This is a genomic window from Arthrobacter sp. Y3221087 (genome assembly GCF_059089905.1).
Genome location: NZ_JBNHFE010000001.1, coordinates 1,866,641 through 1,922,723 on the forward strand (window position 1 = coordinate 1,866,641; position 56,083 = coordinate 1,922,723).

Genomic DNA, 56,083 nt, shown 5'->3' on the forward strand with positions numbered 1-56,083 from the left:
GGTGCACACTCCCTTCCGCGCCGCATGGAAGGACTACATCGGAAACGCCGCCATCGACGGGCTGGGAGCAGTGGTGTTTGCCCAGCTCATCACCCGGGGGGTCAACCATGGCGTCCACGCTTTCTACGTCGACCTTCGCGATCCCCGGACGAGGGAATTCCTTCCGGGCATAGGCGGTGAGGATGACGGCGTCAAGGGCGGGCTCAACGGCATCGACAACGGCCGGCTGCACTTCACGAACGTCCGCATCCCCCGGGCCAACCTCCTGAACCGCTACGGTGACGTGGCCGCCGACGGCACCTACTCGTCCCCCATCGCGAGCCCGGGCCGCCGTTTCTTCACCATGCTCGGCACCCTGGTCCAGGGGCGGGTTTCCCTGGACGGGGCGGCAGTGGCTGCCTCCAAGGTAGCCCTCAAGGCAGCCGTCCACTACGCCGCCGAGCGCCGCCAGTTCAACGCGTCCAGCCACACGGACGAAGAAGTCCTGCTCGACTACCAGCGCCACCAGCGGCGGCTGTTCACCCGGCTCGCCACCACATACGCCGCCGGTTTCGCCCACGAACAGCTCCTGCAGAAGTTCGACGACGTCTTCTCCGGCGCCACCGACACAGACGCGGACCGCCAGGACCTGGAAACCCTCGCCGCGGCACTGAAACCGCTCAGCACCTGGCATGCCCTGGATACGCTGCAGGAATGCCGGGAAGCCTGCGGCGGCGCCGGCTTCCTGATCGAGAACCGGTTCGCATCGCTCCGGGCCGACCTGGATGTCTATGCCACCTTCGAGGGGGACAACACCGTCCTCCTACAACTGGTGGCCAAACGCCTCCTGGCCGACTACGCGAAGGAATTCCGCAGCGTGGACTTCGGCGTCCTGGCCCGCTACGTGGTGGGCCAGGCCACCGGCGCTGCCATCCACCGCACCGGGCTGCGGCAGGTGGCCCAGTTCATGGCGGACACGGGTTCGGTGCAGAAGGCGGCGATTGCCCTGCGTGACGAGGAAGGCCAGCGCGCCCTCCTCACCGACCGGGTGCAGACCATGGTGGCCGAGGCGGCCGCGGCGCTGAAAGGCAGCAACAGGCTCTCGCAGGAACAGGGCGCCGCCCTGTTCAACCGGCACCAGAACGAACTGATCGACGCAGCGCAGGCCCATGCCGAGCTGCTGCAGTGGGAGGCCTTCACGGAGGCGCTCCGCGACGTCACCGATCCCGGCACGAAAACAGTGCTGACCTGGCTTCGGGACCTCTTCGGCCTCAGCCTGATCGAAAAGAACCTGTCGTGGTATCTCATGAACGGCCGCCTCTCCATGCAGCGCGGCCGTACCGTGGGTGAATACATCAACCGGCTGCTGGTGAAGATCCGCCCGCACGCCCTGGACCTGGTTGATGCTTTCGGCTACGGCGACGAGCACGTCCGGGCAGCCATTGCCACCGGCGCCGAGAAGACCCGCCAGGACGAAGCCCGGGCGCACTTCCGGACCCAGCGGGCCAGCGGCAAGGCACCCGTCGACGAAAAGGTGCTGCTGGCCAGGACCGCGGCCGGGCGCCACAGCTGACCCAGGCTTGGCTGCTGACTGAGGACATGACGACGGCGCCGCCTCCCCGCGAGGGAAGCGGCGCCGTCGTCGTTCTGTTGTAAGGAACGGTCAGCGTGCCGCGGGCAGCACCGAGCGGTACACCTCAAGGGTGGTTTCGGTGATGGACTCCCAGGAGAAGTGCTCCTCGGCGCGGAGCCGGCCCGCCTGCCCCATGGCGCGGGCGCGTTCGGGGTCCGACACCACCTCGGTCAGGGCCGCGGCGAACTCGCTGACGAACTTGTCCGGGTCCAGCGGCGTGCCGGTGCCGTCCGTGACCTGCTCCAGGTCCACCAGCAGGCCGGTCTGGCCGTGCTCGACCACTTCGGGGATGCCGCCCGTGGCGCTGGCAACGACGGCGGCGCCGCAGGCCATCGCCTCGAGGTTCACGATGCCCAGCGGTTCGTAGATTGAGGGGCAGGCGAAGGCCGTGGCGTGGCTGAGCACCTGGATCAGTTCATGCCGGGGCAGCATACGTTCGATCAGCACGACGCCGGTCCGCTGGCTCTGCAGGTCCTCGATCAGCCGGGCGGTCTCGGCGGCCAGTTCCGGGGTGTCTGCCGCGCCGAGGCACAGGACCAGCTGGACGTCGTCGGGCAGCTTCGCTGCGGCCCTGAGGAGGTAGGGCACACCCTTCTGGCGGGTGTTCCTGCCCACAAACACGACGCTCGGCTTGGCGGGGTCGATGCCCAGGGCACGGACGGCGTCGTCGTTTTCGTCCCGGTTCCACAGCTCGACGTCGATGCCGTTGTGCACCACGCGGACCTTGGCCGGATCCACGCTGGGGTAGCTGCGCAGGATGTCCTGGCGCATGCCATCGGACACCGCGATGATTGCCGCTGCTGCCTCGTAAGCGGTCTTCTCGACCCAGGATGAGAGCGCGTACCCGCCGCCGAGCTGCTCGGCCTTCCACGGACGCAGCGGCTCCAGGCTGTGGGCGCTCAGGACGTGCGGGATGCCGTGCAGCAGCGAGGCCAGGTGCCCTGCCATGTTGGCGTACCAGGTGTGCGAATGGACCAGGTCCGCGCCCTCGACGTCCGGAACGATCCGCAGGTCCACGCCGAGCGTCTGGACGGCGGCATTGGCCGAGCCCAGATCCTCCGGCACGGAGTAGGACGTCACATGGGCGCCATGGTAATCGGCGTCGCGGGGAGCCCCAAAAGCACGAACCTGCAGGTCAACGTGCTTACTAAGCACCCTGCTCAATTCGGCCACATGCACCCCGGCGCCGCCGTAGATCTCCGGCGGGAACTCTTTAGTCACAATGTCTATTCGCACAAGACCCAAGGTAGTCCTTCACGCATAACTGTTCTAGTGTGAAGGAGTCCGGGCATGCCGGACTGTTTGGGGAGATACGAAGGCGTACAGGAGCGACCACTATGCCGTTGAACAAAAAAGTCCTGGCCATTGTCCTCGCAGGCGGCGAGGGAAACAGACTGATGCCACTGACGGCAGACCGCGCGAAACCGGCGGTGCCCTTCGCGGGCAGCTACCGCCTTATCGACTTTGCCCTGTCCAACCTGGTGAATTCCCGCTACCTGCAGATCGTCGTCCTGACCCAGTACAAGTCGCATAGCCTGGACCGACATATCTCCGAGACCTGGCGGATGTCCACGCAGCTGGGCAACTACGTTGCCTCGGTGCCGGCGCAGCAGCGCGTTGGCAAGAGCTGGTTCCTGGGCAGCGCCAACGCCATTTACCAGTCCCTGAACCTCATCCACGACGCCAACCCGGACATTGTGGTGGTGGTCGGCGCCGACCACGTGTACCGCATGGACTTCGCCCAGATGGTGGCGCAGCACGTCAGCAGCGGTGCCAAGGCGACCGTGGCCGCCGTCCGCCAGCCCCTCAACATGGCCAACCAGTTCGGCGTCATCGAGGTGGACCAGAACGATCCCCAGAAGATTGCCGCGTTTGTGGAGAAGCCCGCCTCCACGCCCGGCCTGGCAGCCGATCCCACCCAGTTCCTCGCCTCCATGGGCAACTACGTATTCGACGCCGACGCCCTGGTGGACGCCCTGCACGTGGACGCCGAGCGGCTGGACACCAAGCACGACATGGGCGGGGACATCATCCCCTACTTCGTCAACCAGGGCGAGGCCGGCGTCTACGACTTCACGCTCAACGAGATTCCCGGATCCACCGAGCGGGACCGCACCTACTGGCGTGACGTTGGAACGATCGACTCCTTCTACGACGCGCACATGGACCTGATCTCCCCGCTGCCGGTCTTCAACCTCTACAACTCCGAATGGCCCATCTACACCCGGCAGAGCATCTCCCCGCCGGCCAAGTTCGTCCGCGGCCAGAACAACACCGTGGGCACGGCGCTGGACTCCATCGTCTCCAGCGGCGTGGTCATCTCGGGTGGCGTGGTGGAGGGTTCTGTCCTGTCCAACGACGTCTACGTGGCAACCAGCAGCCGCGTCATCGACTCCGTCCTGATGGACAAGGTGCAGGTGGGTGCGGGCTCCGTCATCAACAGGGCCATCATCGACAAGAACGTCAAGGTTCCCGCCGGGGCAGCCATCGGACTCGACGCCGACCTGGACCGGGCGCGCGGCTACAAGGTCACCGAATCCGGCATCACCGTCCTCGCCAAAGGCCAGAAAGTTCCCGAGCCCGGGGAAGAGGAGAGGCAGCTGGCAGCCAGGAACCTGCACCTCGTCCCCAACGCGGTCAAGGCCGCCGCGGCACAGTACCCGGATGTCCGGGAGTCCGTGGACAAGGTGGCCCAGACCCACGCCGCTGCCGCGGCTGACGCCGGACCCCGGGCCCGGCTCTCCTAGCTGCTAACTGGCTTTTCCACGGTGGGCGGCACCCGTTGGGGGTGCCGCCGGCCGCGTTTAAGCTGCCGCTCCGGGCTGTAAAATTAGCCTAATGAGCTCCCCCGACCTGACCCCTGAGGAAATCCAGGCCTGCCTCAAGGTCCTGAACACCATCCACGCCTATGACGAGGAGCACCCGGACTACGTCTCGGTGCGCCGCGCCACCGGGAAGATGTTCAAGGCCGTCAAGCGGCACCGCCGGGTCACCAAGCGGGACCTCATCGCCGAAGCCGACCGCGCCGTCCTCGCCCAGACGGCAACCGCCGCGCCAGACAGGATCGACGACGAAACACGCGGCAACAAGCTCGCTCCCTCCGCCACCGGGAAAGTGGCCGGGCACCTCATCCGGTCCCGGCCGTGCTACATCTGCAAGCAGCACTACACACAGGTGGACGCCTTCTACCACCAGCTGTGCCCGGAGTGCGCTGCCTTCAGCCACAGCAAGCGCGACGCCCGGACTGACCTGACCGGCCGCCGTGCTCTGCTCACCGGAGGCCGGGCAAAGATCGGGATGTACATTGCGCTGCGGCTTCTGCGCGACGGCGCCCACACCACCATCACCACGCGTTTCCCCAAGGATGCCGCCCGCCGCTTCGCTGCCATGGAGGACAGCGGTGACTGGCTGCACCGGCTCCGCATCGTGGGCATCGACCTCCGGGACCCCGCACAGGTTATGGCCCTTACCGACTCCCTCAACGAGGCAGGTCCGCTGGACATCATCATCAACAACGCGGCGCAAACCGTCCGGCGCTCCGGCAATGCCTACAAGCCGCTGGTGGATGCCGAGGACGAGCCCCTCCCCGCCGCGCTGGAGCGGGCCAACGGCGGTCCGGAGCTGCTGACGTTCGGCCACGCGCACGACAAACACCCTTTGGCACTGGCCGGCAGCGTCACGGAGCATCCCGTCCTGGCCGGTGATGCCATCACGTCACTGGCGCTGTCCACGGGCTCGGCTTCACTGGAACGCATTGCGTCCGGGACGGCAATCGACGCCGGCGGACTGGTGCCGGACCTCGCCACGATCAACAGCTGGACCCAGGTGGTGGACGAGGTGGACCCGCTGGAGATGCTGGAAGTGCAGCTCTGCAACGTCACGGCCCCGTTCCTGCTGGTCAGCCGGCTGCGGGAAGCCATGAAACGGTCCACCGCCCGGCGCAAGTACATCGTCAACGTCTCCGCCATGGAGGGGCAGTTCTCGCGCGCCTACAAGGGCCCGGGCCACCCGCACACCAACATGGCCAAAGCCGCGCTGAACATGATGACGCGGACCAGTGCGCAGGAAATGCTGGAGACGGACGGGATCCTGATGACCGCCGTGGATACCGGGTGGATCACCGACGAACGCCCGCACTACACCAAGGTCCGGCTCATGGAGGAAGGCTTCCACGCCCCGCTGGACCTGGTGGACGGCGCCGCCCGGGTCTACGATCCCATCGTCATGGGTGAGGCCGGAGAGGACCAGTACGGCGTATTCCTGAAGGACTACAAACCCAGCCCCTGGTAGCGGTAAGCTCGCGGCATGAACGCCGAGCCAGCCTCCACTGAACAGCCGGCGTCCGCCGTGCAGAACCTCGAACACCATGAATGCTGGGCCATGCTCCGGACGGTATCCGTCGGCAGGCTCGCTATTGTGGCTGACGGGCGCCCGGACATCTTCCCCATCAACTACGCCGTGGACGGCGGCACGGTGGTGTTCCGAACCGGCGAAGGCACCAAGTTGTCCGGTGCCTCGGGCGACTCTGCCGTTGCGCTTGAGGCCGACGGCGTGGATCCCTCGACGGGCATGGCGTGGAGCGTGGTGGTCAAGGGCACCTCTGCAGTGGTCAGGGGCACCGAGGACGTCCTGGACACCGCCCGGCTGTACCTCTTTCCCTGGCAGGCCGGGCACAAGGACGCCTTCGTCCGGATCACGCCGGACAGCGTGACCGGCCGCCGGTTCAAGGTGACCGAACCCCTGACGTGGTGGACCCAGCACAGCAGCGCTGCAAAGTCCTCGCCGGAATAATCCGGCCAGGGACCCTGAGCCGGGCCCCGGGCGTGGTCAGGCGAGCTGGGTGATCTCCACGCTCACGCTCAGGGCCGAACCGCCGCCGCCGGACAGGATGCCCTTGAGCGGGGAGACGTCGCGGTAGTCCCGTCCCCGTGCCACGGTGACGTGGAAATCGCCGGCGGGCTTGTGGTTAGTGGGGTCCCAGCTCCGCCACTCCCCGTCCCACCACTCCAGCCAGGCGTGTGACTGTCCGGCGACCGTTTCCCCGATGCCGGCGCTGGAGCGTGGGTGGAGGTAGCCGGAGACGTAGCGGGCCGGTATGCCGCAGCTGCGCAGCGCCCCGATCGCAAGGTGGGCCAGGTCCTGGCAGACGCCTTGGCGCTGGCCCCAGGCCTCTTCTGCGTTGGTGGTGACGCCGGTGGAGCCGGACATGTAGGTCATCTCGCCGCGCATCCACGCGAAGATCGCCATGGCGGCCTCGTGTGGGTTCTTGCCGGCAACCACCTGCGGGATGATTCCCAGGACCTCCCCGCCGGGGCCGCTGAGCCGGGACTGCGGCAGCCAGTCGCTGAACGTGTTCAGGGTTTCCGGCGACGCGAGGACGTCCCAGCCCACGATGTCCGCCTCGGACGGGATCTTCTCGGCCCGGTGCACCTCGACGGTGATGTTGGAGACCACCTCCAGGTGCTCATGCGGCATCTGCATGTCGAAGGCGGTGACCCTGGTGCCCCAGTAGTCGCGGTAGGTGCTGACGGCCGCCTGCGACGGCGAAACCTTCACCACCGATTCCAGCACCACCTGCTGGGAGTCCGTCAGCGGCGTCATCCTTGCCTCGTTGTAGGACAGGGTGACGCGCTTGTTGTACTTGTACGCCGTCTTGTGGGCGATGCTCAGCCGGGTCATGAAACTTCTCCCACCCAGGCCAGTTCATCCGCCTGATTGAAGTACTTACGGGAAATGGCGTCCGAAGCCTGGGACACTGCCTTCTGCACGCGCTCCATGTGTTCGGGCAGCTCGGACATGAGGTCGTCAGTGCGGTGGAACTCAAGGAACGTGCGGGCCTGGCCCACGATGCGGCGGGCGTCGTTGATGAAGCCCACCCGCTGTGCGGAGGGATCGAGTTTGGCCAGGCATTCGTCGGCGTCGCGCAGGGCGTAGACGATGGAGCGGGGGAACAGCCGGTCCAGCAGCAGGAACTCGGCCGCGTGCTGGTCGCCGAAGGCCGCCCGGCGGGTCCGGAGGAAGGACTCGTAGGCGCCCGCGCAGCGGAGCATGTTCACCCAGGACATGCCTGCGGACAGGACGTCCCGGGTGGACAGCATGCGGGCGGTCATGTCCGCGCGTTCCAGGGAGCGGCCCAGCACCAGGAACAGCCAGCTCTCGTCATGGCTCACGGTGGTGTCCGCCAGGCCGCTGACCATGGCGGTGCGTTCCAGCGTCCAGTTGCAGAACCGGTAGGTGCCCACCACGTCCTTGCGGTGCTGGCTCAAACCGTAATAAGTGGTGTTGAGGCTTTCCCAAAGGCCGGAGGACACTGTTTCGCGGGCACGCCGTGCGTTCTCGCGGGCAGCCCCGAGGGAGCCGGCGATGGACGTGGCGCTGGTCTTGTCATACGCCAGGGCGTGCAGGAGTTCCGGCAGCCCGAAGTCCTCGTTCTGCGGCCGGGCGCCCATGACGGCCAGGAGTTCCTGGGCCACGCTCTTGCGTTCTTCCATGGGCAGGTGGTTCAGCCGCTCCAGGTGGACGTCCAGGATGCGTGCGGTGCCGTCCGCCCGCTCCACGTAGCGGCCGATCCAGAACAGGGATTCGGCAATTCGGCTAAGCATTCGCGGCTACCTCCTGCGGGCCCGAAAAGGGAAAAGACTTCTGCCGGGTTGCATCCCGGCTCACTGCTGCTGCTCCGACTGGCGGTCGCGCCAGTTGCTTTCCACCGGCCACACGGAAACCCGCTCGCGCACCGAGATGGACGGCCGGGGAACGGTTTCCACCGGCATCTGCGGCGAATCGGCCAGGACCCAGGTGTCCTTGGAGCCGCCGCCCTGGCTGGAATTCACGATCAGCGACCCTTCCTTCAGCGCCACCCGGGTGAGCCCGCCGGGCAGCACCCAGACGTTGTCGCCGTCGTTCACTGCGAAGGGGCGCAGGTCCACGTGGCGGGGACCGAACTTGTCGCCGCTGAGGGTGGGCACGGTGGAGAGCTGGAGCACGGGCTGGGCGATCCAGCCGCGGGGATCGGTGATGATCCGCTGGCGGAGCGCGTCCAGCTCGTCGTTGGAGGCGTCCGGGCCGATCACCAGGCCCTTGCCGCCGGAGCCGTCCACCGGTTTGACCACCAGCTCGGCAAGGTTATCCAGGGTGTACTCCCGGGCCTCCTTCTCCTCGAGGCGGAACGTGTCAACGTTCGCGATGATGGGCTCCTCGCCGAGGTAGTAGCGGATCAGGTCAGGAACGTAACTGTAAACCAGTTTGTCGTCCGCGACGCCGTTGCCCACGGCGTTGGCGATGGTGACCCCGCCGGCGCGGGCGGCGTTGACCAGACCCGGGCAGCCGAGCATGGAATCGGCGCGGAACTGCAGGGGGTCCAGGAAGTCGTCGTCGATCCGCTTGTAGATGACGTCCACGCGCTGCTCGCCGGCGGTGGTGCGCATGTACACACGGTTTCCGCGGCAGATCAGGTCCCGGCCCTCCACCAGCTCCACGCCCATCAGGCCCGCGAGCAGCGTGTGCTCGAAGTAAGCGCTGTTGAACACGCCGGGGGTCAGGACCACCACGGTGGGGTCGTCGACGCCGGCCGGTGCCGTTTTGCGCAGGGCCGACAGGAGCCGGCGCGGGTACTCCTCCACCGGGCGGATGAGCTGCTGGCCGAACGCCTCCGGCAGGCCCTTGGCCATGGCGCGCCGGTTTTCCAGGACGTAGCTGACGCCCGAGGGGACACGCACGTTGTCCTCCAGGACCCGGAACGTCCCGGCAGCGTCACGCACGACGTCGATGCCGGAGATGTGCACGCGGACGCCACCCGCTGGTTCGAAGCCGTGGACCTGCCGGTGGAAGTGCGCGCTGGTGGTCACCAGCTGTCGGGGGATCACGCCGTCGGACACCACGGTCATCTTGTCGTACACGTCATTGAGGAAGGCCTCCAGCGCGCGCACGCGCTGCGCGACGCCGCGTTCCAGGACATCCCACTCGGCGGCAGGGATGACCCGGGGCACGATGTCCAGCGGGAAGGGGCGCTCCTCCCCCGCGAAGTCGAAGGTGACACCACGGTCCAGGAAGGTGCGCGCCATCGAGTCGGCGCGGGCACTGACATCAGCCAGGGAGAGCTTGCGGAGTGCGTCTGCCACCTGCCCGTACGAGTCCCGTGCCTGCTGGCCTGGGGCGAACATCTCATCGTAGGCTCCGGTCCGGGCTGCGGCCTCGGAGTACTCCTGGAATAGGTCTGGCATGCCCAATAGCCAACCATCTTTTTGTTTCGAACTCATAAACCGGCCTTCATTTGGCGTGTTGGCCGGGGCCGCCGGTTCGCTGATTCCGCGCCGCATCCGGCACAGTAGGGAGGTGCCTGTCAGCAGAAGCCATCCAGCGCCCGGTGAGGGACAGCCCCGACGCGCTGACCGGCTGCTCCCTGGGCTGGCCACCGCTGCGGTGGCCCTGGTGGCCGCATTCCTGGTCCACGCGGTGGTTCCGGTCCTGCCGGTGATGACCATGGCCGTGGTGCTGGGAGTCCTGGCGGCGAACCTTCCACTGGCGGGTGCGTGGACCGCGGGACGGGCAAGACCGGGCCTTGATTTCGCCGGCAAGCACCTGATGCGCGGCGGGATCGTCCTGCTGGGGCTGAAGGTCAGCGTCATGGATGTCCTAGGGCTGGGCTGGCTTTCCCTGGTCCTGATCACCGGGGTGGTGGCGGCGAGCTTCGGCGGCACCTACCTGATTTCCCGGCTCTTCCGGCTGCCACCGGTGACGGCGCTCCTGGTGGCCACCGGGTTCTCGATCTGCGGCGCCTCAGCCATCGGCACCATCGCCGCCGTGCGGCGCATCCGGCATGTGGACACTGTCCTTCCGGTGGCCCTGGTGACGCTGTGCGGGACGCTCGCCATCGGCGTCCTGCCCCTGCTGGTGCATCCGCTCCAGCTCACCGCTCCCGTCTTCGGCGCCTGGATCGGCGCGTCCGTGCACGACGTCGGCCAGGTGGTGGCCACGGCGCAAACCGCAGGCACCGCGGCGCTGGGCATCGCCGTCGTCGTCAAGCTCACCCGGGTCCTGCTGCTGGCACCGGTGGCCGCCATGGCCGGCACGCACCAGCGCTTCGCGGCCCGCCCGGACAGCAACGGGACGGACGCCAAGCTGCCGCCGGTGGTGCCGCTGTTCGTGCTCGGCTTCGTGGCGATGGTGGGACTCCGGTCCACCGGCTGGGTGTCCGGAGAGTGGCTGGAAGCGGGGGCGGTGCTGCAGGACGTCCTGCTGGGCGCGGCGCTGTTCGGACTGGGCTCGGCCGTGCGGATCCGGACCCTGCTCCTGACTGGTGGGCGGGCGCTCCTGGCGGCCCTTGCGTCATGGCTGCTGATTGCCGCCCTGGGACTCGCTGCCGCCCTGCTGATTGCCCGCTGATCCGGCCCGGCACCGTGATTAGATAGCTGGGTGTCGAATCAGAATCTGCAGCGCGATGAGGCTGCCGCACGGTCAGCCGTGATCACCACCACCAGCTATGACGTTTCGCTGGACGTGCGGCAGGCGGCGGATCCGGACGTCCCGGGCTACACCAGCCGCAGCGTCATCACCTTCTCCGCCGCGGAGGCCGGCACGTCAACCTTCCTGGACTTCATCGGCGGCGGCGTCCACAGCGTGTTCCTCAACGGCAAGGGCCTGCGGGTGGAGGACGTGGTGGACGGGGCCAGGATCCGGCTGGACAACCTGCAGCTCGAGAACCAGGTCACCGTCACGGGCACCGCCCTGTACAGCCGCTCCGGCGAAGGGATGCACCGCTTCGTGGATCCCGCCGACGGCCAGTGCTACCTGTACACGCAGTACGAACCGGCCGACGCCAGGCGGGTCTTCGCCAACTTCGAGCAGCCCGACCTCAAGGCCACGTTCACGTTCCACGTCATGGCGCCGGCGGACTGGCAGGTGGCATCCAACGGGGTGGAAACGGCACGCACGCTGCTCACCAGTGACCCCGCCACCGCCCGCTGGGACTTCGCCACCACGGAGCCGATGTCCACCTACATCACCACGGTGCTGGCCGGACCCTATTTCAAGGCGGAGGACCGCTGGCAGGCAACGCTCGACGACGGGACCCCCCTGGACGTCCCGCTGGCCCTTTACTGCCGGGCGTCCATGGCGGAATCCTTCGATGCGGACGAGCTGTTCCGACTGACCAAAAACGGGCTGGACTTCTTCAACCGGCTCTTCGCCTACCCCTACCCGTGGGGCAAGTACGACCAGGCGTTCGTACCGGAGTACAACCTGGGCGCCATGGAAAACCCCGGCCTGGTCACCTTCACCGACAGCTACGTGTTCACGTCCCGCGCCACCGACGCCCAGTACCAGGGACGCGCCAACACCCTTCTGCACGAAATGGCGCACATGTGGTTCGGCGACCTGGTGACCATGCAGTGGTGGGACGACCTCTGGCTCAAGGAATCCTTCGCCGACTACATGGGCACCCTGGGCGTTGACCGGGCCACGGACTGGGACTCCGCCTGGGTGAGCTTTGCGAACAAGCGGAAGGCGTGGGCGTACGTCCAGGACCAGCTGCCCACCACCCACCCCATCGTGGCGGACATCCCCGACCTTGAAGCGGCCAAGCAGAACTTCGACGGCATCACCTACGCCAAGGGCGCCTCCGTGCTCAAACAGCTGGTGGCGTACGTGGGCTTTGACGCCTTCATCGCAGGCTCGCGGGAGTACTTCCGCAAGCACGCCTACTCCAACACCACCCTGGCGGACCTCCTGGCGGCACTCAGCGCCGCCTCCGGCCGGGACCTGAGCGATTGGGCACGGCAGTGGCTCCAGACCTCGGGCATTTCCACCCTCGCCCTGGACATCACGTCGGATGCAACGGACGACGGCGCCATCGGCAGTGCGGCCCTCGTCCAAGAGGCCGCGGACCCCGTCACGGGACGGGACGAGTCCCGGCCGCACCGGCTCCGGGTGGGGCTGTACGATTTCGACGCTTCCGGCGCCCTTGTCCGCACCGGAAGCGTGGAAACCGACGTCAACGGCTCCTCCACACCAGTGCCGGAACTGGCCGGCAGGCCACGGCCCGCGCTGCTGCTCCTCAACGACGACGACCTGACCTACGCCAAAGTCCGGCTTGATTCGGTCTCCCTGGACACCGTCCTGGAGTCACTGGACAGGATCACCGACCCCATGGCGCGGGCCCTGTGCTGGACGGCGCTGTGGAATTCGGCCCGGGACGGGGAAAGCCCGGCCGCACGCTACGTGGACGCGGTGGCAGCGTTCGGCCCCGCGGAAACCGGGATTGGGGTCCTGCTGACCATCCTCGAGAACGCCTGCACCGCCGTCGAACGCTACACGCCCGCTGCCGGACGGGAGGGCGTACGGTCCCCGTTCCTGGCGGCTGTCAATGCTGAGCTGGACCGTGCCGTCCCCGGGTCCGACCACCAGCTGGCCTGGGCCAGGACGGTGGGCACGCTCAGCAGGAATGACCCCGCCCTGCTCCCCCGCCTGCGCGGGCTGCTGGATGGCTCGGCACCCGTCGAGGGCTTGGCTGTGGACGCCGAATTGCGCTGGCATATCTGGCACGCACTCGCCGCCAACGGCCAGGCAACCCTTGCCGAACTCGATGCCGAACTGGCGCGGGACACCACCGCTTCCGGGCGTGCCGGCCACGCTACAGCGGTCGCCGCCCGGCCGGACCCTGCCGTCAAAGCCGCCGCATGGCAGGAAGCCGTCCACGGCAACGCACTCTCCAACCAACTGCTCAGCGCCACCATCAGCGGCTTCACCACCGCCCCGGCCGGCCTCCTGGATCCGTACGTGGAACCGTATTTTGAGTGCCTGCGCGGCGTGTGGGACGGGCGGAGCATCGAAATCGCCAGCAGGATCGTCCGCGGCCTGTTCCCCCTGAACCAGAACCTGGCGGAGGGCATGGAACCTGCAGACCACCCGGTGCTCCGCAGGACCGATGAATGGCTGGCTGCGCATGCCGGCGCCCCGCGGGCGCTGCGCCGCATCATCGTGGAGGAGCGCAGCCACCTGCTCCGGGCACTCACCGCACAGGCCGCCGTCGTGGTGCCATCCCGCTGACTAGGGAACCCGGTGGAGCCATTCCTCGGTGCCGAACTTCGTGGCCACGCGCTCGCGGGCCAGGGACAGTTCATTCTCGGTGAGTGCTGAGGTGGTGGCCCCGTACCGCCCGGTGAACACCTCCGCCATGGCCTCGATGATCTCTGTCCGGGCCAGGCCGGTCTGCCGGCGGAGCGGGTCCACGCGCTTCTTGGCGCTGCGGGTCCCCTTGTCCGAGAGTTTCTCCTTGCCGATCCGGAGTACCTCCACCATCTTGTCCGCGTCAATGTCGTAGCTCATGGTGACGTGGTGCAGCATCCCGCCGTTGGCGAGCCGCTTCTGCGCCGCGCCGCCGATCTTCCCCTGGTCCGTGGCGATGTCGTTGAGCGGCACGTAGAAGGCCGTGATGCCCAGCTTCTCCAGCGCTGCCATGACCCAGGCGTCCAGGAAGGGGTAGGAATCGGCGAAGCTGAGCCCGTCAACGAGCGTCTGCGGCAGGTACAGCGAGTACGTGATGCAGTTGCCGGCCTCCATGAACATCGCTCCCCCGCCGCTAATCCGGCGGACCACCTTGATGCCGTGCTTTGCCACGCCGCCGGGGTCCACCTCGTTCCGGACGGACTGGAAGCTGCCGATGACCACGGACGGCTCCTGCCAGTCCCAGAACCGCAGGGTGGGATTGCGCCGGCCGGCACCGACTTCCTCGGTGAGGACCTCGTCCAGGGCAACGTTGATCTCGGTGGGCAGGACTGTGGGCGGGATGACGTTCCAGTGGTGGTCGGTCCAGGAAGTGGCCTTGGCCAGCGCGCGGCGCACCGTGACGGCCACGGCGTCGGCGGAGAAGCCGAACAGGGCGGCCTCCGCCGGAAGCGCGGCTGTGACGGCCGCGGCGAGCTCGGCGGCGGGCGTGGATTCGGGCAGGCCGGTCAGCGCACGGTTAATGGCCAGCAGGGCCTCGTCCGGTTCCAGGAAGAAGTCGCCGCTGATGGAGACGTCCGCCAGGTGCCCGTCAGCCACGGACAGGTCCGCCACCACCAGCTTCCCGCCCGGCACCTTGTACTCGCCGTGCAGGTTCTTGCGGGAATCAGGATGCGGAAGGGGGTGCTGGCTCATGTCCTCCATCCTGCCGCAAATGGGCCTGCGGTGTTAAAGCAGGAAGGCCCGCACCGTTGCCGGTGCGGGCCTTCCGAAGAAGCTTGGAGGAAGAATTACTTCTTGCCGCCGAAGCCCTTGAAGCGAGCGTTGAAGCGCTCGACGCGGCCGGCGGAGTCCATGATGCGCTGCTTGCCCGTGTAGAACGGGTGGGACTCGGAGGAGATTTCGACGTCGATGACCGGGTAGGTGTTGCCGTCTTCCCACTCGATGGTCTTTGAGGAAGAAACGGTGGACTTGGTCAGGAACTTCGTGCCGGAAGCCAGGTCGTTGAAAACAACAGCTTCGTACTTCGGGTGGATGTCAGACTTCATAATGGGACCTTTGTTCACGCGCTGGATTTTGCCAGCTGCCAGGTATGAATGGGATGGTTCCTGCCGGAGGCCGAAACGGAATCAGCAGGACAACCAGCTATCAATCATAGCGGACGCCAGTGGTGTTGACGAACCGGCTAGGCGCGTGCCCGCAGTTCCCAGAAGGCCACGGCTGACGCCGCAGCGACGTTGAGCGAATCCACCCCGTTCCGCATGGGGATTTTCACGGCGAGGTCGACGGCGGCAAGCGTCTCCGCGCTCATTCCGGCGCCTTCGGTGCCGAGCGCCAGGGCGAGCCTGTCCGGGTTCCGCGCCGCCACAACGTCCACGTCCTGGGCATCCGCCGTGAGCTCCAGGGCGGCCACTTCGAAGCCGTGGTCCTTGAGGACCTGGAGGTCCTGCGGCCAGCTGTCCAGCCGGGCCCAGGGAACCTGGAACACCGTTCCCATGCTGACCCGGACACTGCGGCGGTAGAGGGGGTCGCCGCACTGGGGCGAAACCAGGACGGCGTCGATGTCCAGGGCGGCGGCGGACCGGAAGATGGCGCCAACGTTGGTGGTGGTTGCAATGTGCTCCGTTCAGCCAGTGAGGGCGGAGCACAATGAATCCATCGCTGATTTCAGCCTCGGCGGTCCCCAACGTGGCTCAGATTCTGGATCGTCCCAGCAGCCGAAGCTGGTCTTAGCTAAATGACGTGTGCCACGGAGCCGGTTAGTCTCGCCGGTGCAGTCGCCCTATACAGATTCAGTGAGCGGGCCTGCGTGGCCTGCAACGAGTTTCCAGCCACAATCAGCCCGTCTCTTGCCCGGAACCAGCCCGAAGCTGGGCCAAGAGTGGGCTTGGCTATGCACCTGGGCCCGGAGATGGCCACAACATGGCCACGAGCAGCCCAGAGACGGGCTGTAATGAGCCGGGTGCTGGCGGTGCCCTCCGTCTCCCCGGCCAGGTCAGAACGCGCAGCAAGCACCCGTGCGCTGGTTATCCGGACAGAATTCCGTCCTAAACACGCGGTTACTGCGGGGGCTCGCTTGTCTTCTTTGGTCTAATCATGGAATGACGCCACAGCCGTTCATCAAAGTTCCGAAGGCCAAAGCCGCTGACCGTGTTGCAGTTCTGTCGCCCGCCTTTGCGGCTCCTGCAGTGTCCGAGGCAGTCCATGAGCAGGCAATGCGACGGCTGACGGAGGCGACGGGACTGGTGCCGGTCGAATACCCGACGACACGGCTGCTGGGCGCCAGCCCCGAGGCGCGCGCCGCGGATATAACAGCAGCTTTCGCCGATCCGACAATCCGGGCTGTTCTGGCGACCCTCGGCGGCGACGACCAGATAACAGTCGTCCCCCACATTGACACCGAAGTGCTGGCCGACAGTCCAAAGCCTTTCTTGGGTTACAGCGACAACACAAATTTGCACAACCTGCTCTGGAGTCTCGGAATCCCCAGCTATTACGGCGGTTCGACTCAGGTTCATTTAGGAGCGGGACCGCATCCGGACGAAGTGCATCTGACATCGTTGCGCGCCGCACTTTTGGACGGCGGCGTCATCAACCTAACGGAGCCAGGTGAGTCAGAGGATTTTGGTGTCCCCTGGACAGATCCCCGGTCGCTGACTGAGTTCGGTGTGCGTGAGCCCAGTGACCAGTGGACATGGGCCGGCCCGGAAGCGGTTGTCGAAGGAAGAACATGGGGTGGCTGCCTCGAGGTCATCGATCAGATTGCACTGGCTGATCGGATACCATCCAGGGAAGACCTCGCAGGCACGATCCTGCTCCTCGAGACCAGCGAAGAGACACCTTCCGCAGACCAAGTGAAGCGCTGGGTGCGCGCGCTCGGTGCGCGAGGCATTCTCGAAGTTGTCGCAGGCGTACTCGTCGCCCGCCCACCGGTCAGCGCTCTTCACGCTCCTGTTCCGACCAAGGACGAACGCGAACGGCTCCGGGCGGTGCAAAGAGAAACCATCCTCGAACAAATCGCCGTCTACAACCCCCAGGCGGTCGTTTGTGTTGGCGTACCCTTTGGCCATACCCGCCCACAATGGATAATTCCCCACGGAGGCACTATGCGTATCGACGGCAAGACCCGTACCGTTACCGCCGACTACAACTGAACCGCTCGCCCTTAAAGAAGCCGTAAGCAGGTGCCCCTGTGGTTTGAGGACGCGGCGAAGCTCAGCGAGAACCTCGGGCAGCTCCTCCGGGGTCAGGTGAACCAGTGAGCACCCTGCCAGCACGCCGCCGCCAGCCATCCTGACTGCGGGATCCGGGACGTCCTCGACCGCATCGGTGACAAGTGGTCGGTGCTGGTCATCGTGGAGCTGGCCTCCGGGGTAAGACGCTTCCGGGAGCTCCAGCGGGCCATCGACGGGATTTCACAGCGCATGCTGACGCTCACGATGAGTCGCCTTGAACGGGACTGGTTAACCGGACTGTGTACGCCACCGTCCCGGCCAGGTCACCTACGAACTCACCGAACGCGGGAACAGCCTCACCATGCTGGTCAAACAGCTCGCTGACTGGTCCCTGGAGCACAAAGACGCGATCGGAGAATCCCGGGAGCTCTACGACCAGCAAAACCTTGACCAGCAGATCCGCTGACTGTGTGCAACTCAAGGAAAGACGCTGGGCTGGCGGCTAGAGGTTGAAGCCGAGCTCCCGGGCCCAGAGGCGCTTGGTCGCGAGTTCGAGCTCATCTGGCCAAACAGCCTGGCAATTGCGCGCCAGCCGATATGCCCGTCTGAGATACTCCGCTGCGATCACTTTCAGCGCCTGGAGCAAGGACGCTTCACTAACCGCGGGGGCGGGCAGGGAACGAAGGCAGTCCATCTGTTCGGCGTTCAGATGCCTCGTAGTTCTCTTGGCTCCGGCCTCTGCCTCTACCCCGTTTTCCGCAAGCATTAACTGGATCAGGAGCCGATCCCGCATTGTCGAAGTTGTATGCAGGAGGGCTATCAGGTCACCGCGGTGATGGGCAGCGATGGCTGTCCCCATGAAGTACAGGAAGATCCATACTTGCTGCTCGGGGAAGTAGGGATCGCCAGGGCCGGGCGCGAGCACGGCCGTGCTCGCGACGCTGTCGTCATCACGATCCAAAAGCACCTCACGCTGGTTATCCGGCAAATTCTCGGCGCTTGAGTGCAGAACGAGATCAATGTGGATCCAGTCCGGCGTGAGGCATATCAGCGCTCCCGGCACCCCGGGAATAGAGTCCGCCAGAACTAGCGGGATGATCGCGCTCAGCCAGCCTTGAGCGTCGAACTCCTCCGGCTCCTCAACCACCAGATGCAGGTCAATATCGCTCCAGTCGTCCGCTACACCTTGCGCGATCGAGCCTTCGAGCCAGGCTGAGCGCACCCTCTCGTCGTCCCTGCACGCGGACACCAAGGCGCCAAGCGTGGGCCGAAGGCGGGCAGGGATAGTCGCAGCAGCCATTGTCATCCTCGAATTCTTCCATTTGAACAAGCAAGGCCACTATGTGCGTTGGCCGGTGGCTGGCTGGACGGCCGCTTGGGGATCTTCTCCAGTAGACTCCACGCCGCCCCTGAGAACCACGGCTGACTTGAGGGCTTTCTTGCACCCCCTCGCCCTCATAATTGAGCCATGGACGACAAAGAACTGAATACAGTGCTGAAACGCTACAGCGAAGCCTGGAGTCGGTACATGTCCCCTCCGGATGTAAGGCAAGGCGAAAAACCGGCGCTGCCGGCGCAGGCGCAAGCAGCCATTAATAAGTTGCGGGCCGAAGCGAACCGCGTGCCCGATCCCGGCGGGCCGCTCACCAACTACAGTGCTGCTTTGGCCGCATGGGCTGCGGCTAACCATCCCGATATCGACTCGATGGAAATGAACAGACATATCCTGGACAAACTGATCATCGATCACCGATAACCCGCAAAGGAACCAGGGGTTTCAGGCGCTCCTTTAGCGCAGCACGTACTCGTACCAGTCGTGACCGTCGCCAGTTTCGGCACCAGGTTTCGTTAGCCTGAAGCCGGCCCTAAGGGCTACTGCAGCCGATGACACGTTCGCCGGGTCGGCCCGGATCAGTGCTGAATGGACATTGGCCTCTGGCCGCAAGAACTCGAGAGCGAGGCGCACTGCCCGGGTGGCGAACCCATATCCGCGCCATGCAGGGTATAGCCCGTAGGCAAGATTGGCTTGATCACGGTGGTAAGCATCCTGGCGGAGTTGGACGTCTATCGTTCCGATGAGGCTATCTTCGGCCAGGAGCCGGATCCCGAAAGTAAATACGGGTCCGCCGTCCTGCCACATCTTCTCAACGCGCTCGATGTGCCGTCGAACCGACTCTTCAGTGCCAGGGCCTCCGTTCAGCCAACGCACCAGCTCAGCATCCTCCCCGGCGAGATGGGCGTCTGCATCCCCCATGTTCAGAGGGCGAAGCACAATGAGGCCATCGCTGATTTCAACCTTGCCGGTCCCCAACATGGCTCAGAGTCTAGATCGTCCCGTCAATGGGCCGGTGCAGTCGCTCTATACAGACTCAATAAGCGGGCCGGCATGGCCTGCAACGAGTTTCCAGGTTCCCTCGTAAACCCAGACCTGGGTCATTGGCATGCGGTACTCCTTTCGCCCCGCGCCATTCGACACATCATCCCTTACGGTGCAGGTAAGCACAGCCGCTGTTCCCAGGATCGTGATGTCCGGCGCTTCAAGAACCTGAGCGTGCCACGTGTTTTGGCCTTTGACGTTGGATTCGAGGTACGTATCGCGGTCAAAGTGGTGTCCTTTATGCGAAACCCAGCGAAACTGAGAATGCAGCAAGCGGCGTAACTGCTCACCGTCCCGCCTCCTCAGAGCATCGGCCCGAGCCAGGGCAGCGTCCAAGACTTCCTGTTTGAGCATGCTCACAGTGTGTCAGGCATAAGGCACCTTTGAAGCCATCAAGGTGCCTTTCGGCCGTGCTGTGTCGTTGGCGCGGCGATGTCATGTGCTGCCGGGACCAAAATGCAGGTGGGTACGCGTATAGGGACCGCTAACCTGTTCAGGTGGGACAAAAACGTGAGGTCCGCATCAATCGGAATGTCGTTGAGCGGCCAGCGAAGCCATGGACATCAACGGTGCACGCCCTGCTCAAGCATTTGCGTGGTTCGGAATTGCCCGTTCCCGCAACAATCAGCGTCCGCGGCGGCCTCGAGTTACGTGACATACATCCCCGGCGAAGCCGGCCCGGATGCATGGGCCACCAGCTCAGCAATGAGTCTGTCCGTTCTGCAGGTCAGCTGCTGCGCAGGGTCCATGACGCAACAGCAGGCTGGGAGCCTCCCGCAGATGCGATGTGGGCGGTACCGTTCTCACCCGGCGACGTAATTTGTCATGGCGACCCGCAGCCTGCGAACTTTGCGTGGCGTGACGGTGTTGCCGTCGGCCGGTTCGATTGGGACGTCGCCCGCCTCGGCGACCGACTGAGCGATGTCGCGTATGCCCTTGAATGGTTCGCGCCGTTTGAGGACGACCCGACAGAGCTCCGAACCCGCGGATTCGATGAAACCTTGGACCGTGGAGCCAGGATCACGGCGTTTCTTGACGGATACGGTTGGGACGGACCGCTCGATGTGGTGTCGTCGGTTACCGCCCGGCAAAAGACTGCCATAGACGAGGTCGTCCATCTCGGCGGACTGGGACACCAGCCCCAAGCCGAGTGGGTCGCCGCGGGCTGGCCGGACCGGTGGACTGCAAAGCTAGCCACCACTCGGCGGGTGGGTAAGGAAATTGGCATCCAGGTCTGATTATGGCAGTTTGAGTTGGTACCACTTTCGCAGTCTGTTTGGGACCCACCTGACGGCTCGCCGGGAGATGAATCGCAGTTTGAGCTGAGCCCACCCCACCGTTGATTTCATCAAAGTGTTTTTCCGACGATGGAAGGCAGTGATGGGGTTGAGGGTGGAGTTATTTGCAAGGATCCGTCGGGATGCACGGGTCAGAGGACTCTCGATTCGGTCGCTTGCCAGGGCGCATCGTGTGTCCCGCAGGACAGTCCGGCAGGCCCTCGCCGCGGCGGAACCCCCATCTCGTAGAGTCTCCGCCCGCTCCTCCCCGAAGCTGGATCGGTACAGGGCCCTGATCGATCAGATGCTGCTCGCTGATGTTGATGCTCCGCGGAAGCAGCGCCACACTGCCCAGCGTGTCTTTGACCGGTTGGTAGACGAACACCAGGCAGTGATTTCTTATTCGACGGTGCGCCAGTATGTGAAAGTCCGCCGGGCCGCGATCGCATTCGAGGCCGGGAAAGCAATCTTGGAGGTCTTTGTCCCCCAGGAACACGCACCTGGGGCTGAGGCTGAAGTCGATTTCGGGGACGTGTGGGTCGACATCTGCGGAGTCCGCACCCGATGCTACATGTTCGCGTTCCGGCTCTCCCACTCCGGGAAGTCCGTGCACCGGATATATCCGACCTGCGGGCAGGAGGCCTTCCTGGAAGGCCATATCGAAGCATTCAACGCTTTAGGCGGTGTCCCGATGAAGCATATCCGGTATGACAATCTCACAAGTGCTGTCACGAAGGTCATTTATGGCGGCGGGCGTCAACGTGTGGAGAACGAGTGGTGGGTCCGGCATGTTAACTGCACCTTGTGTTGGTCCATTGGAAACCCTCGTCAGAGAGGCTGAACCTGTGACATGCATTGTGGGCAGGGTGCTGAAGGCAGATGCTGGTCTGCCGTACAGGCTGATTTTCCCGGACACGGAACACATGGCTGTTTCGTCGTTCCTGCGTGACCTTTCGGCCTCCGACTGTTCTCCTTCAACACTCCGAAGTTACGCCTACGACTTGTTGCGCTGGTTCCGATTTCTTCATGACCGGTTCGTACCTTGGGAACGGGCTGAACGACTTGATGTCAGGGCGTTGGTGGAACACATGCGGGCTTCCCCCACGGCGAACGCTTTGCGAAGGGGGAGCGACCAGACCGTCACCACCAACACAGTGACGCGAAAGCGAGGACCAGGCGCCACGTTCTCAGCCAATTCGATCAATCATGAGCTCACGGTCTTATCTAGCTTTTACGACTTCGCCCTCGAGATGAATTTTGGCCCGCTGGTCAACCCAGTGCCCCGGCAGCGGAGCTCAGGGACAAGGGCTTACGCGCACCACAACCCAATGGAGCAGTTTCGACCACCACGGCGGGGGACTTACCGGCAACGTGTTCCAAAACCAGCGTGGCGGGGAATCCCGGACGCGGCTATGGTGTCTATTTCAACGGACTGACAAGTCACCGGGACAGGGCCTTGCTGTCCTTTTGGCTTAGCAGCGGCGCCCGTGCGGAGGAGCTACTTGGATTACGGCACGGGGATTACGACTTCGGGGAACACACGCTGGTAGTGACGAGCAAGGGAACCCGCAATCGCGATCTCATTCCCGCCAGCCCTGATGCTTTCGTGTGGTTGGCGCTGTACATGCGCGAAGGTCAGCCGGCCTCACCCGGGGATCGCGTCTGGTGGACGCTGCACCCCAAGAACCGGCGACCGCTTGAGTACGCGGCTGCGCGGCAGATGTTCGCCAGAGCGCAGAAAAAGTTGGGCTCGAACTGGACCCTTTACGATCTGCGGCACACGGCCGCTGAACGGATGATCGCCGATCCCGCGTTCACTCTTGTCGACGTACAAACCGTGCTTCGCCACGTAAACGTCACGACCACAACCATCTACACCCAGCCCCGGATGAAGGACGTATTGCAGAAAGTCCTGGAGCACTACGCCAGGCCTCCGCAGGAGGCGCCGGGCATCGAGCCGGAGTACGACGACGCGGCCTTGCGCGAACTGCTGGGACTGCGGGAATGACGGGCGAAATCGTCACGCAGGACCTCCGGTCGGCGGCCCAGGTCGCCGCAGCCCAAACCTCGACACGCGTCAAGGAGTTGCGGCTGCAGGCTGACAGTGCTGTTACGGCAGGGAATAAGGCAATGCCCCGTCCAGCCTACGACGCCGGCATTCTGGGTCCGCAGGACGAACAGTGGGAGTTTCGGCATCTACAGTCGCTTGGAGCTGAGGAAGCCCTCGCCTGGGTTGATCGCAGTAACGGCGCCTACGGGAGGAGCCCAAAGCGTGAAAGATCCACCAGCCGTGCTACACGCGCAGTTTTGGAATGGCTGCTGCACTTTCCTGGGGAAACATGGGATGAACGCTGGTTCGCATCCGGCTTGGACCAAGCACCGAGAACTGGCCTCGTTGAACTCAGCGGACGGCTGGCACGACCGAGGCAGCAGATCAGCCTGGGCCTGACGAGCATCGTCCGGGCCCGGCTTGTCCGCCCGTCCTACGAGTGGATGTTCTCTTCGAAGCAGTGGAACCTCAGCCAAGGAGCTGTCAGTTTCCTGGACGCCGCCGAACCGGAGGAAACGCCGCGCATGCGTAGCCTTCCCCAATACGTGGCAGCGCACCAACTCGTGCGCCGGAACGCTGAGAACGCCATTGCGAGGGTGATGGTGAGAACGGGAAAACGCTTGGCCCAGCTGACCGGGGAAGACATCCTGGCCTATTCACACACCGCTCGTACCAGCACGCGGCACGCCAAGGAGCACCTGGCGTGGGAACTGCTGGTCACCCTCGGACCTCTCGCCGGCGAGCCCGCGACGCTGCGGGCGGCCTGGCATGCAAACGTGGTCAACCGCAGACACACCGTTGAAACCCTGGTCCGACGCTACGGCATCCCGGAATCAGGAGTCAGAAACCTGCTCATCGATTACCTCGAAGAGCTCAAACCCAACATGGATTACGGCTCGCTTGAAGGCCTTTCCTACAGGCTGATCCGGCTGTTCTGGGCCGAGGTACTCGACATCAACCCCGCCCAACAGAACCTGCATCTTGCCCCGGACGTTGCCGTCCAGTGGCGCGAACGCATCAAGACCACGCTGGGAGGAACACCACGCAACGAAACAGCCTCAACATTCTTCGCCGTCCGGGCCCTCTACCGGGACATCGCCGAGTGGTCGCACGACCAACCCGAACGCTGGGCCATCTGGGTCGCACCAATCCCACTTCCACGCGCCGAATCCAAGGCCTATTCCAAGCGCCGACGCCAGGTGGCGGCACGAATGCAGCAACGCACCCGATCCCTCACACCGCTCTTGCCGCGGTTCATGCGCTCCGCTGAGGACCTGAAGGAAAAGGCCACAGCCTGCTCGAACGCACCGTGGCCGCCGTCCACCTGGAGACGTACACCGTCGACGGGGTGACCTATCGGCGCCACGATCCGCCCGTACGGACCAAGGCGAACACTCGCGCCAGGATTTGGGCAGAGGTGATAAGCGCCGAGGCAGGTTCCAGACCACCCGTTCCGGTGGGAAAACGGGCCGACATCACCGCTGTCGAAGCCGACAGCTTCTGGGGCTGGACCGTGGCATCAACCCTCAAGGAAACCGGAGTCCGGATCGAAGAACTACTGGAGCTGACTCAGCTGTCCCTCCGCCACTATGTGGCTCCCACAACCAACACCATCGTGCCGCTCCTGCACATCGTGCCGTCCAAGACTGACCAGGAGCGACTAATCCCAATGTCCCCTGAACTGGTCAAAATCCTCGTCGAGGTTCAACGGCGCGCCCGCGGCACCGGCCAAGCCGTGCCACTTTCCACCCCATACGATCCCAACGACAAAACCTTCAGCGATCGCTTGCCTCACCTGTTCGCCCGGCTGGTCGGGCCCACCCAAAACGTTCTGTCCAATCACTACGTTCGGAAGCTACTCATCGGCATCGCCTCCCACGCAGGCCTCAGCGATGGCGGCATGCCCGTAACTTTCACACCCCACGATTTTCGACGACTCTTCGCCACCGAGCTCGTAGGCTCAGGCCTACCCCTGCATATCGTCTCCACCCTCCTTGGACACCTGAACCTGGAAACCACCCGCGGCTACACAGCCGTGTTCTCCGAGCACGTCATCCAGGCCCACCACGCTTTTATTGAACGCCGCAGGGAAACCCGTCCGAGCCATGAGTTGCGCCCGGCATCGTCCGAGGAATGGCAAGAGTTCGAACAACACTTCCTCCTGCGCCGGGTCGCTCTAGGGACCTGTCACCGTCCCTACGCCACCCCCTGCGTGCACGAACACGCCTGCATCAAATGCCGATTCCTGCAGGTCGACCCCGCACAAGCAGCACGAATAGACGATATGACTGCGAACGCGGAAGCCCGCCTAGATGAAGCCCGGCAGCACCAGTGGCTGGGCGAGGTCAAAGCCCTCCAGGAGAACCTGGTGCACCTTCGCCGCCGACGCGACGAAATGACTGCATCACTCTCGCCAGTCCGAATCACCGACGGTCGGGCTAGGTGAGCTCGACCTCATGGGTGCAGCTCGGGGACTAATACCTGGCGGTGTCGGGATGGCGGGCCGACAGATCTCCTTGCGGCTGATAAATGGCTCGGCGACTTCGACTACGACGCCAACCCCAACATCAACCAGGCAACCATCAATACCCTCGCCACCGGCGACTGGATCCGCAAAGGCCAGCCTCTGTGCCTCATCGGGGACTCCGGAACCGGCAAATCCCACCTGCTCATCGGCCTCGGAACAGCCGCCGCGGAGAAAGGCTTCCGGGTCCGATAAGGCTCACCTTCAAAGGAACCATCATCGAAACCGGCACCGACTCCTACCGCCTCGCCCACACCAAAAACCAGCAGCATGCAGACGCTTAGGCAGCTTACTTCAGGTGCGTATTGAATCGGCAGGCGCTAATAGTAGGTGAGCGTTTGGCCGTGTGTGCTAGGGGGCCGGGCACCGGCTGAACCGGCGCCCGCCTCCTCGGTCTGCGACTACCGCTGTTCGGGCGGGCTGTTTAGCAGCTGTGGTTCGCTGCCGGCCGTGGCACCGGGTGGTCCCTGCCACATTTTTATGAAACGTGGCAGGCTCTTGCCTCGTTCTGATTGCGATGACAGGACAGACGCCGGTGATGGTGGCTCCTTCCAGAACTGGACCAGGTGACGCTCAACTGGCGACTCCACGACATCGTCAAAGGCGGTGTCGCGCCCGGTGGCGTGAAGCCGGACGCGGTAGGTGCCCTTCTGCTCGCCTTCAATGGTCCCTATATCCTTCTTGTCCCGGCCTGTGGGCTCGTTGAAGTATGCCTTGCCTTCAGGGAACGTCAGGGACAACTCGTGAATGTCCTCCCAGTCCGTCGCGGTATTCTCCGGTCTCTTGCTGAGGACCTCGATAGCCAGGTCGACTGGCCCCGCAGCGATGCCGGTGTAAATCAGTGGAACCATTAACGGCGTTTCCTGCCTCTCACCACGCATGGCCGCCTGCAGGGCAGCTGCGGGATCTGTCGGAGGAAATGGCTCCACTACGAAGTCCACGACATGCTCGAATGCCTTGAGCACGAAAGTTGCTGATTCGATCAAAGTGCCGCTGCCTCTCATTGGATGTCGACATGAAATGCGTCTGCCTCAATTACTCGCATGGGGACATAGAGGACGCTGTTGAGGAGAGAACCAGCATATGAGTTTTCGGCCTCGTCTATCATGCATACGCTGTAGCCTGTGGCTCCGGTGGATGGGACGTTTGTGAGGACCACAAGGCACCAAGGCCACGTCCTTGCCCGGCCGCCGCCAGTGAATGCGCCTTCATGTGTGGAAGCAAACGGATACTCGTCGCATGATTTTCCTGGTGGACGGAAGTAACTGGCCGGGCACGCCGTCGTGCGGTTCTTGGTTCGGAGAAAGTCGTCTGTCAGCCGGTGCAGCGGAGCGTCGAACGGCGCACCGGGAAGGCCGCTTTGCTGGGCAAAAGTCACGTGTGCACCAAACTCACTGAACCCCTGGTATTGGATGAACGGTGTGAGGGCAGGGATAACGCATCCTGTCGTGGAAATCCCGGGGACTGCAGTGTCGCATCTGACGTTGAGCGAATACGACCCAAGCTGGATAGTGTTAGTTGCCGAGGGGGCCTTGAATGTCAGGTTCCAGTTGCTGCCCGTCGGTCCCACCGCGCCTTGAGAAGTCGCTGTCGTTGAGTAGAAGAATTACCCGGACGAGCCGTTCCCGGGTGTGAGCACTTGTGTACCGAAATCCACTGAGCCGTCTATGCAGTTGGTCCAGCAGCCAGCGGTTGCTGTTGCTGTTGTTCCGACGGCATCCCCTGTCATGCTGCTTGGGATCACCGTAATCTGATGTGCGACGGTTGGGATGTCTTGGGCGCCGTAGTGAAACCCGGTAACGGTGAAGTCCATAACGCCTGTGATGGTTTGCGTGCCGTTCACTACCTTGACCACGTTCATTCTGTAGCCCCAAGACCCGCATGCCTGGTAACGGCTGGCCCGGTACTGACCTTGATCAAGTACGCCTGCCTCTGCACACCATGATGGGATCGGCTGAACCGTCATCGGCGTGAGTGTCCCGGACTTTTCCTTCTTGGGATCGGGACTCTTCTTTGTGGGCGTAATGCAGATTCCCGTTTCACCCTCGGCAGGTACGGCGCAGGTTGACTGCTCAAGGGCAGCTAATTGTTGGGGAACGGTTGATGTGACGAGCTCCACAGCCGCTGGTGCTGTGGCCGTTTGACCCTGTTCCTTTGATTTGCTTTCGGATGAGTTTTCAGCGCTAGCTGGGCTAGGGCCGGCGACGAAAGACGCCGCAAACAGCGTTGCACATAAAGACCAGACGACTTTGCTTCGATGCTTCATAAGTTCCCCCTCGTTGGCTGCTCTTCATTGAGCTATGCGAGAAGGAATGCTGATCGCCTCCCCCAGGCAGGGTCAGCCTATCTGAGGACTTCACAGGACAACAGTCTTTTGTTGGGCTGGTCGATTTACCGGAATAATGCCTCACCTAGGCCCATCTCACACCCCTGAACCCATAACCCACCGGCTTAATTCCGTCTGGATGTCCACTTGGCGTCCTCGTTGTGGTGATCAGTATGAGCAGGCGTGCACGGAGCCTGACCATCACTAGCCTCCGCTGACTGCTTGCATTCGCCGGCGCTGGTCAGCGGGTCCATGGGGGACCAAGTCTTCACACCAGCCCTACTTCAGGTTGAGATATTCAAGTGGGCCCCGATCAGACTGCACTTTCACAATAATGTGGGCTCAAGTCAGATTGACATTCTCAGGTGCGTCCTTCGACGAGCTGAAGCCCCCGATCCCCGGGAGTGACCAGGTCCCGGTCGAGCAGGATGGGCCACCGATTCCAGGTCCCGTGGACCTCCCAGCAGGGCTTTACGCCCAGGTGCACGCCGTGCCTGCGCACAGCAATCCAGTGATCCGGGTTTTCTGCGTAATGCTCAATGGCGTCAACGTCGGACGGCCCCGTTGGCAGCACAATGAAATCGACGACAGGCAAGTCCTCCACCTGCCAGTTGACGTTGCTGAGATCAATCTCTCCGTAGTCAGTGGAAGGAGTCATTCCCGGCGTGGTCGTAGACCCATTGTTCGAGCACATCGTCGGGCCAGCCCAGCTGCCTGGCTTTCTCCAGTTGCCGGAACTCCGCGAATCCGAACGTCCCTTCCCTGCACCGCACGGCGGGAAGCGTGAAATCAGCAAGGTACAGCCCGCCGCGGGCGCGTTCACTGGTGGCAGGTCTCACCCGGCGGTCCTCCTGGATCTCAAGGGCACGGTTCTTATGGCTGGTGTGGTTCTGAAGCTATCCTCCGGCACCGGCTACCTCGTCGCGTAGAACGCCACAGCGGATGACGCCGCAACATTCAGCGAATCCACGCCATTCATCATCGGAATTGTTACGCGCGCGTCGAGCATGTGGTCAGTCTCCGGCTTCAGCCCATCGCCTTCAGTTCCGAAGACCAGCGCCAGGTTCGGATGGTCTTGGGCGACCAGCTCATCAAGAGTGATGGCACCTTCGCCGAGCGACATGCCGGCCACGAAGTAGCCTGCTTCCTTGAGGACCTCAAGGTCCCCAGGCCACGACTCGATCCGCGTCCAAGGCACCTGGAACACGGTCCCCATCGACACCCGGATGGAACGTCGGTAGAGCGGGTCGGCGCACTGTGGCGAGACCAGGACAGCGTCGACGCCGATGGCTGCGGCGCTCCGGAAAATCGCCCCTACGTTCGTGTGATCCGTAAGGTTCTCAAGGACCGCGATCCGTGATCGTCCTTGCATCTGAGCCCGATCCGGCCCTTTTACTTTGGAACCACCGACGTTGGTGTGGTCCACGATGTCCTCCAGCACGGCCACCCGCCGGGCGCCTGCGAGGAGTTCAGGCAGCGGGACTGGGGCCGGACGGTGCATGGCGGCCATGGCGCCCCGGTGCAGGTGGAAGCCGGTGATCTCCTCGAGCAGCGCCGCCTTGCCGATAAAGGCCGGGACGCCGGGGTAGGCGTCAAGGACGTCTTGCAGGTCCTCAAGCCACTTCTCGGCCAGGAAGAAGGACCGCGGCTGGTGGCCGGCGGCGAGGGCGCGGCGAAGGACGCGGGATGATTCGGCGATGTACATGCCCTCCGCCGGCTCGCGGAGCTTGCGCAGGTGGACATCGGTGAGCCGGGTGTAGTCGGAAACCCGGGGATCGTCCGCGGACTCAAGATAGTGTATTGTCACCGGGCGATTATTTCAGGAGATTCGCGATCAGGAATCCCAGTGCCACCAGGCCCAGGACCAGGATCACGGCGCGCAGCACTGTTGGTGCGAGCCGGCGGCCTATCTTCGCCCCGAGAAGACCGCCAATGCTTGAGCTGACGGCAATCAGCAGCACCACCAGCCAGTTGATCCGGTCGAAGGCAAAGAGCAGGTAGGAGACGGCGGCCACCAAGTTGACGCCCAGCACCAGGATGTTCTTCATGGCGTTGGCGTTCTGCATGGTGCCGGTGAGGAAGACGCCCAGGATCCCCACCAGCAGGATTCCCTGCGCCGCCACGAAGTAGCCGCCGTAGACCCCGGCAAGGTAAACCAGCGCCACCAGAAGGACACCGTGCTGTTTGTCCCGCACTGCGTGCTCGGGATTCTCTTCGCGGTTCCGGACCCAGGCTTGCAGGCGGGGCTGGAACACCACCATCAGGAGTGCCAGGACAATCAGCACGGGGGCGGCGTAGTGGAAGACCTGTTCCGGCAGGTGCAGGAGCAGCCAGGCGCCGGAGACGCCGCCCAGGAGCGACGCCGGGAGCAGGCGCAGCAGCTGGCGGCCGCGGCCCTTGAGTTCCCGCCGGTATCCGAAGGCTCCCGCGGCGCCGCCGGCCACGAGCCCCATGGCGTTGCTCATGGAGGCGACCACAGGTGTGATCCCCAGTGCGATGAGCACCGGGAACGTCACCAGCGTGCCGGAGCCCACCACCGCATTGATGGTGCCGGCCCAGAGGCCGGCAATGGACACAAAGATGCTGCTGAGCAGGTCCAACGTGATGTTTGCCGCTTAGCGGCGCGCGGTGGCGGTGTAACGGCCCGCGCTCTCCGTGACATCAAGGTCGAGGCCGAACGTGGTGCTGAGGTGCTCATCGGTGAGGACTTCGGTGATCGGGCCTGCGGCAACCACGCCGCCGTCGCGCAGGAGCATGGCATGCGTGAAGCCTGGCGGGACTTCCTCCAGGTGGTGGGTCACCAGGACCATCGCCGGCGCCGCCTCGTCGCTGGCCAGTTCGCCGAGCTTGTGCACCAGCTCCTCGCGGCCGCCGAGGTCCAGGCCGGCGGCAGGCTCGTCGAGCAGCAGCAGTTCGGGGTCCGTCATAAGGGCACGGGCGATCTGGACGCGCTTGCGTTCGCCTTCGGACAGGGTGGCAAAGGTCCGGTTCAGCAGCGGGCCCATTCCCCACTCGTTCAGCAGGCGGAAGGCGCGGCGTTCGTCGTCGCGCTCGTAGCCTTCCCGCCAGCGCCCGGTGACGCCGTAGGCGGCGGTCACCACAACGTTGAGGACGTTCTCGTGTTCGGGGATCTGGGTGGCGAGGGCTGCCGAGGAAAGGCCGATGCGGGGGCGGAGCTCGAACACATCAACGCGGCCCAGGGTCTCGTCCAGGATGCCGGCGGTTCCGCTGCTGGGGTGGAGCCGTGCGGCTGCGATCTGCAGGAGGGTGGTCTTTCCGGCACCGTTGGGGCCCAGGATGACCCAGCGTTCGCCTTCATTGACTTCCCAGTCAATCTTGTCCAGCAGGGTTTTCTTACCTCGGACAACACTGACGGAAGACAATTCCAGAACATCACTCATAGGAGTAGACACTAGGACAAAAAAGAGGCCGACTGATAACCGGTGGCCGGGCGCCGAAACGCCGCGTCCACCGCCGGGATTGCGCAGTTGCGGGGACTTGCGCAATGAATGCAAAGGACCCGGCAGCGGCTCGATAAGATTGCAGGCATGACTTCGAACGTGACTGCGGTCAGCTATGGCCAAAATATGACTCCAAACGGGCTGGAGCAGCTGCGTTCCGTTCTGGCCGCAGCCGGCGCCGAGGTGCTGCGGGAAGACTCCCTGGGTGACGAACGTTACCGCGTGCAGGTGGCGGAACTGGCCCTTCCGGATGCCACCGCCGCCGGCCTCGCCGCCCTCCGCCGGACCGTGGCCGAAGCCGGCATCGAAGGCCAGGACACCGCCCTTGTTCCTGCCTGCCTGCGGTCCGCCCCGCGCAAGCTGCTGATCATGGATGTGGATTCCACCCTGATCCAGCAGGAGGTCATCGAGCTCCTGGCAGCGTATGCCGGCAAATTCGAAGAGGTGGCCGCCGTCACCGAAGCCGCCATGCGGGGCGAACTGGACTTCACCCAGAGCCTGCACGCCCGCGTGGCCGTACTGGCGGGGCTGCCGGCCGACGTCGTCCTTTCCGTCCGGCAGGAAGTGAAACTCAGCGAAGGGGCCGCCGAGCTCGTGGCCGCGTTCAAGGCGGCAGGGCATGTGGTGGCCGTGGTGTCCGGCGGCTTTAACCAGATCCTGCAGCCGATCGCTGAGGAACTGGGCCTGGACTACTGGCAGGCGAACGAGCTGGAAATCGTCGACGGCGTGCTGACCGGCAAGGTGCTGGGTGCCGTGGTGGACCGCGCTGCCAAGGAGAAATACCTGCGCGAATGGGCGGCCGCCGAGGGCATTGCCCTGGAGCACACGGTGGCCGTGGGCGACGGCGCCAACGACCTGGACATGCTGGGGGCGGCCGGCATCGGCGTGGCCTTCAACGCCAAACCCGCCGTCCGGGCGGTGGCGGACGCCGCGGTCAACATGCCCTACCTCGACGCCGTCCGGCACGTCGCCGGCGTCTGAACGTCTTTCAATAACGCAAGAGAAGAAGGAGTCCGGTGCCGGTGCACCGGACTCCTTCTTCTTTGGCTCGTTGGGCTACTGCTGCGCGCCCTTGCCGAAGTAATCTGCGCCGCCGGCGTACTCGGTGTGGCCGGATTCGACGTCGGCGGTCGCCATTCCTGCCACCACCTGCGCGAACTCCTCCACGGAGTACAGCTTGCCGGCCTCTGCGCGGCGGGCCTCGATGGCGCCGGGCGTGGAGCGGTCCAGCAGCGTGGCGGTGACGGTACCCTCGATCATGTCGCCGGACACCACCACCAGGGAGATGCCCTTCTCGGCCAGGCTGGGGATGAGCTCGCGCAGGGCGTCCTCGCCGGCCCGCTTGCTGCGGGCCACGGGCTCGTAGGCGGGCATGGTGGGGACGCTGTTGATGAAGTGCGCCTGGTGGCTGGTCACGAAGACCACGCGGGAGCCTTCCTTCATCAGCGGCACCGCGGCGTTGAGCATGTTCAGCTGGGCGTCGCGGTTCAGCTTGAGCGCGTAGTCCTCACCCATGCCGGTTTCCATGCCGCCGGAGGCGTTGAGGACCAGGATATCCAGGGAACCGAAGTTCTCCATCGCCGCGGAAGCCAGGGCCTGGACGCCTTCCTGGGTGGTGAGGTCCGCGCCCACGGCCACGGCGCGCCCGCCGTCGGCCTCGATCCCCTGGACCACCTTGTTGGCGCGGGGCGCCTTCTGGCGGTAGTTCACCACGACGGCGGCGCCCTCGCCGGCGAGGATCTTGGCTACCTCAGCGCCGATGCCGCGCGATGATCCGGTGACGATGGCGGTCTTGTTGTCCAGCAGTCCCACAGGGGCTCCTTTTGTTCGATACGTCTAAATCCATGAAGGCCTGCTGTCCATCATGCCAGCGGCCGGTGCCGATTCCGTTGTCCGGGTCCCACAAAGAAGCCCCGGAGGGCTAGTTTGGCGGAGGGGTCAGTGGCCCATACCCAGGCCGCCGTCCACCGGGATGACCGCGCCGGAGATGTAGGCGGCTTCGTCACTGGAGATCCAGCGGACCACGTTGGCCACCTCGGAGGCCTCGGCGAACCGGCCCGCCGGGATGCTGGCAAGGTAGTCCTTCTGGGTGGCTTCGGGGAGCTCGGCGGTCATGTCCGTGTTGATGAAGCCGGGGGCCACCACGTTGGCGGTGATGCCACGGGACCCGAGCTCGCGGGTCAGGGAGCGGGCGATGCCCACCAGGCCTGCCTTGGAGGCGGAGTAGTTGATCTGGCCCGGGGCGCCGTAGAGGCCTGAGACGGACGAGATGAGGACAACACGGCCCTTGCGGAGCCGGATCATGCCCTTGGAGGCGCGCTTGATCACACGGAAAGCACCGGTGAGGTTGGTGTCGATGACGGACGTGAAGTCGTCCTCGCTCATGCGCAGCAGCAGCGTGTCCTTGGTGATGCCGGCGTTGGCCACCAGAACCTCAACGGGGCCGTGGGCGGCTTCGACCTCCTTGAAGGCAGCGTCCACGGATGCCTCGTCAGTGACGTCCGCCTTGACGCCCAGGATTCCGTCCGGCAGCTGCGACTCGCTGCGGTAGGTCACGGCCACCTTGTCCCCGTTGGCCAGGAATGCCTCGGCGATGGCCAGGCCGATGCCGCGGTTGCCGCCGGTGATGAGGACGCTGCGGGGGGCGGAAACTGCTTCAGTCATTAAGACACTCCGGAATTCTGCGGCACGCTGAGCCGCGGTAGCAAAGGTGGGATGGGCTGCCTGACGATCTTATCGCCAGCTCCGGCGCGGGTTTGGGTGGCACTGCCGATGGTGAGAGAATTGATGCAAGCCTTTGGAGCGTGATAAGCCACCGTGACCCTTGAAAACCATGCGGGACAGACCGCGGCCGGAGAACCCGGGCGGTTCTCCGGTGACTCGGAGGTCCACAGCATTACGGATGCCGCGGGAGCCCATTCCGAGGACATGCGCAGACGCATGATCCAGTACGCCCTGGCCATGGGCATCCGCATGGTGTGCCTGATCCTGATCTTCGTGGTGGACGGCTGGTTCAAGATCATTGCGGTTGCCGGCGCCGTGTTCCTGCCATGGATCGCGGTGGTCATCGCGAACGGGAGCGACAAAGCCGAGGCGCACAGCGATTCGCTGCTGGACTCCGCTCCCCTGGCGGAAATAGAGAGCCCGGTGCAGCCCGCCCGCGACGACGGTCCCGGCGGCGAGGTACTGCAGGGCGAGTTGATCAACGACGACGGGACCGAACCCGGGGAGGAGCGGCAGGCATCATGAGCATCTTCGACTTTGCCGCAGGGACCGATCCTGCAGTGGCCGAAACAAGGGCAATCTGCTCCCGCAAAGCGTGCCGGTCCGGCGCCTCCTGGCAGCTCCTGTGGAACAACCCGAAGATCCATACCCCTGAGCGGCGCAAGATCTGGCTGGCCTGCGCAGAGCACCGGGACTGGCTGGAGGACTACCTGCAAACGCGCGGGCTCTGGAAGGAAACCCTCCCGCTCGACGCCGGTTCCCCGGACAGCGCCTGGGAGCAGGAAAGCTGAATGTACCGTTTCCTTTTTTCCAGCAAGTGGCTGGGCTATCTCCTGCTGGCCGCGATCTTTGCCACCGCCTGTGTCTTCCTGGGCCGCTGGCAGATGGACCGCCGGGCGGAGACGCTCGCCGAGATCGACCGCGTGGTGACCAACTACTCCGCCACCCCCATTCCCTTCGACCAGGCACGCGACCAGTTCACCCGCCTGGATCCGGCCAAGGAGTGGACCCAGGTGGAGCTGAAGGGCTCCTATGACGTTGCGGGCCAGCGCATTGTGCGGAACCGTCCCCTGAACGGGCAGCCCGGCTACGAGGTTGTGGTCCCGTTCCGGCTGGAGTCCGGCGAAACCGTCGTGGTGGACCGCGGCTGGCTCCCCATTGGCAACAAGAACCCCGGCAGCCCGGACTCGGTGCCGGCGCCGCCCTCCGGTGACGTCACCGCCGTCGTGCGTTTGAAGCATCCTGAACCTGAACTGCAGCGCGGGGCACCGGAAGGCCAGTTGGCGTCCATCGACCTGGCCGCTTATTCCAGGGAACTCGGCTATCCCCTGCTGACCGGCGCGTACGGGCAGCTCGCGTCCGAGACTCCGCCGGCGGCGGAGATGCCGGCTGCCTTCCCGAAGCCTTCCACCGAGGAGGGCACGCACCTGTCCTACTCGCTGCAGTGGTTCGCCTTCGGCATCCTGATGTTCGTGGGCTTCGGCTACGCCGCGCGGCAGCAGGCGCGCAACGCGGCCATCGACGCCGAGGATGACGCCCTGGATGATGGAACCGTCCATTCCGCCGCGTCCGCCCGCCGTCGTCAGTCCCCGCCGCGGAAGCGGAAGAAGGCGACGTCGGAGGAAGAGGAAGACGCGCTCCTGGACGCTCAGGGGTACTGACCCATGACCGAAAACGGCAGTGCCGGCCCCGTTGGCCTGGTGAAGGCTGCGCTGGTGGCTGCCGGCGTCGGGGATACCGTGCGCAGCTTCCCGGCCGGGGTGCCTACGGCGGTGGCCGCGGCCGAGGCGCTGGGCTGCGACGTCGCGGCGATCACCAACAGCCTGGTTTTTGACCTGAACGGCGAACCGCTGCTTATCCTGGCCAGCGGGGCGGCAAGGGTGGACACTGCCCTGGTGGCGGGCCACCTCGGTGAGGGAAGGGTCCGCCGCGCCTCACCGGAGTTTGTACTGAAGCACACGGGCCAGGCGGTGGGCGGCGTGGCGCCGGTGGGCCATCCACGGAAGATCCGCACCCTGTTGGACGAGTCCCTCAGCGGCCAGGAGCTCCTCTGGGCCGGCGCAGGTGACCACACCACGATGTTCAGCATCACCTACGACCAGCTCCGCGATATCACCGGAGCCCATGAACTCCGGGTGCGCTAAGCGCTAGGCCAGCGTGATCAGGTCCAGGTAGTCCTCGTTCCACAGGTCCTCGACGCCGTCCGGCAGCAGCACCACACGCTCGGGGTTGAGGGCTTCCACGGCGCCCTCGTCGTGGCTGACCAGGACGACGGCGCCCGTGTAGTTCCGCAGTGCGCCGAGGATTTCGGCGCGGCTGGCGGGGTCGAGGTTGTTGGTGGGCTCGTCGAGGAGGAGGACGTTGGCGCTGGAGGCCACGATGGTGGCCAGGGCCAGGCGCGTCTTCTCGCCACCGGAGAGCACGCCGGCGGGCTTGTCCACGTCGTCGCCGGAGAACAGGAACGAGCCCAAGATGCCGCGGACCTCGGCGTCCTTCATGTCCGGCGCGGCAGAGCGCATGTTCTCCAGGACCGTGCGGTCGTGGTCCAGGGTTTCGTGTTCCTGGGCGTAGTAGCCCACCTTGAGGCCGTGGCCGGGGACGATGTCCCCGGTGTCGGGCTGGTCCACGCCGGCGAGCATCCGCAGCAGCGTGGTCTTGCCGGCGCCGTTGAGGCCCAGGATGACCACCTTGGAACCGCGGTCGATGGCGAGATCCACGTCGGTGAAGATTTCCAGCGATCCGTAGGACTTGCTGAGCCCTTCGGCCGTGAGCGGGGTCTTGCCGCACGGCGAGGGATCCGGGAAGCGGAGCGCTGCCACGCGGTCATGCTCGCGGACTGCCTCCAGGCCGGTGAGGAGCCGCTCGGCACGCTTGGCCATGTTCTGCGCGGCCACGGCCTTGGTGGCCTTGGCACGCATTTTGTTGGCCTGGTCCATCAGGACCTGGGCTTTCTTTTCGGCGTTGGCGCGTTCGCGCTTACGGGCGCGCTCGTCCGTTTCGCGCTGCTGCAGGTAGCGCTTCCAGCCCATGTTGTAGAAGTCGATCTGGGCGCGGTTGGCGTCCAGGTGGTACACCTTGTTGACCGTGGCCTCGAGCAGTTCGACGTCGTGGCTGATGACGATCAGGCCGCCCTGGTGGTTCTTGAGGAAGTCGCGGAGCCAGGAGATGGAGTCGGCGTCCAGGTGGTTGGTGGGCTCGTCGAGGAGCATGGTTTCGGCGCCGGAGTAGAGGATGCGGGCCAGTTCCACGCGGCGCCGCTGCCCGCCGGAGAGGGTCTTGAGCGGCTGGTTCAGGATCCGTTCGGGCAGCGCAAGGTTGGAGGAGATGGCCGCCGCTTCGGCTTCAGCGGCGTAGCCGCCGCCGGAAAGGAACTCGGCCTCCAGACGGTCATAGCGTGCCATGGCTTTGCGCTGGACTTCAGCGTCCTCGCTCGCCATGTCGGCCTGTGCCTTCTTGAGCTTGCCGACGACGACGTCCAGGCCGCGGGCGGACAGGATGCGGTCCCGCGCGAGCTGCTCCATGTCCGGGGTCCGCGGGTCCTGCGGCAGGTAGCCGATTTCACCGCTGCGGGTGACCTTGCCGGCCGCCGGCAGGCCCTCCCCCGCCAGGACGCGGGTCAGGGTTGTTTTCCCGGCGCCGTTACGGCCCACGAGGCCGATTTTGTCGCCCTTGTCGATGCGGAAGCTCACCTGGTCCATGAGGAGTCGGGCGCCGGCGCGCAGTTCGAGGTCCTGGACGGTTATCACAGCAGGTAAGGCCTTTCACAACAGGGAACGCCCCAGCCTCGGGAGGATCAGGAGGACGCGGGGCAGAATGGCCGGAGAACGGCCCGTTCAAGTCTACCGCCCGGTTCAACCCGTTCGGGACCTTGCCTTGGTTGGCTGTCCCCTCGGTGTTTTGCCGGGTGCTGGCTCACAGTGTTGCGGCAATGTCCTCGACTGCCTGCGTGAGTGCGGCCATCGACGCCGGGCCGCCGTGCCCTTCCTCCTCGACGATGACCAGCCGGCTTGATGTCCAGCGGCGGTGCAGCCGCCAGGCGGTGACGGCGGGGCCGCTGATGTCCCGCCGGCCGTGGATCAGATGCCCGGGGATGCCGTTGAGCCGGTGCGCGCGGGCCATGATCTCCTGGCCGTCCGCCAGGAAGCCGTCATTGGCCCAGTAGTGCGTGACCAGGAGCGCGAACGTCATCCGCTCCCCCTCGTCGTCGAACCGCTGGCCTGGCAGCCAGTGGGGGTCCAGCGAAATGTGAGTCGATTCCCAGCGGTCCCAGGAGGCGGCGGCCAGCCGCGCGTCGTCGCTGTCCCGTCCCGCCAGCCGGCGGGCGTAGGCTTCGACGAGGCGTTCGCCCGGTGCCACGTGCGCGTCCTCGGCGAAGTCCGCCCACGCTTCGGGAAAGATCCGCCCCACGCCTTCCGTGATCCAGGTGATCTCTTCCCGGCTGGTTGTCGTCACCGCCACCAGGGCGATGCCCAGGACGCGTCCGGGGTGCTCCAGCGCGTAGGCAAGGGCCAGTGTGCTGCCCCAGGATGCGCCGGTGACAATCCACTGTTTGACGCCCAGGTGCTCCCTGACCGCCTCGATGTCCTCGATCAGGGACTGGGTTGTGTTGTCGTGCAGGTGGTCAAGGTCTTCATAGGCTGCCGGGGTGCTGCGGCCGCAACCGCGCTGGTCCAGTCCTACCGTGCGGAAGCGGCGCGGGTCGTGGCGTTTCCGGTAGCCGCCCTGGCCGAGTGAGGAACCGGGCCCGCCGTGCAGGTACAGGACAGGAATGCCGTCAGGACTTCCCGTGGCTTCCCAGTAGATCCGGGCGTGAGGCACGTCCACCCAGCCGCTGTCTGTCTGCATAGTTCAGTCCTGTTCCCGTCGTTCCGTCTGCCCCACACTGGGGAGATGAAGCTGTCTATCCGTCCGGCCTTGCCGGCGGGAGTGCGTTCCGCCTTCGTTGCCGCGGTTCTGGGCGGCGCCGCGTGCAGTCCCTCCACCACCAGCGAGCCTCCATGCTTCCCGCCCGCCTACACGGTTGCTCCCGACAGCGCGAAACCCGGGAGCGACCGTAACCGTCTCCGCACCCGCAGCAAAGTGTAATCCGCGCTATGGAACTGATGCCCGGGTTCAGTTAATCATCACCGACGCTGAAGGGGTCGAAGTCATCAATACAACGGCTCCGATGAGCGACGGAGGACAGTTTTCGTATGTTTTCACGGTTCCTGCAGATATGCGTGTTGGCGAGGCGACGGTGACCGCAATGCCCTACGCGATCGACTGGTGCGATGACACAGGCAAGAACAACAGGGTGGGCGGGGCTGCGGATCTTGTACGGGCGTCCTGCGTAATGCCCGTGGAAACTCTGACGATCACGCCCTAACTGGGCCACATTCCGCGTTTCCCGCTCGACTGCCTTTTATGCTTCTCAAATGGGGAAAAGCATAATGGGGGAAGGCTCGGGCAAGCACAGGCCAATCTACGTTGAAATTGGCATTCGGGCCTCAGTGGACCGGGTGTGGAGTTTAAGCCAGGACCCGGCACTCCATTCCCGCTGGGACCTGCGCTTTTCGCGCATCGTTCCGATTGCCGGCGACGAGCAGGGGCCCGTTCATTTTCGCTACGAGTTCCGGCTGCCGTTGCACACCATCCGCGGGACCGGGACATCTTTGGGACACCGCTATCGCAAGGATGGACAGGCAACTTCGGTGCTCAAGTTTGATACGTCGGACGCCTTGTCTCCCATCGGGGCAGGATCGGGGTACTGGCGCTACATCCCCACAGATACTGGGGTGCGGTTCATCACCGGCTACAACTATCGGCCGGGAATGGGAATCGTCGGTAGGGCCCTCGACGCCGGGCTGATCAGACCCGCTTTGGGATGGGCCACTGCCCTCAGCTTTGACCGCCTGCGGCTCTGGGCGGAATCGGAGCTCGATCCCGGCGATGCCCGAAACCGCTGGATCATGGACGGCGCAGCGAGAGCCGCAAGTGTCTTGGTCGCCGGAGTGCTGCTCCAAAAAGCCCTTCTCGGCAGGAATGCAGACTGGGCCTTTATGGGTGCTGCAGCGCTATTGACGCTCACCGCTCTCCCGGCGCACCGAACAGTACCTCGGGCGCGACGTTGCCGCCGGGCGGCTCCGGATGCCCGCTCTGGACGTGCTCCATCCGCCCTGAGCGGGCTACCGGCACCCTCGTCACGGACATCCCCAGCGAATCAGGAATGAGGGAGGAATAGCTGTGACCTCGATTTTTCAGCTGGCACTGGGCCAGGACTTTCAGAAGTTGCACCCCATGTTGCAAAAGCGCTTCGGTGTGGATGTCGACAGCGGATATGCCTGCGTAGGGCGTGGGGTTTTCTTTGAAGTCCGCCGTGGCGCATGGTGGACAATTCCATTCCTCCGACTGGGCGCCTACCGCAACATCCTCTTTCCCGACCAAGGCCCTGACATTCCCTTCACGATCGAGAACTATCCCTATATTGACGGTCTCGGCAGGCCAACGGTTACCTTCGTGAGGACCCTCGAACTGTCCCGATCCAAGAGACGCCGCTTCGATGCCACCATGATTTACAGCCTTCAGCGTGGATCTATTGTGGATTACCTTGGAACGCACCAGCATTTGGCCACCGATCTCAACCTGGAGGTCACGGCTGACGGCTCTTTGCATCTGCAGTCCACGGCCCAGCGGTTCTACGAAGGCTTCGTGGGCTTCACTTTCCCTGCGGTCCTCACGGGTACCGCAGACCTCCATGAAGGCTTTGATGATGAGCGTGGCGTTTACACGATCCAAATGCAGGTGAGGAACCCGGTAGCGGGGTTCCTGTTCGGGTACCGGGGCGAGTTCACGTGCACGTTCCCCAACCTGGCAAATGAAGAGATTCCACGGCACCTGAGGCCGCTCAGGGAAGAAAGCCGCCAGTAGAGCTGGCTGGCAGCGCGTTCATCAAAGCCGCGGGGCGCAAGTAAGAAGTAAAGCTGGACGGGGCATTCGCAGAAGGTTAGCTAGCGTATTGCGCCGGCTCCGGCGTGCAGGCGCCTTCCTCTACGGCATCTTAGGTAGGGCTGTAGCCCAGCGGCACCTAGAGAGCGTAAATTCGCCGCATGGGGACACAAGAACTCTGGACAGACATCGTCAGCTGGCTCAACATCAACGCACCCGTAACTGCCAGAACCATCCGACCACCGGCACCGGAACCTCTAATTCGTCCACTTGAACAAGCCGCGCCAAACGGGTGGTCCAATGACTTGTCGATCCTGTACCGGCTCTTCGACGGCACGGAACCATCAACAGCCGGGTCCATCTTCCCTCGCTACCGGCCGCTCCCCTTAGAAGAAGCCAAGAAGACCCGGCAAATGATGCTGGACATCTGGGCCCAAGTCGGGGCACAAATGAACGAAGAATTTGAACGGCAGCAAAGCTCCCCGCTGCACCTAAACCTACGGGCGGTCAGCGAAGCCCACAGCAGGGTCCCCACGCCAGAACCCCACAAACCCTACGACCCAGCAAGTGCTGAAGCTGACGAGGCAGGTACCCGCGCCTGGATCTTTATCGCCCCATTCCTGCCCATCGCAGACAACAACGCCGGCGACTACTTGTTCGTCGATCTCAGATCAGGGAGGAAGCACGGCTGCGTCAGCGAGTATTTCAAGGACGCGGCCGATTGGCGCCCGGCCATCTGGCCGTCCACTGAAATGCTTCTTCATGAGACGCTCACCAGCCTGCGCACAGGACAGGCAACCTTCTCCTCACGGCCCACGGTGACAGACGGCATTCTGCATTGGGAATTGCAGTTACCGTAACCTCTAGCGCGACAGTTTCGTCCATCATTGCCCCAGCAAGAGGCAAGCGGTGTGATCCTGTGCATGATCATCAACTTTGATCTGTGGCGCTGTCGTCCTCTCCATATCGGAACTCGTGTTGAAGGTCGTTGATCATCTTCCTGGAAAAGAACCAAGCGAGGACTGCGGCAATTCCAGCCAGGCCAGCCCACCACAGACGTTCAACGGTGGGATTCAGCAGCGCAAAGAAGATGAAGAAGACAGCAGCCCCGGTGAACCCGATAGCTTGAGCGGTCCAATAGATGGTGCCGCGTTTCACGACGGGATGAACCCAATCCGACGTCCATCCTTTGAAGCGATGGTTCATATGTCCCTCTGTTCCGGTCTGGTGCTTCTCACGGGCTCCGGTGTCCTTCGCTGGTGTCAGAAGCGGTCTTCATCCTGCTGTGACGGTTCAGTTCCCCATGAGGCTGCTCGCGATGAAGCTAGCCCCGACTACTACAAACATCAGGCCGAAGATCCGGGCGAAGACCGGCTTTGCCATGAAGGATGCGGAGTAGTCGACCCCCATGGGTTTCTCTTCCGCGACTGCTCCGGCCAGTCCTTCCGCAGAATTGTTCACGTTGATGACGAGGCACAGCCCCAGGAGCAGGCCCGCTGTACCGATTCCGCCTGACATCCATCGGGAAGCCTGGGGGACGTGCAGCAGGACCGGGATGATTCCCACGATGAAAACGGCGATGAAGAGAATGTAGAGCGCCTTCAACGGCTGCGGCAGCCGGGAAATGAACCGGAAAATATTCATCCCTCACCCCTGATACCGAACGCGAAAGTAGTCAAGAAGGCAACGAACCAGACGCAGATCAGCACGTAGCCTGCACCAAAGACACGAGCTAGTTCCGAGGAACGTCCTGGTCTGTATTGCTATGGCCACTCTAGAAAGGCCGCGTGATGACGCGGAAGGATTTTCTCCATCTTGGCCGCTTATTGTTTGAATCTTGAGCTTCTTGACAGCGCCGTTCAATAACAATCGTTTTTGACCGATGGTCGGCACGCCTCCAGGGAATGTTGTGTGACTTTGGGCGATGAGTGGCAGTGTTTTGGCGGCGCTATTTGGCGCATGGCCAGCCCACAAGGAGATCCGTCATCACGCGACGCCGCCCTGTCGCGAACCAGCGCAGAAGTCACTCCGGTCTTCAGCTAAGAATGACCGGCACGGGCTTGAATTTGAAAGGCCCCCCGCATCCGACCCCGAACGGATGTTCTCCGGTGGATTCCGTTTCTACTGGCAAGTCAACCGCTGTACGGCCGCCGAGCGCAGCTGTCGCTTCAACATGGATTGAAGTGACGCTGACGGGCTCGTTCAGGTAGGGCGCGGATTGCGGTACCAGCCACTTCCTCTCATCATTCTGTGCCACCGCCTGCGGGGTGCACCCTTCCCCAAAACAAGCTGCAACTGACGCCGGTGGAGTTGAGAAGACCAGCTCCACCGGACCTGTGTAGGCATAGCCAATGGCCGGGCACACCCGGGGATCCCGAGACATGCCGCCAATGACAGCAGTCAACACTGCGATACTCATGCCGACTGCAACGAGGAGTACCCACCGACGCTTCATGAAGTGAGACTAGCTCTTCATGTCGAGTAAAGGATCCTCCCTCAGGTACCCCCGCCGCCTATCCGTTTGACCCTGCTTCGCCTTCCGGCAGATACGATCGAAATGCCACGATTGATGCAGAACCAAGAGTTTGGGAGCACGATGGGAAAGCGACCTTTGGCGCCTATGCTCGTTGTTGCGTTGCTGGCCGCGTGCGCTGCACCCTCCGATCCAGCGGACTATCCACGTACTGCTTCTACCGACGACCGGTGGGGCGTGGGCGTGAGCTACCCTGTCTTTTCATCTCTTGATAAGTGCGAAGACGATCCCAGCGTGGAAATAGCTGTACAAAGTGCGGACATGCCGACCTCCAGACTTGGATTCCGGCTTGAGTCAGGAGCATCTGAAGCCTACGCCCTCCGCGTTGCTAACTGTGTGGCTGCGTTCTTAGGCAGCGGGGAACTCACGATTATGTCTCCTGGGGTATGACCGATACCGATGACGCGCCTGCCCGCCCATAAGCCGATCCTCCATCGGCAGGTGCCGGACCGCTAGGTCAGGCTTGCTCTTCCAAGTAGAAAGAACCAAACGACGAACTGTGAACGGGACACTTCTACCGCCGGTTTCAAGCACGGATGCTGGGGCCACTTTAGTAGGGCCTGCGGCGACGGGCTACATCAGTTTTGTGCTGCTGTGACTGCCAGGGTCAGGGGATCAACTGGGTCTCTTTGTAGGACAGTGCTGAGGTCTGTGGAGGTGGCTTCGAGGAATCCGTGGGCGGCTGCGGAGTGAATAGAGGTCAGCATTGCAGGCTGAAATGGCAGGAGTTCTGCTGCATCAAGGGATCTTCTTAGCTCCCCCAGTGTGCCGGGGCGGTAGTGCACGCCCAGCCGGTCGGCGACGGCCTGTCCTGTTATGACCTGGCTCCCGGCCAGGTTGTAGGTTTTACCGCTGTGCGCATCCGGACTCCTGGCTACGATTGCGGCCGCTTCTGCGAGGTCCTGCCGGGCAACGGCAGCTACTCCGCCACTGCCGAACGGAGCCGTAATGACGCCGTTCTGTGGCGCCAGAAGATGACCGATCAGTTCTGCATACAGCCCGTTTCGCAGGATAGTCCATCCGGTGTCGCTGTTCCGGAGTCGCCGTTCTGTCCAGCGGTGCGCCAGGGCGAAGCCAAGATGGTCGCCCTCCTCGACGAGGCTGGTGTAAATGATGTGCCGGACGCCGTCTCTTTCTGCCGCAGAGATCGCGTTTTCGTGCCGGTTGATGACCACGTCATCCTCAGCTGTGCCGGCGGAAATGAGAACAAGCGTGTGGATCCCCTCCAAATCGAGAGTTCCCGGGTCGTCGAAGTCCAGTGTCCGGAACTTAGTGGTATCTGCAGGGTTTCGGGTTCCGCCCACCGCCGGTGTGCCGGAGTCGGCAAGGTGTTTGAGGACTTGTGTGGCGAGTTGGCCTGAGGCCCCTGTAACGAGAATCAATGCGTGCACTCTTTCGCTGGTACTTTTCGATAACCAAACCCATCGTCGGGTAACCACGACGAAACGCACAAGGAGGCACTCTGGTGTTAGAGAGTCACACGGAAGTAACCGCCGTACTTGAGCCGTGTGGAGAGGCTCAGCACCCGGACTGCGGTATTCGTGACGTGCTGGACCGGATTGGTGATAAGTGGTCGGTCCTCGTTATTGTCGAGCTGGCCTCGGGAAGCAGGCGCTTCAGGGAACTGCAAAGAGCCATAGATGGCATATCGCAGCGCATGTTGACACTTACTGTCAGACGCCTTGAAAGGGACGGCCTCGTAATCAGGACCGTCTATCCCACCGTCCCACCCCAAGTCACCTACGAGCTCAGCCAACGCGGAAGCAGCCTCACCCATCTGGTCAAACAACTCGCGGACTGGTCCCTGCAATATAAGGAAGCCATAGGACGATCACGGGAATTATACGACCAACAAAATCCCGACCGCGACGTCCGGTAACCAGTTCATTCGGGGAACGTAGTGGACGTTGCCTTCGGCCACCGGGTTCAATCCGGGAACTCTCAACGGAACACTCTCTGTTGGCTGGCTCATTCTGTCCTGGGACCGCAGATCAACACACACGGTTGTCATGCGGCGCAGCCGGCAGGGTGCCCTTCTGGCGATCCTGCCCACGGCCGTAATTGGATCGGCTTAGGGCACCACTCCAACAGATAATGAGGCTGCCCGGGCCAGTTCAGCAACAGGTGTTCTCTTCCTCCGCAATCTGATCAAAGAAGGAATCATTGGGTTTCAAAGTTGCTTTGCTATGACGCTGAAGAAAGCTTGGTAGTCGTCTCGAAGAACTTAAGGACACGTCGTTTAGATTCAAAAAGATCGCGCTGCCCATCTCCAAGAGCGTCCTGGCGGACCTGGATCATGCCAATCAAGGCCTTGCGCTTATCGAGGTCGTCCATGGTGACGACGTCTTTATACGCCGCCGCGAGCACATCAGCAGCATCCGGAATAAACAGATAGTCCGGTCCGGTCGGCAGAACTTGCTGACGCAGATCAACGCCGAACCTGAAGTCGATGTCGCCAAAGTCCACGCCGGAGAAATCATTGCCCTCAATCCTGGCAAGGGACATCTTGCGCCCCGCGTCAAAAGGTTCCCCTTTCACCCTAGGCTTCATCGCACCATATGTTGCAGCACCAACACCGACTACGACACCAATGATCGCTAGCACGAGGTTCATGGTTCAAACGATCCCACAGGTGTACTCACCAGAACGGCGGTTACTCGAGATAGATGAGAAACCCTCAATAGACGTTCTGGCGACATCAAGCTGATCCATCCGCAACATGAGGCCGGGCGAGTGGAATCAGCTCCGCCGGAAGACTAACGTGCAGCTGCGCCCCCATGGAACCCGCTACCGGACACCTCGCAGACGTCTTTAGTCCTCCGACGCCGACCCTCGGATTAGCCGGTGGTGTCTGCCCCACAGCCAAAGTGCAACCACGGCAGGGACCAGTCCTACGATGTTCCCCAGCACATTCGGAAAAAACTCCACGAGTTCCGACCCATCCGCCATCGGGAAATCGCACCTCACGCCGACCGGGAGCAAGTAGTACTGGGAACCAATCATGCCTGGATTTTCGGGAGGAATAGCGGCGGCTCCGACGGGTAGGTCCTGCAGGCAAATGTTGCCCTCGCTCTTCCAGTCCCTCAAAGCTAAGGTCCTTGTCATCCAAGCGACGATAAAATACCAGGCGCCTAAGCACAGCGTTACCGCCAGCCAAATACGTGCCGGCCGCTCTTCCGCCACAGTTTCCCCCGGGTCGTCCTTGAAGCTGTTCAAGCTACGGCATCATAAAAGTGCGTCAAGGGCCAGAGCGCGTACGAATATCGGATTCCGTTTCTATTGCCACGGCACTGGCCAAGCAAGCCCCAACGGGACGTAATCAACAGCCGCCCGTGTGGGAAGCCGCTGACTCACAGCTCTGAACGCCTTCTCTGGTGAATCGTATGGACAGCCCGGATGACCATGTACAGGCAAGCTGCAGTCATCAGGAAGTAGGCATACATCCGCCAGGAAGCGTCGTCTGAAAACAACTCCATTAGTCCGAAAGCCCCCACATCAAGGTTCCAATCCCCGCAAACACGAGCATTGCCCGGCGTGCTTCAAGCGGTTTCATGGCCTCTCCAGACTTGGTCAATTTCTTTTTTCGCGGGCGGCAAGTGGACGCGACCGTCCGACGGCTGGTCGTGGCGTCAGCGTAACAGCGGCTACCGCGGAGCGCACGAGTAGGACTACGCGAATAGCAGTGCTATTTCTGCCCATCCATCTCCCGAGGTTGTCGGTGCTGGGCACTGTCGTCCGCATCAGTTCCACGATTTCGGTTCTGGTCACGCCGGGGCGTACAGCCCAAAGATCGTAGCGATGTACCATCCGCCGAGTATGTAGCCGACCGTCCACGCTAATGAGAACGGCCACCGGCTCGAGCGTAATTGCTCCGCTGGCGGCTTTGCTCGCGTCCCTTTCGCTGGAATGAGGACGTTGACCGGATACGGCATCTTTATCGGAAAGAGAGGTAGCGAGGCCGCCAATACAAGCCCGGACGCATAAGCCAGAAATGGGGTTCCGTTGAAGTCGGTCAACGAGGGCAAGGAGGCCATGATTATGGTTGCGAGGGCTATTGCTGTGAGGTGAATCTTGTCCAGGGCGCGTTGCGTTTTCGAATCGGTTCTGACATTTGGCCAACCTCCGCTCCAAGCCACAGCCCAGCCCATGAACAGGAACATCGAAAGTATGAGGAAATAGGGTAGTTCCTTCACTCGTATCCCTTCCGGGCGGCCCGGGATTGCTTGAGAAAAGATGCGCAAGCGCTGGCGGCCTAAGCCTACAGTTCATGTCTTTGGTTCCTCCGTTAGCTCATGACAAAGGTCGTGCTGTGGCCGAGGCGACATCCAGCCCCGGAAACCAGACAAAAAAGGGTGGGCCCCGCCGGAGGATCGTTCGGGGGAACCTCCAGCGCGACATTTGCCGCCAGGGTTAGGCGGGTGACGCGACCCGTCAGCACGCTAAATAAGTTCTTTGGGAAAATGTGGAACCTTTGCAGTGGTCCGGACACTATGGGGTATGGACGGGGACTGGGAAGATTCGGACGCGGCGTTGTGGCAGCGCGTCGTGAACGGTGATGGTGAGGCCTTCGGCGCCGTCTTTGATCGCCATCGTGATCGTGTGTTTCATCATTGCGTGAAGCTTGTTGGCTCTGCACATGGGGCTGAGGACATCACGGCAATGGTCTTTTATGAGGCCTGGCGGCGGCGGGAGTACGTCCGCGTGGTCAATGGCTCGATTGTTGCCTGGCTGCTGGCCACCGCCAACTACACCATCAAGAACGATCTTCGTCAGCGCCGGAGGTACAGGAACTTCCTGAACCAGTTACCTCAGCCGGCCACAAGTCCGGACGTAGCCGACACATTTATCGAAGCCGCTGATCAGGACCACGAGGCCGCAGCCCTGAAACAGGCATTCTCCAGGCTGCGCACGGGAGACCGGGACGTTCTGACACTTTGCGTAGTCGAGGGCATGAGCATCAGGGACGCCGCCGACGCCCTTGGTGTCGCTGAAGGAACCGTGAAGTCCCGCCTGAGCCGAGCCAAGACAAGGCTCGGACATCTATACAACGAAGTTTCAAGCGGCCAGGAGACTGGTCCCCAGGTTATCCATGGACGGAGGACGACATGAAGACCTACGAATTTCAGCCTGATCGGAGCGATGCGCTCCGTAAGCAGCTCGTGGAAATGCCTACCCAGCTGCAGTCCCGGAGGCACAAGAGCAAGGTGCCGCAGGAGCAGGAGCCAGCGCGGTCTACCCTCGAGCAAGGATTTGCACGGAAGCCCCACCGCACCCGTAGGGTGGTACTGGCGATGGGCGTGGCAAGCATCGGAGCCATCGTTCTAGGGCAAACAAACGTCACCATACAGAGCGCCCACGCTGCAAGTGTCTTGCGGGCTACAGCCGTGCAGACAACGACCTTTGCCGACCCGGTTCCCGCGCCCGGCGAATATCTGCTGATACATACCCACGCGAACTGGCTCGTGTCCGGGAACACCATCGCACCCCATATGAATGCCCAGACCATTGACGTCTACGTTCCTGGCGACCCGACACAGGACTGGGTCCTCGACCGTGACTGGGGCGGAATTTCACCCAGGCCGGGACAGAAAGACACCGTCCACGCGCCGGACGGCAACTTCTACGGAAGCCCGTGGTCAGTCATGAACCAAAAGGACATTGATGCTTTGCCCCGCGAAGGACAAGCGCTCCTCGACCACTTTGACAGCCAATACCAAGGCGGTTCAGCCTCCCGCGACGAGGACAACTTTGTACGCATCACTGACCTGCTCCGGACAGGACTCATTCCCGCCGACCTGCGAGCCGCACTTTACGAAGCGCTTGCTCTGATACCCGGTGTGAACTCCAGCGAGCAGAAAAACTTCGATGGGAAAACAGGGATCGCCATCGGACGAACTGAAGCCCTTCGAGCCGGGCAACGGGACGAAATCATCATCGACCCCACAAACGGCCTGGTCATCGGAGAACGAACAATCACCACATACGCCGCATTTGGATTCGGCGCCAATGAACTTACCGGGCACACAGCCATGGACTACAAAATAGTTTCCTCCGTACCAACCGCGAACCAACCAGCCGGGCAATAGGGAGTGTGCTCATAGGTTTATGCGACCGGGCCAAGCATTTGGCGAAAACAGTCCCTCCTACGATGAAAAATAGGATCATATACTCAGCAGCATGGATGGTAGGAAGAGCACACGGATGATGCTGCTGATCTCCTGTGCGACCGTAATCGCCGCGGCCCTGCTGGCCGGTGTTCTCAGTCAGCTTGCCGCCCCCATCTGGCTCGTCGTTGTCCCCTCGGTCGTTAGCGCCAGCGTGCTTGTCACTATGTGGCTTAGCAACATGAACAAGGCTCCCTAGGTTTTATCTCGCCCTCTCACTCACGGCGGCAACTGGGAACCTAAAGGGGGACGCTGCCGGTTTGCTGAAACCATCAGGCCTGCGGCGCGACACTCGGTCTCCGATAATAGGACCATGACAACTGCTGGACTTTTAATATTCCTCCTAGGTCTTCTGACTTTGGTAATGACGAAGTTCCTCGTGCCCCTTCTTAGTAAGAGCTACCAAGCACGAAATCCCAAGAAGGACCCTTCAAAACATGATCGATTCCAGAAAATCTACGCCCTATCGTTCGCTTCGCTCATCCTCATAACCGGAGTGATACTTTTCGTAGTTGGACTCCTATCCGGAGGATCCGTGGGTTTTGACACCTGACATCCAAACCTACGCTTCTCCCATGACAATGGCGGCGTGACCACTTACTACTGGAAGCCCGGAAGGCAATTTCGACTCTCAACAGTCGGACTCCGAGAGATTGCGAGGAGGGAAACTTGTGGAAGTTGCTGTAGTTCTACTCATGCTCTTGGGATTTGCGGCGGTTGTCTGGCTGTCTAGGAACAGGTAGTCGTTCCCCCGGGCGCACGCTTCCTTTCAGGGGATGGGCACCCAAAAATCGTGCCGTTAGCCGGTCCACGAGGAACCTCCAGCGGGACGTTGAAGGTTTATCTAGACGCCGCTGACCTCTTGGACTTTCGCCACATCATGAAAGAAGCAATGGCAAGAGAGAGGAAGGAAACTGCCAGGACTGCCTTAATCAGATATTCCGGGGTCCCACTCGAAATGTCACCGACAACTTGAATGGTCCAAACGACTGTAGAGAGCGACCATAGAACAGTGAAAAACATGAGCAGGCGGGGGCTTTGACTCGGAGGTTTCTTTCCCGGCTCGGTCACGCCCATATTGTCCGTCATTCGCAGCCAAGCGTTGCGTGGCCTGCCAGGTTCCATGGCTAGAGCGTAGCCGCTCTAGGGCGGAGGGAACCCCCAGCGGGACACGCTCAGGCAGCGTGTTCAACTGCTACGGTGATCCCTAATTTGCGAGTGGTAGTACTACTCCAGGGTTTAGGCTGTCGCTAAACGCATACAGCCGGCATATAGCTGAAGCAGCGAAAGGTATCAGCTGAACCCGGAAACCATCGTGCTGCTTTTCCTAATACCTGTTATCGCAATCCCAGTTGTTGGCTACTTCATCCTTCGCGATTTCTTCAGGAAGAGAAAGTAGTCGCATGGAATTAGAGGTGCCATGTACTTCGTACTCGGATGCCTAGTGACCCTTGTCGGCATACTCGGGATGATCTTCCGGCGACCACTCGCGGGGTTGGCGGCGAGGATTTTCTCCGCAAGCGGCCTCGAGGTAGACGAGTCCCATCGGCCAGCACTCGAGCGTGTCTACGGTCTCGGAGGTATCTTCATGGCGCTTGCCGGGGTAGGGAGCATCGTATTCGCACTGGTTTCAGGAGCCTAAAGGGATCGTTCTCCCCGAGAACGAGCACTAGTCGGACCTGCCGCAGTGTAGGCAGGTATATTCTCTGCGAACGTTCGACTGCGAATGATCGCGCCAGTCATGTGGGGTCTACGATGCAGCTAAGCAGTGTGTGGGGTGCTGGCTTAGAGGATCGGAGGGCGCTATGCGGGTGGTGCGGAATGCCAAGCCGGTGTCGGTCGCAGCTGGTGGGGCCGTGGTGGTCTTCGGATGCCTCGGTATGTGGCAAGCTGCGATCCTTTCAACCGGGCAGGAAAGCGACCGTGTGGTCCTGTCCACCGCAATATTGTCTGCAATGCTTCTGATTCAGGGCGGCATCATTCTGACTTGGGACCGACGGTCTGGACCGACCGTACTGATGCGTGCCCAGGCAGCGGATGCACTTCTCGTGATCCTACCTTTAGCCGTCTTCGGGTCCGCCATCATATCCATGCCTGAAATCGCAGACCCCTCAAACCCCTCCCTCTGGCTCTTTTGCTTACTCCTAGTTTCGGCTTCCCTCTCAGTAGTTCCGACCGAGAAGGCGGAACTTTCTGAAATTCCGCCGCTGCGTTCCGTTGGCTTCCTCGATTGGGTTAGATGACAGAATTTCGGCGTTGTCACCCTGATTTTCTCGGTCCTCCTGACTGCGATGTACTTCACTTATCCATTGCCGCATCACGCCTTTACGCCCCTAGTTGTTCTGCTGGCACTTGCCCAGGCTGCGGTCAGCATCTGGCGCCTCGTGGAACAGCATCAAGTTTCTAAAGCCGGGGTCCGTCTGTCCGTCATGCAGGTAACTTGGTTGCGCGCCATCCACGTCAATCAAGGACATGAGGCCGCCGTCAAGGAGTTGAGGACGTTTTATCCCAAGATCGGTCCCGCATACGCAGATCAGCTTATTGAAAATCTCTACCATGCCCAGGAAGAACGCTGAGCGTAGAAGCTGGAAGAACGCTGGGCAAGGAATCTTTAAGTGGCTCGGAAGCTTGGTTGGGCTGCACAAGATGGAGCACTACCCGGAAAGTAGGAGAATGTACGGCAGTCATCGACGCCGGCGGCGGAATCGAGCTATCACAACGCCTGCGGCAACGACGACCGCCAAAATGGTTGCAGGGTTAGCTCGAGTGGGACGGGGCCGTGGAAGCCGGCCGTGCGCAAAGTCTTCAACAAGCTGATCAACCTCCTCCAAGCACACGCGTTGCGCTGTCTCGTCACCTGGCTCCCAAATCCATTCCTGGTACTCCACCTCGCCTGATACGCACACGTCATGGTCGAGGTTGTCGTACCAGACCTTCATCACCCTTTCCGGATCTGCCACTGGGGCAATCTGGGTGAGCCACCCACTGGCGGCTTCATAGCCGGCTTCCCAACCGAGATAGGAATGATCCGCAACAACGAGGGCCCTATTGCGGGCCGCGGCGGAATCGACAGTCATATGAAGATCGACTAAGAATGCCGGTTTCTCAGGTTCCGCCAGCACACGTCTCTTGCGCGGACGCCGGCTCATTGGTGGCACTCGTATCGTTCGTTCACAATTTTAGTCTGTCAGCAATGTCCCGAAAGAAGCCCGCGGCTGTTGCCCCAGGAATCATGAACGACCGTTTGCGAGACGGTAGTGATCCTGTGCGAAAAATGTGACTTTCCGCGGTAAATGGCGGCGTTTTCACAGCGGTATTTGGCGCATGGTGCAGCCCGGAAGTGGATCCTTTGGGGGAACCCAGGGTACACATCTGAGAGTTCGGACCAGATTAGCTAGGGCTGTCCGTACGTCTCTACTGGGAGTTAGGGTTGGGCAAGCGAGAAGGCGAGGTGCGGGTGTGGCGAAGCCGCGGCCGGAGCAGAGGAAAAAACTGCCCAATTCTCGAATGCGCCTGTTCGTTGTGGGGCTTTGGGTGGTGGTCGCAGCAATATGGGCTGGCTTAGCTTTTTCCGCGAATGGTGAAGCTCAGGCTTGGTCTTTTCTCCTTGTGGCTCTATTCCTCTCCCTGGCGGCCGTCAACCTGATTGCATTCCGTAAGTCCGCTAGACGCAAGGACGGACCAGACGTAGACCTCGGACATCACTGACGGACTCCGAAGCGTCCGAATATCGTCCCGCAAGAGGGTCCTGCCTCGGATCACTGGCGATATAAGACAGCCTGTGGATCAACGGGCCGGGCCGTGCAGACGGCTTTGGACATCCGTGCAGACGACTCCTGAAACTGACACGAGTTTTCCGCAGCGTCGTGAGCAAAAGCCCTGCAAATACCCCGCCCAAGAAACTGCACCCTGAAGGTCACCCAAGCGCTAAAGTTCGCGCCATGACAGCACTACATATCGGCTACGCCCGCGTATCAACCGCCGAACAGGAACTGACCGCGCAATCAACGCTCCCCGCGCCCTTGGCGTCGAGGACGAGCAGATCTTCGTCGATCACGGATACACCGGCACCAACAGGGCCCGCCCCGGACTGCGGGAAGCCCTGGCGGCATGCAGGAAAGGAGACACCTTCGTCATTACCAAGCTTGACCGGCTCGCCCGCTCCCTTCCTGATGCACGCGACATCGTGGAGGAACTCACCCGGCGCCAGGTAAAGCTGAGCATCGGCGGCAGCATCCACGACCCCAATGACCCTGTTGGCCGGCTGCTCTTCAACATGCTGGCCATGGTGGCCGAATTCGAATCGGATCTGAACAGGGCTCGGACCAGGGAAGGAATGCAGATCGCCAAAGCCAAAGGGCGCCTGCGGGGCAAGAAGCCCAAACTCTCCCCCGCCCAGGAAATGCTCCTTAACGAGACCTATCGGCTGCACTGGGCTAACCCTGCGTTGGCAGCACCAGCATGTAGCCCGCAGGCAGGTCGGAACTCCAGCGCCGCGGCTCGCGGATCACAAACTGCGCTGCCAGCTGTTCGGGCGTGAGCAGGCTGTTCGGGACCGGCGAAGGGCCCCACCGCTCGCTGCCGTGCGGGTACAGCGGATCGAGGACGCGGACACCGGTGACCGTGAACTCCGGGAACACAGCCGGGTCACCCACTGCTTCAAACCCACTCATTACCCACGCGTGCCGGCCGCTCCACATCACAAGCCCCACCGGGCGGCCGGTTTCCGCGATGGCCCGGGCGGCCGTCCGCAGCGCGTCCTGATAGCCAGGCACACTGACCACTGAATACGGCCCCATGCCCACCTCGATCAACACCTGCGCCCATCCCCGCGGGTTCGCCCCGTTGAATGAGTTGGAAGACCGCGCCCGCGCCATCTCCCACAGCTCTCCCTGGTGGGCGGAATCGCTCCAGGTGCCGCCTCCAGTGTCATCCATCAGGTTGTGCGCCATCTGGATGCTCGCCGCAACGCACCAGTCAAACGTGTACTGCGGCACGAAGTCCCCTTCCTGGTACAGGTTGAGGGCGAACGGCTGCGGCACCGGGGGCGGTGCGGGAGGCTGCGTGGGCGTAGGAGCCGGGGCAGCTGGCGGCGCCGCGGCGGGTTCCGGCATGGCCGGAGGAGCAGAGGAAGCCGGTACCGTTTGCGGCGCGGAATTTTCGTTAAGGCCGACGGCGGGCGCACAGCCAGCGAGGACGGTCACCAGGGCAACCAGCCAGGCAAACAGACGGGATCGGGCACCAGTCATGGTCGAACCAGTCTAGCGCGGCAGGGCCCCCTCCAAACCTCAGAATGCGTAGCGGATCCGGCAGTACGGCGCGATCCTCTCAATCAGCGCCGTCAACTGCCGGACGTACCCGGCCTTGGCTCCGGAACGGTACCGCACGTTGCTGAAGCCGTTGGAGGAGACCTTGGACTCCTGCAGGTCCGGGCGCCACAGCACCTTCTCGGCCTGCGGATGCCACCGCAGATTGACCTCATGGAGCCCCTCGTTGTGCGTCAGGAAAATGACTTCCGCCGCAAGCTGCGCCTTCGCGGCATCCGTCAGTGTGGCGTCGAGTTGGCGCAGCAGCTCCTCCCAGTCGCTGAGCCAGGTGTCCGTGACGATAACGGGCGAAAAGTTCACGTGCACTTCGTAGCCGGCGTCCACAAAGTCGTTGATCGCGGCCATGCGTTCGGCCACCGGCGAGGTCCGGACGTCCACCGACTTGGCCAGATACGCCGGCATCAGGGAAAAGCGGACCCGCGTGTGCCCGCCGTGGTCCCAACCGAGCATCACCGGGTTCACGTACTTGGTGGCAAAGGACAGTTTGGCGGTGGGCAGGTCCCGGAACAGCGAGACGAGGTCCTCCACGTTGTCGCTGATCAGCGCGTCCACGGAACAGTCGCTGTTCTCCCCGATGTCGTACACCCAGAGCTCGGGATCGCACTGGTTGGGCTCCAGCTTGATGCCCTGACGGAGGACATGCCGCTCCAGGGCGCCCGCGATCTGGTCGATGTTGGCAAACACGGTGACGGGGTTGCTGTACCCCTTGTGCCGGGGCACGTAGCAGTAGGCGCAGGCCATGGCGCAGCCGTTCGCGGTGGAGGGTGCGATGAAATCAGCAGACCGGCCGTTCGGCTTCACGGTAAGCGCCTTCTTGACGCCCAGCACCAGCGCCTCGGTTTTGATCCGGGACCAGCGCGGGACGTTTGTTTCATCGCCGTGAAGTTCGGGGATGTTCCAGTGGTTTTCCACAGGCACGACGTCGGCTTCCGGCCAGCGCGCGACGATCTCCTTGCCGCGGGGCATCTCCAGCGCCGCGGGCTGGGCAAAGATGCGCCGGATCTGCAGCAGCCGGTTGAAGTCCATGACTCTATTGTCCCAAGGCGTCCCCTGCCAACCGGGCCGTTAAGCCCAGGGCATCAATCCTCACGGGACGAGCCGGACGTCCTCCCCGCGAAGGCCAACGCGGAAGCCATCGTCACGCACCGCCACGTCCCGGAGTACGAGTCC

55 protein-coding genes and 5 pseudogenes (2 of these 60 cut by a window edge) are annotated in these 56,083 nt (G+C 63.1%); 30 read left to right on the plus strand and 30 right to left on the minus strand.

Translation table 11 applies throughout. The annotated features are described in order from the left end of the window. Positions 1–1,552: the 3' portion of an acyl-CoA dehydrogenase family protein gene (locus AC5RUO_RS08900; protein ID WP_494052321.1), read on the plus strand. 557 nt of this gene lie to the left of the window's left edge; the window shows 1,552 of its 2,109 coding nt (coding positions 558–2,109); its start codon lies beyond the left edge, outside the window; it ends in the stop codon at positions 1,550–1,552. 90 nt (positions 1,553–1,642) lie between these two features. Here AC5RUO_RS08900 and glgA read toward each other — a convergent pair whose 3' ends face one another. Further along, positions 1,643–2,848 (minus strand): glycogen synthase, encoded by a 1,206-nt coding sequence (gene glgA / locus AC5RUO_RS08905; protein WP_494103283.1) that lies wholly within the window; start codon positions 2,846–2,848, stop codon positions 1,643–1,645. Between the two features lie 101 nt (positions 2,849–2,949). Between glgA and glgC the strand changes: the two genes are divergently transcribed. From glgC to AC5RUO_RS08920, 3 genes are all read left to right on the plus strand, one after another. Then, complete coding sequence (gene glgC / locus AC5RUO_RS08910; RefSeq protein ID WP_494009148.1) at positions 2,950–4,359, plus strand: glucose-1-phosphate adenylyltransferase; 1,410 nt, start codon at positions 2,950–2,952, stop codon at positions 4,357–4,359. A gap of 91 nt (positions 4,360–4,450) precedes the next feature. Next, positions 4,451–5,902: an SDR family NAD(P)-dependent oxidoreductase gene (locus tag AC5RUO_RS08915; RefSeq protein ID WP_494052319.1), complete on the plus strand. Its 1,452-nt coding sequence runs from the start codon at positions 4,451–4,453 to the stop codon at positions 5,900–5,902. Between the two features lie 15 nt (positions 5,903–5,917). After that, positions 5,918–6,403 (plus strand): pyridoxamine 5'-phosphate oxidase family protein, encoded by a 486-nt coding sequence (locus tag AC5RUO_RS08920; protein ID WP_494052318.1) that lies wholly within the window; start codon positions 5,918–5,920, stop codon positions 6,401–6,403. 36 nt (positions 6,404–6,439) lie between these two features. Here the strand turns inward: AC5RUO_RS08920 and AC5RUO_RS08925 are convergent, their stop codons facing one another. From AC5RUO_RS08925 to AC5RUO_RS08935, 3 genes are read right to left on the minus strand one after another with little or no spacing between them, the layout of a single operon-like run. Beyond that, a complete protein-coding gene (locus AC5RUO_RS08925) occupies positions 6,440–7,291 on the minus strand; it encodes a transglutaminase family protein (RefSeq protein ID WP_494009145.1) in 852 nt (283 codons plus the stop codon). Beyond that, positions 7,288–8,214, minus strand: coding sequence for an alpha-E domain-containing protein (locus AC5RUO_RS08930; RefSeq protein ID WP_009358288.1), 927 nt, complete (start codon positions 8,212–8,214; stop codon positions 7,288–7,290). The genes AC5RUO_RS08925 and AC5RUO_RS08930 overlap by 4 nt, the downstream gene beginning before the upstream one ends. A 60-nt stretch (positions 8,215–8,274) precedes the next feature. Beyond that, the gene (locus tag AC5RUO_RS08935; RefSeq protein ID WP_494009144.1) at positions 8,275–9,831 is read right to left on the minus strand and encodes a circularly permuted type 2 ATP-grasp protein; all 1,557 of its coding nucleotides are present in this window, start codon (positions 9,829–9,831) and stop codon (positions 8,275–8,277) included. Positions 9,832–9,943: 112 nt separating this feature from the next. Here AC5RUO_RS08935 and AC5RUO_RS08940 point away from each other — a divergent pair, with 112 nt between their 5' ends. Both AC5RUO_RS08940 and pepN read left to right on the plus strand, forming a co-directional pair. Further along, entirely contained in the window at positions 9,944–10,993 is a 1,050-nt protein-coding gene (locus AC5RUO_RS08940) for a YeiH family protein (RefSeq protein WP_494103284.1), read from the plus strand. Between the two features lie 30 nt (positions 10,994–11,023). After that, positions 11,024–13,654, plus strand: coding sequence for an aminopeptidase N (pepN, locus tag AC5RUO_RS08945; RefSeq protein ID WP_494103285.1), 2,631 nt, complete (start codon positions 11,024–11,026; stop codon positions 13,652–13,654). Here pepN and lplAB read toward each other — a convergent pair whose 3' ends face one another. The 3 genes and pseudogenes from lplAB to AC5RUO_RS08960 form a co-directional block, all read right to left on the minus strand. Further along, positions 13,655–14,746 carry a lipoate-protein ligase LplAB gene (gene lplAB, locus AC5RUO_RS08950; RefSeq protein WP_494009141.1) on the minus strand — a complete coding sequence of 364 codons (1,092 nt, stop codon included), beginning with the start codon at positions 14,744–14,746 and terminating at the stop codon, positions 13,655–13,657. 95 nt (positions 14,747–14,841) lie between these two features. Continuing rightward, positions 14,842–15,099, minus strand: a complete 258-nt coding sequence (locus tag AC5RUO_RS08955) for a type B 50S ribosomal protein L31 (protein WP_066275740.1) — start codon at positions 15,097–15,099, stop codon at positions 14,842–14,844. A gap of 137 nt (positions 15,100–15,236) precedes the next feature. Then, a pseudogene (locus tag AC5RUO_RS08960) lies at positions 15,237–15,674 on the minus strand (TrmH family RNA methyltransferase); the annotation flags it as partial. A 478-nt stretch (positions 15,675–16,152) separates the two neighbouring features. Here AC5RUO_RS08960 and AC5RUO_RS08965 point away from each other — a divergent pair. Both AC5RUO_RS08965 and AC5RUO_RS08970 read left to right on the plus strand, forming a co-directional pair. Continuing rightward, positions 16,153–17,205, plus strand: a complete 1,053-nt coding sequence (locus AC5RUO_RS08965; RefSeq protein ID WP_494103286.1) for a S66 family peptidase — start codon at positions 16,153–16,155, stop codon at positions 17,203–17,205. A 201-nt stretch (positions 17,206–17,406) separates the two neighbouring features. Then, positions 17,407–17,463: pseudogene (locus AC5RUO_RS08970) on the plus strand (winged helix-turn-helix transcriptional regulator); the annotation flags it as partial. A 265-nt stretch (positions 17,464–17,728) separates the two neighbouring features. On the opposite strand, the gene AC5RUO_RS08975 reads toward AC5RUO_RS08970, so the two are convergent. Further along, the gene (locus tag AC5RUO_RS08975; protein ID WP_494103287.1) at positions 17,729–18,532 is read right to left on the minus strand and encodes a nucleotidyltransferase domain-containing protein; all 804 of its coding nucleotides are present in this window, start codon (positions 18,530–18,532) and stop codon (positions 17,729–17,731) included. 162 nt (positions 18,533–18,694) lie between these two features. Here AC5RUO_RS08975 and AC5RUO_RS08980 point away from each other — a divergent pair, with 162 nt between their 5' ends. Next, positions 18,695–18,982 carry a hypothetical protein gene (locus AC5RUO_RS08980; protein WP_494009136.1) on the plus strand — a complete coding sequence of 96 codons (288 nt, stop codon included), beginning with the start codon at positions 18,695–18,697 and terminating at the stop codon, positions 18,980–18,982. A 33-nt stretch (positions 18,983–19,015) separates the two neighbouring features. On the opposite strand, the gene AC5RUO_RS08985 is transcribed toward AC5RUO_RS08980, so the two are convergent. Continuing rightward, positions 19,016–19,540, minus strand: coding sequence for a GNAT family N-acetyltransferase (locus AC5RUO_RS08985; RefSeq protein ID WP_494103288.1), 525 nt, complete (start codon positions 19,538–19,540; stop codon positions 19,016–19,018). A 45-nt stretch (positions 19,541–19,585) separates the two neighbouring features. After that, positions 19,586–19,957 carry a nuclear transport factor 2 family protein gene (locus AC5RUO_RS08990; RefSeq protein WP_494103289.1) on the minus strand — a complete coding sequence of 124 codons (372 nt, stop codon included), beginning with the start codon at positions 19,955–19,957 and terminating at the stop codon, positions 19,586–19,588. Positions 19,958–20,100: 143 nt separating this feature from the next. On the opposite strand from AC5RUO_RS08990, the gene AC5RUO_RS08995 reads away from it, so the two are divergent. The 7 genes and pseudogenes from AC5RUO_RS08995 to AC5RUO_RS09025 all read left to right on the plus strand — a co-directional run. After that, the gene (locus AC5RUO_RS08995) at positions 20,101–20,841 is read left to right on the plus strand and encodes a phosphotransferase enzyme family protein (RefSeq protein ID WP_494103290.1); all 741 of its coding nucleotides are present in this window, start codon (positions 20,101–20,103) and stop codon (positions 20,839–20,841) included. 142 nt (positions 20,842–20,983) lie between these two features. Beyond that, positions 20,984–21,664: pseudogene (gene istA, locus AC5RUO_RS09000) on the plus strand (IS21 family transposase); the annotation flags it as partial. A gap of 139 nt (positions 21,665–21,803) precedes the next feature. Continuing rightward, positions 21,804–22,316 (plus strand): site-specific integrase, encoded by a 513-nt coding sequence (locus AC5RUO_RS09005; RefSeq protein WP_494103396.1) that lies wholly within the window; start codon positions 21,804–21,806, stop codon positions 22,314–22,316. After that, a complete protein-coding gene (locus AC5RUO_RS09010; RefSeq protein ID WP_494103291.1) occupies positions 22,268–22,888 on the plus strand; it encodes a tyrosine-type recombinase/integrase in 621 nt (206 codons plus the stop codon). Before AC5RUO_RS09005 ends, AC5RUO_RS09010 begins: the two co-directional genes overlap by 49 nt. 359 nt (positions 22,889–23,247) lie before the next feature. Next, entirely contained in the window at positions 23,248–24,282 is a 1,035-nt protein-coding gene (locus AC5RUO_RS09015) for a hypothetical protein (protein ID WP_494103292.1), read from the plus strand. Next, complete coding sequence (locus AC5RUO_RS09020; RefSeq protein ID WP_494103293.1) at positions 24,240–25,376, plus strand: tyrosine-type recombinase/integrase; 1,137 nt, start codon at positions 24,240–24,242, stop codon at positions 25,374–25,376. Before AC5RUO_RS09015 ends, AC5RUO_RS09020 begins: the two co-directional genes overlap by 43 nt. A 78-nt stretch (positions 25,377–25,454) precedes the next feature. After that, positions 25,455–25,646 (plus strand): annotated as a pseudogene (locus tag AC5RUO_RS09025) (ATP-binding protein); the annotation flags it as partial. A 209-nt stretch (positions 25,647–25,855) separates the two neighbouring features. Here the strand turns inward: AC5RUO_RS09025 and AC5RUO_RS09030 are convergent. The 8 genes from AC5RUO_RS09030 to AC5RUO_RS09065 form a co-directional block, all read right to left on the minus strand. Further along, entirely contained in the window at positions 25,856–26,440 is a 585-nt protein-coding gene (locus AC5RUO_RS09030) for a hypothetical protein (protein ID WP_494009132.1), read from the minus strand. 14 nt (positions 26,441–26,454) lie between these two features. Further along, positions 26,455–27,024 (minus strand): NucA/NucB deoxyribonuclease domain-containing protein, encoded by a 570-nt coding sequence (locus AC5RUO_RS09035; RefSeq protein ID WP_494103294.1) that lies wholly within the window; start codon positions 27,022–27,024, stop codon positions 26,455–26,457. Positions 27,025–27,060: 36 nt separating this feature from the next. Further along, positions 27,061–27,720 (minus strand): hypothetical protein, encoded by a 660-nt coding sequence (locus tag AC5RUO_RS09040; protein WP_494103295.1) that lies wholly within the window; start codon positions 27,718–27,720, stop codon positions 27,061–27,063. 421 nt (positions 27,721–28,141) lie between these two features. After that, the gene (locus AC5RUO_RS09045; protein ID WP_494103296.1) at positions 28,142–28,438 is read right to left on the minus strand and encodes a hypothetical protein; all 297 of its coding nucleotides are present in this window, start codon (positions 28,436–28,438) and stop codon (positions 28,142–28,144) included. Beyond that, on the minus strand, positions 28,422–28,619 hold the full coding sequence (locus tag AC5RUO_RS09050) for a hypothetical protein (protein WP_494009127.1): 198 nt from the start codon (positions 28,617–28,619) through the stop codon (positions 28,422–28,424). Before AC5RUO_RS09050 ends, AC5RUO_RS09045 begins: the two co-directional genes overlap by 17 nt. A gap of 74 nt (positions 28,620–28,693) precedes the next feature. Next, entirely contained in the window at positions 28,694–29,587 is an 894-nt protein-coding gene (locus AC5RUO_RS09055) for a TrmH family RNA methyltransferase (protein WP_494009126.1), read from the minus strand. A 7-nt stretch (positions 29,588–29,594) separates the two neighbouring features. Then, on the minus strand, positions 29,595–30,380 hold the full coding sequence (locus tag AC5RUO_RS09060; protein ID WP_494103297.1) for a sulfite exporter TauE/SafE family protein: 786 nt from the start codon (positions 30,378–30,380) through the stop codon (positions 29,595–29,597). Between the two features lie 15 nt (positions 30,381–30,395). Continuing rightward, positions 30,396–31,181 carry an ABC transporter ATP-binding protein gene (locus AC5RUO_RS09065; RefSeq protein WP_494009124.1) on the minus strand — a complete coding sequence of 262 codons (786 nt, stop codon included), beginning with the start codon at positions 31,179–31,181 and terminating at the stop codon, positions 30,396–30,398. Between the two features lie 147 nt (positions 31,182–31,328). On the opposite strand from AC5RUO_RS09065, the gene serB reads away from it, so the two are divergent. Continuing rightward, positions 31,329–32,222 (plus strand): phosphoserine phosphatase SerB, encoded by an 894-nt coding sequence (serB, locus tag AC5RUO_RS09070; RefSeq protein WP_494009123.1) that lies wholly within the window; start codon positions 31,329–31,331, stop codon positions 32,220–32,222. Between the two features lie 75 nt (positions 32,223–32,297). Here serB and AC5RUO_RS09075 read toward each other — a convergent pair whose 3' ends face one another. Together AC5RUO_RS09075 and AC5RUO_RS09080 are read right to left on the minus strand one after the other, a co-directional pair. Next, on the minus strand, positions 32,298–33,053 hold the full coding sequence (locus AC5RUO_RS09075; RefSeq protein WP_494009122.1) for an SDR family oxidoreductase: 756 nt from the start codon (positions 33,051–33,053) through the stop codon (positions 32,298–32,300). A 126-nt stretch (positions 33,054–33,179) separates the two neighbouring features. Next, positions 33,180–33,905 carry a beta-ketoacyl-ACP reductase gene (locus tag AC5RUO_RS09080; RefSeq protein ID WP_009358277.1) on the minus strand — a complete coding sequence of 242 codons (726 nt, stop codon included), beginning with the start codon at positions 33,903–33,905 and terminating at the stop codon, positions 33,180–33,182. Positions 33,906–34,058: 153 nt separating this feature from the next. On the opposite strand from AC5RUO_RS09080, the gene AC5RUO_RS09085 reads away from it, so the two are divergent. From AC5RUO_RS09085 to AC5RUO_RS09100, 4 genes are read left to right on the plus strand one after another with little or no spacing between them, the layout of a single operon-like run. Beyond that, a complete protein-coding gene (locus tag AC5RUO_RS09085) occupies positions 34,059–34,490 on the plus strand; it encodes a DUF3099 domain-containing protein (protein WP_494009120.1) in 432 nt (143 codons plus the stop codon). Further along, a complete protein-coding gene (locus tag AC5RUO_RS09090; RefSeq protein ID WP_494009119.1) occupies positions 34,487–34,756 on the plus strand; it encodes a hypothetical protein in 270 nt (89 codons plus the stop codon). Before AC5RUO_RS09085 ends, AC5RUO_RS09090 begins: the two co-directional genes overlap by 4 nt. Then, positions 34,757–35,626 carry an SURF1 family cytochrome oxidase biogenesis protein gene (locus AC5RUO_RS09095; protein WP_494009118.1) on the plus strand — a complete coding sequence of 290 codons (870 nt, stop codon included), beginning with the start codon at positions 34,757–34,759 and terminating at the stop codon, positions 35,624–35,626. A gap of 3 nt (positions 35,627–35,629) precedes the next feature. Continuing rightward, positions 35,630–36,109, plus strand: coding sequence for a YbaK/EbsC family protein (locus AC5RUO_RS09100; RefSeq protein ID WP_494103298.1), 480 nt, complete (start codon positions 35,630–35,632; stop codon positions 36,107–36,109). A 3-nt stretch (positions 36,110–36,112) separates the two neighbouring features. On the opposite strand, the gene AC5RUO_RS09105 is transcribed toward AC5RUO_RS09100, so the two are convergent. Together AC5RUO_RS09105 and AC5RUO_RS09110 are read right to left on the minus strand one after the other, a co-directional pair. Continuing rightward, complete coding sequence (locus AC5RUO_RS09105; protein WP_494009116.1) at positions 36,113–37,711, minus strand: ABC-F family ATP-binding cassette domain-containing protein; 1,599 nt, start codon at positions 37,709–37,711, stop codon at positions 36,113–36,115. A 166-nt stretch (positions 37,712–37,877) separates the two neighbouring features. Then, complete coding sequence (locus AC5RUO_RS09110; RefSeq protein WP_494103299.1) at positions 37,878–38,810, minus strand: alpha/beta fold hydrolase; 933 nt, start codon at positions 38,808–38,810, stop codon at positions 37,878–37,880. Between the two features lie 584 nt (positions 38,811–39,394). Between AC5RUO_RS09110 and AC5RUO_RS09115 the strand changes: the two genes are divergently transcribed. The 3 genes from AC5RUO_RS09115 to AC5RUO_RS09125 all read left to right on the plus strand — a co-directional run bounded on the left by AC5RUO_RS09115 (position 39,395) and on the right by AC5RUO_RS09125 (position 41,749). Further along, on the plus strand, positions 39,395–40,174 hold the full coding sequence (locus AC5RUO_RS09115) for an SRPBCC family protein (RefSeq protein ID WP_494103397.1): 780 nt from the start codon (positions 39,395–39,397) through the stop codon (positions 40,172–40,174). A 13-nt stretch (positions 40,175–40,187) separates the two neighbouring features. Continuing rightward, positions 40,188–40,871, plus strand: a complete 684-nt coding sequence (locus AC5RUO_RS09120) for a DUF4166 domain-containing protein (RefSeq protein WP_494103300.1) — start codon at positions 40,188–40,190, stop codon at positions 40,869–40,871. 179 nt (positions 40,872–41,050) lie between these two features. Further along, on the plus strand, positions 41,051–41,749 hold the full coding sequence (locus tag AC5RUO_RS09125) for an SMI1/KNR4 family protein (protein ID WP_494103301.1): 699 nt from the start codon (positions 41,051–41,053) through the stop codon (positions 41,747–41,749). A gap of 70 nt (positions 41,750–41,819) precedes the next feature. Here AC5RUO_RS09125 and AC5RUO_RS09130 read toward each other — a convergent pair whose 3' ends face one another. From AC5RUO_RS09130 to AC5RUO_RS09140, 3 genes are all read right to left on the minus strand, one after another. Then, positions 41,820–42,095 (minus strand): hypothetical protein, encoded by a 276-nt coding sequence (locus AC5RUO_RS09130; RefSeq protein WP_494103302.1) that lies wholly within the window; start codon positions 42,093–42,095, stop codon positions 41,820–41,822. A gap of 87 nt (positions 42,096–42,182) precedes the next feature. Beyond that, complete coding sequence (locus AC5RUO_RS09135; protein ID WP_494103303.1) at positions 42,183–42,533, minus strand: hypothetical protein; 351 nt, start codon at positions 42,531–42,533, stop codon at positions 42,183–42,185. A gap of 1,467 nt (positions 42,534–44,000) precedes the next feature. Further along, a complete protein-coding gene (locus AC5RUO_RS09140) occupies positions 44,001–44,804 on the minus strand; it encodes an NAD(P)H-binding protein (protein WP_494103304.1) in 804 nt (267 codons plus the stop codon). Positions 44,805–44,968: 164 nt separating this feature from the next. Here AC5RUO_RS09140 and AC5RUO_RS09145 point away from each other — a divergent pair, with 164 nt between their 5' ends. Then, positions 44,969–45,301 (plus strand): winged helix-turn-helix transcriptional regulator, encoded by a 333-nt coding sequence (locus tag AC5RUO_RS09145; protein ID WP_494103398.1) that lies wholly within the window; start codon positions 44,969–44,971, stop codon positions 45,299–45,301. 305 nt (positions 45,302–45,606) lie between these two features. On the opposite strand, the gene AC5RUO_RS09150 is transcribed toward AC5RUO_RS09145, so the two are convergent. Together AC5RUO_RS09150 and AC5RUO_RS09155 are read right to left on the minus strand one after the other, a co-directional pair. Further along, complete coding sequence (locus AC5RUO_RS09150) at positions 45,607–46,035, minus strand: hypothetical protein (protein WP_494103305.1); 429 nt, start codon at positions 46,033–46,035, stop codon at positions 45,607–45,609. A 1,151-nt stretch (positions 46,036–47,186) separates the two neighbouring features. Next, complete coding sequence (locus AC5RUO_RS09155; RefSeq protein ID WP_494009106.1) at positions 47,187–47,615, minus strand: hypothetical protein; 429 nt, start codon at positions 47,613–47,615, stop codon at positions 47,187–47,189. A gap of 304 nt (positions 47,616–47,919) precedes the next feature. On the opposite strand from AC5RUO_RS09155, the gene AC5RUO_RS09160 reads away from it, so the two are divergent. From AC5RUO_RS09160 to AC5RUO_RS09180, 5 genes and pseudogenes are all read left to right on the plus strand, one after another. Further along, complete coding sequence (locus AC5RUO_RS09160; RefSeq protein WP_494103306.1) at positions 47,920–48,531, plus strand: RNA polymerase sigma factor; 612 nt, start codon at positions 47,920–47,922, stop codon at positions 48,529–48,531. Further along, a complete protein-coding gene (locus AC5RUO_RS09165; RefSeq protein ID WP_494103307.1) occupies positions 48,528–49,508 on the plus strand; it encodes a hypothetical protein in 981 nt (326 codons plus the stop codon). The genes AC5RUO_RS09160 and AC5RUO_RS09165 overlap by 4 nt, the downstream gene beginning before the upstream one ends. A 91-nt stretch (positions 49,509–49,599) precedes the next feature. Further along, entirely contained in the window at positions 49,600–49,785 is a 186-nt protein-coding gene (locus AC5RUO_RS09170) for a hypothetical protein (RefSeq protein WP_494103308.1), read from the plus strand. A 2,092-nt stretch (positions 49,786–51,877) separates the two neighbouring features. Continuing rightward, complete coding sequence (locus AC5RUO_RS09175; protein ID WP_494103309.1) at positions 51,878–52,162, plus strand: hypothetical protein; 285 nt, start codon at positions 51,878–51,880, stop codon at positions 52,160–52,162. Positions 52,163–53,527: 1,365 nt separating this feature from the next. Next, positions 53,528–54,012, plus strand: a pseudogene (locus AC5RUO_RS09180) (recombinase family protein); the annotation flags it as partial. 10 nt (positions 54,013–54,022) lie between these two features. Here AC5RUO_RS09180 and AC5RUO_RS09185 read toward each other — a convergent pair. The 3 genes in view from AC5RUO_RS09185 to AC5RUO_RS09195 are tightly spaced (at most 60 nt apart) and all read right to left on the minus strand, a layout consistent with a single transcriptional unit that may run on beyond the window. After that, a complete protein-coding gene (locus AC5RUO_RS09185) occupies positions 54,023–54,835 on the minus strand; it encodes a hypothetical protein (RefSeq protein ID WP_494103310.1) in 813 nt (270 codons plus the stop codon). A gap of 39 nt (positions 54,836–54,874) precedes the next feature. Beyond that, positions 54,875–55,939, minus strand: coding sequence for a spore photoproduct lyase family protein (locus AC5RUO_RS09190; RefSeq protein ID WP_494103311.1), 1,065 nt, complete (start codon positions 55,937–55,939; stop codon positions 54,875–54,877). Between the two features lie 60 nt (positions 55,940–55,999). Next, positions 56,000–56,083, minus strand: partial view of an LmeA family phospholipid-binding protein gene (locus AC5RUO_RS09195; RefSeq protein WP_494103312.1) — the end only. Its footprint extends 603 nt past the window's final position; the window shows 84 of its 687 coding nt (coding positions 604–687); the start codon falls outside the window, past its right edge; the stop codon is at positions 56,000–56,002.

Coding starts and splice junctions, on each gene's coding strand:
- AC5RUO_RS09100 (WP_494103298.1), top strand. CDS start 35,630: ATGACCGAAAACGGCAGTGCCGGCCCCGTTGGCCTGGTGAAGGCTGCG.
- AC5RUO_RS09160 (WP_494103306.1), top strand. CDS start 47,920: ATGGACGGGGACTGGGAAGATTCGGACGCGGCGTTGTGGCAGCGCGTC.
- AC5RUO_RS09065 (WP_494009124.1), bottom strand. CDS start 31,181: ATGAGTGATGTTCTGGAATTGTCTTCCGTCAGTGTTGTCCGAGGTAAG.
- AC5RUO_RS09185 (WP_494103310.1), bottom strand. CDS start 54,835: ATGACTGGTGCCCGATCCCGTCTGTTTGCCTGGCTGGTTGCCCTGGTG.
- AC5RUO_RS09090 (WP_494009119.1), top strand. CDS start 34,487: ATGAGCATCTTCGACTTTGCCGCAGGGACCGATCCTGCAGTGGCCGAA.
- AC5RUO_RS08985 (WP_494103288.1), bottom strand. CDS start 19,540: ATGTTGGGGACCGGCAAGGTTGAAATCAGCGATGGCCTCATTGTGCTT.
- AC5RUO_RS09150 (WP_494103305.1), bottom strand. CDS start 46,035: ATGAACCTCGTGCTAGCGATCATTGGTGTCGTAGTCGGTGTTGGTGCT.
- AC5RUO_RS08975 (WP_494103287.1), bottom strand. CDS start 18,532: ATGACAATGGCTGCTGCGACTATCCCTGCCCGCCTTCGGCCCACGCTT.
- AC5RUO_RS09080 (WP_009358277.1), bottom strand. CDS start 33,905: ATGACTGAAGCAGTTTCCGCCCCCCGCAGCGTCCTCATCACCGGCGGC.
- AC5RUO_RS09175 (WP_494103309.1), top strand. CDS start 51,878: ATGTACTTCACTTATCCATTGCCGCATCACGCCTTTACGCCCCTAGTT.
- AC5RUO_RS09045 (WP_494103296.1), bottom strand. CDS start 28,438: ATGACTCCTTCCACTGACTACGGAGAGATTGATCTCAGCAACGTCAAC.
- AC5RUO_RS09095 (WP_494009118.1), top strand. CDS start 34,757: ATGTACCGTTTCCTTTTTTCCAGCAAGTGGCTGGGCTATCTCCTGCTG.
- AC5RUO_RS09135 (WP_494103303.1), bottom strand. CDS start 42,533: ATGAATATTTTCCGGTTCATTTCCCGGCTGCCGCAGCCGTTGAAGGCG.
- AC5RUO_RS09005 (WP_494103396.1), top strand. CDS start 21,804: ATGGCTGTTTCGTCGTTCCTGCGTGACCTTTCGGCCTCCGACTGTTCT.
- AC5RUO_RS08930 (WP_009358288.1), bottom strand. CDS start 8,214: ATGCTTAGCCGAATTGCCGAATCCCTGTTCTGGATCGGCCGCTACGTG.
- AC5RUO_RS09115 (WP_494103397.1), top strand. CDS start 39,395: ATGGGGGAAGGCTCGGGCAAGCACAGGCCAATCTACGTTGAAATTGGC.
- lplAB (WP_494009141.1), bottom strand. CDS start 14,746: ATGAGCCAGCACCCCCTTCCGCATCCTGATTCCCGCAAGAACCTGCAC.
- AC5RUO_RS08990 (WP_494103289.1), bottom strand. CDS start 19,957: ATGCTCAAACAGGAAGTCTTGGACGCTGCCCTGGCTCGGGCCGATGCT.
- AC5RUO_RS09165 (WP_494103307.1), top strand. CDS start 48,528: ATGAAGACCTACGAATTTCAGCCTGATCGGAGCGATGCGCTCCGTAAG.
- AC5RUO_RS09190 (WP_494103311.1), bottom strand. CDS start 55,939: ATGGACTTCAACCGGCTGCTGCAGATCCGGCGCATCTTTGCCCAGCCC.
- serB (WP_494009123.1), top strand. CDS start 31,329: ATGACTTCGAACGTGACTGCGGTCAGCTATGGCCAAAATATGACTCCA.
- AC5RUO_RS09125 (WP_494103301.1), top strand. CDS start 41,051: ATGGGGACACAAGAACTCTGGACAGACATCGTCAGCTGGCTCAACATC.
- AC5RUO_RS09110 (WP_494103299.1), bottom strand. CDS start 38,810: ATGCAGACAGACAGCGGCTGGGTGGACGTGCCTCACGCCCGGATCTAC.
- AC5RUO_RS09040 (WP_494103295.1), bottom strand. CDS start 27,720: ATGAAGCATCGAAGCAAAGTCGTCTGGTCTTTATGTGCAACGCTGTTT.
- AC5RUO_RS08915 (WP_494052319.1), top strand. CDS start 4,451: ATGAGCTCCCCCGACCTGACCCCTGAGGAAATCCAGGCCTGCCTCAAG.
- AC5RUO_RS08980 (WP_494009136.1), top strand. CDS start 18,695: ATGGACGACAAAGAACTGAATACAGTGCTGAAACGCTACAGCGAAGCC.
- AC5RUO_RS08955 (WP_066275740.1), bottom strand. CDS start 15,099: ATGAAGTCTGACATCCACCCGAAGTACGAAGCTGTTGTTTTCAACGAC.
- AC5RUO_RS08925 (WP_494009145.1), bottom strand. CDS start 7,291: ATGACCCGGCTGAGCATCGCCCACAAGACGGCGTACAAGTACAACAAG.
- glgC (WP_494009148.1), top strand. CDS start 2,950: ATGCCGTTGAACAAAAAAGTCCTGGCCATTGTCCTCGCAGGCGGCGAG.
- AC5RUO_RS09170 (WP_494103308.1), top strand. CDS start 49,600: ATGGATGGTAGGAAGAGCACACGGATGATGCTGCTGATCTCCTGTGCG.
- AC5RUO_RS08965 (WP_494103286.1), top strand. CDS start 16,153: ATGACGCCACAGCCGTTCATCAAAGTTCCGAAGGCCAAAGCCGCTGAC.
- AC5RUO_RS08920 (WP_494052318.1), top strand. CDS start 5,918: ATGAACGCCGAGCCAGCCTCCACTGAACAGCCGGCGTCCGCCGTGCAG.
- AC5RUO_RS08935 (WP_494009144.1), bottom strand. CDS start 9,831: ATGCCAGACCTATTCCAGGAGTACTCCGAGGCCGCAGCCCGGACCGGA.
- AC5RUO_RS09130 (WP_494103302.1), bottom strand. CDS start 42,095: ATGAACCATCGCTTCAAAGGATGGACGTCGGATTGGGTTCATCCCGTC.